This is a genomic window from Streptomyces mabaensis, from assembly GCF_053763515.1.
Window position 1 is genome coordinate 57,672 of record NZ_JBSOPZ010000005.1, and the last position, 56,527, is coordinate 114,198.

A 56,527-nucleotide genomic window follows, 5' to 3' on the forward strand; every position below is an offset into this window, starting at 1 on the left:
CCGGCCTCGACCGGCACCGACTCACCGGTCAGCATCGACGCGTCCACCGCCGAAGATCCCTCGACCACGGTGCCGTCGGTGGCGATCTTCTCGCCGGGCCGGACCAGGAAACGGTCACCGACCCGCAGCTCGCCGGTCGGGATGAGCTTCTCCCGGCCGTCGCGCAGCACCGTGACCTCCTTCGCGCCCAGCTCCAGCAGCGCTCTGAGCGCGGCGCCCGCCTTGCGCTTGGAGCGGGCCTCGAAGTAGCGCCCCGCCAGAATGAACGCGGTGACCCCGGCCGCCGCCTCCAGATAGATGTTCCCCGCCCCGTCGCTGCGCGAGATCGTCAGCTCGAACGGGTGCGTCATCCCTGGCCTCCCGGCCGTCCCGAAGAACAACGCCCACAGCGACCACAGGAACGCCGCGCCCGTACCCACCGAGATCAACGTGTCCATGCTGGCCGCGCCGTGCCGGGCGTTGGTGAACGCCGCCCGGTGGAACGGCCAGGCCGCGTACGTCACCACCGGCGCGGCCAGTGTCAGCGACAGCCACTGCCAGTACTCGATCTGCAGCGCGGGCACCATGGCCATCGCGACCACCGGAACCGCCAGCACCACCGCCGTGATCAGACGCTGCCGCAACGGCCCGAGCTCGTCCGGCTCCTCGGCGCCGGATTCCCCGGGCACCTCGGGGCGGGCCGGAGCCGGCTCGGCGGCGGTGTAACCGGTCGCCTCCACGGTGGCGATCAGGTCCGCCACCGAGACGTCCGCGCCGCGGTAACTGACCCTGGCCTTCTCGGTGGCGTAGTTGACCGTGGCCTCCACACCGTCCATCCGGTTGAGCTTCTTCTCGATACGCGCCGCGCACGAAGCGCAGGTCATGCCGCCGATGGCGAGTTCAACCTCAGCGGTGGCGGAGACCGTCGTAGTCATCACTGCTCCCTCGAGTGTGGCCGGACATGTTTCCTCTTCAGGGAGACAGCATATACCCCTCGGGGGTATATGCTCCACCTCATGAACACCACCATGAGCACCACCGTGAAGATCACCGCGTTCAGCGCCGTACTCGCCGCGGCCTTCGGCGCCGCCTACGGCCTCGGCAGTGTCACCGGGCCCGTTGCCGGCACCGCCGAATCCGCGGCCCACTCCAGCCACACGGAAAACACCTCGACGGACCGGGGAGGCGGCCACGCGGACACCCCGGCCGGCGGACTCCAGATCTCCGAGGCCGGCTACACCCTCGATCTCAGGACCCCACGCGTGACAGCGGCACAGCAGACCGAACTCCGCTTCGCCGTACGCGACCGGGCAGGCCGGCCGGTCACCGCCTACCAGCGAGAGCACGACAAGGAACTCCACCTGATCCTCGCCTCACGCGACCTGGCGACCTACCAGCACCTGCACCCCGCGCGGGCCGCCGACGGCACCTGGAGCACCCCGGTCACCCTCCCCGCAGCGGGCGACTACCGGGTCTTCGCCGACTTCACCCCCGCCGGCAAGAACGCCACCAACCTGACCCTGGGCGCCGACCTCGCCGCCTCCGGGCCGTACAAACCCTCAGAGCTCCCCAAGCCGTCCCGCACCACCACCGTCGACGGATACACCGTCACCCTGGGCGGCGAGCTCCGGCCCGGCGCAGCGGAGGAACTCACGCTGAACGTCAGCAAGGACGGCCGTCCCGTCACCGACCTCCAGCCCTACCTCGGCGCGTACGGACACCTCGTCGCGCTGCGCGCCGGCGACCTCGCCTACCTGCACGTCCACCCCAACGGCGAACCCGGCGACGGCACCACCGAGCCCGGCCCGCGGATCACCTTCACCGCGACCGCACCCAGCTCAGCGACGTACCGCCTCTTCCTCGACTTCAAACACAACGGCACCGTCCGCACCGCGGCCTTCACCGTCCGGAGCGCAGCCACGACCGAAACCCCTCGGCCCGAACCCGAGGCCGACAGCCACCAGCACTGAGGGGCCGCTGTCTCAGTCGGTCCCGGCCAGGTGGTGCAACCGCAGGGCGAGCTGGAGTTCGAGGGCCCTCGCCGGGGTGTTCCAGTCCTGGCCCAGCAGGCGGGCGATGCGGTCCAGGCGCTGCACGACGGTGTTCACGTGGACGTGGAGGGCCGTCTTGGTCTTGGTGAGGCTGCCGCTCTGCGCGAAGTAGGCGTCCAGGGTGCCGGTCAGGTCCGTCCCGCGTTCGGCGTCGTAGGCCAGTACGGGGCCGAGGGTTTTCTGTACGTACCCGGCCACCCCCGCCTGGTCGCCGAGGAGTACGCCGATGAAGCCGAGATCGGTCATGGCACCGCCGTGGCCCGTCCTGCCCAGGGCCCGCAGGGCGGAGAGGCAGCGGTGGGCCTCGGCATGTGCGGCCGGCAGGCCGGCCGGCCCGGTGTCGGCGCCGGCCGCACCGACGGTGACATCGGCGGCGACCGCCTTGCCCAGCTCGGCGGCGAGGGCGTGGGCGGCCGCCCCGGGGTCCCGGGTCGGCATGACGAGCACCACATGCCCGTGGTGGAGTCCGGCCAGACCGTCCAGGGCCCGCGCGCTGCGGGCGGCGGCGGCGAGCAGCCGGTGCCGGGACGCCGTCTCGCTGTGCGCCACGAAGACCGCCTGCGGGCGGCCGAGGTCGACGCGCAGACGGCGCGCGCGGGTCGCCAGGCTGGTGGCGTCCCCGGTGGCGGCCAGCAGGTCGTTGAGCAGCTCGCCGCGCACCCGGTCCTCGGTTTCGGCCACCGAGCGGCGCAGCAGCAGAAGCAGCGCGGTGACGACGCTCGCGCGTTCGAACAACAGCCGGTCGGCGTCCGCGAGGTCCGGGCGGCCGGTCAGGGCGATACTGCCGAGCAGTTCGGGGCCCGCCAGTACCGCGCACACCCACGTACCGTTCACCGGTACGGCCCGGCCGCTGGCCCGGGAGGCCGCCACCGCCGGGGCCGGCAGGGGCAGCGGCTCGGTTCCGGTGCGCGCGAGTTCGGTACCCTCCGCGTCGTGGATGAGGATTCCGCCGGCCAGAATCGCGGCGATGGCGGCGGCGACGTCGTCGGCGCCACCGCCGCGCAGTACGAGATCGGTGAGCTGATCGTGTGCCTGCTCCGCACGGCGCATGGCCTCGCTGTGGGCCCGGATGGTCTCGGAGGCGGCATTGAGGTCGACCAGGGCGGCCCGGGTCTCCTCCAGCAGGCGGGCGCCGTCGATCGCGATGGCCGCGTGGTCGGCGAGCGAGGAGAGCAGGGCCACCTCGTCCGGCGAGAACTCGCGGGGCGCGCGGTCCGCGGCGTACAGGACCCCGATGATCTGGGGGCCCACGCGCAGCGGCACCCCGAGGATCGCTCGTAGTCCCTCTTCCCGGACCGCGCTGTCGATCGCCTGGGTGTGGTGGAACCGGGTGTCGGCCTGGTAGTCGCCCGTGACGTAGGGGCGGGCGGTCTGGGCGACCAGGCCGCCGAGGCCCTCGCCCATACCGAGCCGGACCTGCTGGAAGGCGGCGGCCACCGAACCGTCCGTGACCCGCATATAGGTGTCGCCCGCGGCTTCGTCGTTGAGGGACAGATACGTGACGTCCGTGCCGAGCAGCAGCTTCGCGCGGTGGACGATGGCCCGCAGTACGGCGTCCAGATCGCGCAGCGCGGCCAGGTCGCTGGCCGTGTCGAAGAGCGCGGTCAGCTCCGCCTCGCGCCGGCGGTGCTGGCTGAGGGTCCGCCGGATGCGCAGCGCCACACCGGTGGCCTCGGCGATGTCGGCCAGCTCGCCCGCCGGGGCCCCGAGGTCCCGGGCGGTGGCGGCGGGGCGGGCGAAGTCCTCCGCCGGTGCGCCCCGGGCCAGCAGATCGAGCAGCTGGCGCACGGCGGTCCGGGAACGCTGGTCGCCTGAGGCTGTCACGGTGGGGAGCATACGTCGATCACCTCCCGGGCGGGTTCCGGATGGAGGGCGGCTGCCCGCCGTGCGCGCTCCCCTAGGGCCTGTCCGGCGGATCTTGGCCGGGGCCACGACGCCTGGCACGGCACCTCGCTGCGTTGCCGAAATGCCCGAATAGCTCCGCTATTAGGGCACTCCGGCGCCTTGCGATGCACCGCACCAGACGCCGCGTCCTATCCGGCCCTGATCCGCCGGACAGGCCCTTGTTGCACGGCACGGCGGGCAGGACGGTGCGGGTCAGCTGCCGAGCGGGACCGTGTCCTGCCGGTTGCGGCCCGGCTTCGGGGCGAGGGCGGCGGCGCCGTCCTCGGCCAGGTTGCGGCCGCGGGTCTCCTTGGCGATCCATACGGTCACGGCGGTGACGAGCGCCGCGAAGCAGAGGTAGACCGAGACAGGCAGGGAGGAGTCGTAGTCCTTCAGCAGTTCCACCGCGATGATCGGGGCGAGCGCGCCTCCGATGATGGAGGCCAGCTGGGAGCCCATCGAGGCGCCGGAGTAGCGGACCTTGGTGTCGAACATCTCGGAGATGAAGGCCGCCTGCGGGCCGTACATCGCGCCGTGGAGCAGCAGGCCGACGGTGACCGCGAGGGCGATGACGGGGAACGACTTGGAGTCCAGCAGCGCGAAGAAGGCGAAGGCCCAGACGGCCATGCCGACGGCGCCGATCAGGGTGACCGGGCGGCGGCCGAGGCGGTCCGAGAGCGCTCCCCACAGCGGGATGGTGACGAAGTGGATCGCGGAGCCGATGAGGACCGCGTTCAGCGCGTCGCTCTTGGGGAGTTCCAGGTGGACGGTGACGTACACCAGCAGGAACGCCGTGAGGATGTAGTACGAGATGTTCTCGCCGAAGCGGGTGCCGATCGCGGTGAGCACCTCGCGCCAGCTCCTGCGGAACACCTCGACGACCGGGGGCTGCTCCTTGACGCCCGCCGCGGCCTCCGCCTCTGCCTTCGCCTTGGCCTCCAGGAAGACCGGGGACTCCGAGACCGAGATCCGGATCCACAGGCCGATCATGACCAGGACGCCGGAGAGCAGGAACGGGATGCGCCAGCCCCAGGCGAGGAAGGCGGCGTCGGACTGGACGGCGGCCAGCAGGGCCAGGACGCCGGTGGCGAGCAGGTTGCCGCCGGGCGCGCCGGCCTGCGGCCAGGAGGCCCAGAAGCCTCGCTTGTCGTCACCGCCGTGCTCGGAGACCAGCAGGACGGCGCCGCCCCACTCGCCGCCGAGGGCGAAGCCCTGGACCAGGCGCAGCACGGTCAGCAGGATCGGGGCCCAGACGCCGATGCTGGCGTGGGTGGGCAGCAGGCCCATCGCGAAGGTCGCCCCGCCCATCAGCAGCAGGCTGAGGACCAGCAGCTTCTTGCGGCCGATCTTGTCGCCGTAGTGGCCGAAGACGACTCCGCCGAGCGGCCGCGCGGCGAACCCGACCGCGTAGGTCAGAAAGGCGAGCAGCGTGCCCACCAGGGGGTCGCTGTTGGGGAAGAACAGCGTGTTGAACACCAGCGCGGCGGCCGAGCCGTAGAGGAAGAAGTCGTACCACTCGATGGTGGTGCCGACGAGACTGGCCGCGACGATGCGGCGGATGCCGCCTCTGGCGGGCTGAGCGGAACCGAGGGAACTCATGAGGCAGTCACCGTTTCATTGACAGGGCGGGGATGGTGGGGCGGGGGTGCGGCTTCGGCCGCGAGCGGTCCGAACGTGCGGTACGAGCAGGCGGTACGAACGTGCGGTACGGACGGTGGGGCGTCAGTGCGCGCCCCAGCCGCCGTCGACGGGGACCGACGCGCCGGTGATGTAGCCGGTGTGCGGGCCGCAGAGCCATACGACGACCGCGGCCACCTCCTCCGGCTCGATCAGCCGCTTGATCGCGGACCGGTCCAGCAGGACGTCGGCGACGACCTCTTCGGGGGCGATGCCGTGTGCGGCGGCCTGCGCGGCGATCTGCCCTTCGACCAGGGGCGTCCGCACATAGCCGGGGTTGACGCAGTTGCTGGTCACCCCGTGCGAGGCGCCCTCGAGGGCGGCGACCTTGCTCAGCCCTTCCAGGCCGTGCTTGGCGGCGACGTACGCGGACTTGAAGGCACTGGCCCGCAGGCCGTGCATGCTGGAGATGTTCACCACCCGGCCCCAGCCGCCCGCGTACATGTGCGGCAGGCACTGCTGCAGCAGCAGGAACGGCGCGGTGACCATCACCTTCTGGATCAGCTCGAACCGGGCCGGCGGGAAGTCCTCGATGGCGGCCACGTGCTGCAGTCCGGCGCTGTTGACCAGGATGTCCACCTCGTCCGGGAGTCCCCGGACCGCGTCGGCGTCGGCGAGGTCCACGACGTGCGGATGACCGCCGGTCGCCGTGGCGACGGCCTTCGCCGCCGCCGCGTCGAGGTCCACCACGTGCACCACGGCCCCGGCGTCGGCCAGCGCCTCTGCGCAGGCCCGCCCGATACCGCTGCCGCCGCCTGTCACCATGGCGGTGCGCCCCGAGAGGTCCACGCCGCCGGCACGGTGTGCGGAGGGTCCGGGAGCTGCGTGAAATTGGCTCGTCATGGCCGGAAACGCTAGAGACACCTGGCCGAACAGCCCATGTCTCCGGTCACCACAGTCAGGTCCGGCCAGGTGTGGCACATCACCACATCCGTGTCGGTGGGAACGCAACGAAACGGGGCCCTCGGTCGAGGGCCCCGTCGTCGTCGGTCATTCGCGCTGGTGGTGCCGTGCGTGGTGCCGTGCTACCCGGCCAGCGGGCAGCTGGTCACCAGGGTCGCCGCGGCCGCCCCCTCGGGCCGGGGTACGGTCCGGCTGGGCGGCGGCTGCTGGCCGCGCCGGAGCCAGTCCTCGAGTGCCGTGAAGGCCGAGCGGTGGCAGGGGACGAGCGGCCGGAGCTTGTCCGGGAACGTGTCGAAGAGCGAGTCGGCGTGCGTGCCGCCCTCGACGCGGTAGTACCGGAACAGGCTGCCGCGTCCGGCGTCACGGACCATGTCGGCGTAGACGTCCGAGTCGCGGCTGATGGGAAGCAGGACGTCCAGGGTGCCGTGCAGGGTGATCAGCGGTTTTCCTATCCGTCCCGTCAGCGAGATCCGTTCCACGGCCTCGTGGACCCCGTCCGGCCGGGCCGCGTAGTCGTAGTCGGCGTCGCAGCCGGCCGTGCCGGGCGCGCAGTACGGGGTCCCCGCCTCCGCGGATCCGTCGAAGCCCGGGTCGAACTCCTCGCGGTAGACGCGTTGCGTCAGGTCCCAGTAGACCTGGTGGTGGTAGGGCCACAGGAACTCGGAGCCCGCCGGGAAGCCGGCCGCGATCATCTCCTGGTGGGCGCGGTCCGCGCCGGGCCCGCCCGCCGCGTAGGCGGGGTAGGAGCGCAGGGCGGGCGGCAGGAAGGTGAACAGGTTCGGCCCGTCCGCCCGCCACAGCGTGCCTTCCCAGTCCACTCCCCCGTCGTACAGCTCGGGATGGTTCTCCAGCTGCCAGCGGACGAGGTAGCCGCCGTTGGAGATGCCCGTGGCCAGGGTCCGCGTCGGTGGCCGCAGATATCGCTGGGCGACCACGGTACGGGCGGCCCGGGTCAGCTGGGTGACGCGCTCGTTCCACTCGGCGACGGCGTCGCCCGGTTCGGCGCCGTCGCGGTGGAACCCCACACCGGTGTTGCCCTTGTCGGTCGCGGCGAAGGCGTAGCCACGGGCGAGCGCCCAGTCGCCGATGGCCCGGTCGTTGGCGTACTGCTCCCGGTTACCGGGCGAGCCGGAGATCACCAGTCCGCCGTTCCACCGATCGGGCAGCCGGATGACGAACTGGGCGTCGTGCTTCCAGCCGTGGTTGGTGTTCGTGGCCGACGTGTCGGGGAAGTAACCGTCGATCTGGACGCCGGGTACGCCGCTGGGCGTGGCCAGGTTCTTCGGGGTCAGCCCTGCCCAGTCGGCCGGGTCGGTATGGCCGGAGGCGACGGTTCCGGCCGTGGTCAACTCGCTGAGACAGTCCGCCTGTTGCCGTTCGGCCCCCGGTACATGCAGCCGGGCCATCCTGGCGCAGTGCCCGCGGTCCGCGGAGTCCGGTGCCAGGGCACCTGCCGGGGCCGCGGTGACCGCGAGCAGCAGCGCCGCTCCCGCGGCGGTACGGCGCAGCCGCCGGCCGCCGGCCGGCCCCCGCGGCTCGGGTGGCGTGCTGGGAGGACCGGGCTTCACTCTGCGCATGGATGTGCCTCCAGATGTGTGAGAGCTGTCGGGCAGGACCTACTAGGGGCAGCCGTTGTCGGCGATGACGTAGTAGCCGGCCGGTGACTCCTTCAGCGTGTGGGTGACGAACGTGTTGTAGAGGCCCATGTTCTGGTTGGAGCCCTTGGCGTAGGCGTAGCTTCCGTCGGTGGTGGCTCTCCCTGCTTGCACCTGCTGGTAGTTGTTCGCGGTCCAGCACTTCGCGGCCGCACCGGTGGTGGTGGCGCTCACCTCTGCCGATCGCGCTCCCTCGGCGCCCGCCGCGTCACGGGCGGCCACCGAGTAGGTGTGGGTGGTGCCCGGGCTCAAGCCGGTGTCGGTGAACGGCGGAGCGGTGGGGGTGGCGATGCGGCTGCCGTCCCGGTACACCGCGTACGAGGCGGCGCCACCGACGCTGTTCCAGTTCAGGCCGACCGAGGTGTCCGTCGTACCCGTGACGGTCAGGCCGGCCGGAGCGGGCAGGCCGCCGGTGCCGGGGCCCGAGCCGTCCAGGCCGAAGAAGGAGGTGATCCAGTAGCTGGAGCAGATCGAGGCGATGAAGTTGGCGGTCCCGGTCGCACCGCACTGCTGTGGCCCGGTGCCGGGTTCGACCGGGGTGCCGTGGGCGACGTTCGGTACCCGGTTGACCTCGACGGCGACGCTGCCGCCGGCGGTGAGGTACTGCTCCCTGCGGGTGTTGTTGGGTCCGATCGTCGAGCTGCGATCGGGACTCTGGTCCAGGGCGTGCACGGCGGTCCACTGGTCACGCAGTTCGTCCGCGTTCTTCGGCACGACCTTGGTGTCGTTGTCGCCGTGCCAGACGGCCACCCGCGGCCACGGGCCGCCGTAGCCCGGGTGGGCGTCCTTCACACCCTGCGCCCAGGCGGCAGGGGTGCGGTCGACACCCGGGCTCATGCAGTTGAACGCGGACGAGACGTCGTCGGCGCAGTCGTACGGCACACCCGCGATCACCGCCCCGGCCTTGAACACGTCCGGGTAGGTGGCGAGCATGACCGCGGTCATCGCCCCGCCGGCCGACAGGCCCGTGACGTACGTCCGGTCGGGATCGCCCCCGTAGGCGGATCCGGCATGGGCGACCATCTGCCGGATCGAGGCGGCCTCGCCCTGGCCGCGCCGCGTGTCGCCGGGCTCGAACCAGTTGAAGCACTTGCTGCCGTTGTTGGAGGACGTCGTCTCGGCGAACACCAGCAGGAAGCGGTGCTGGTCGGCGAACTTGCTCAGCCCCGAGTTGTCGGCGTAGATCTGGGCGGTCTGACTGCAGCCGTGCAGGGCCACGACCACCGCCGGATTCGCCGGGAGGGAGGCCGGCCGGTACACGTACATGTTCAGAGCACCCGGGTTGGCACCGAAGTTCGTGACCCTCTGCAGGGACACAGCCGCGTGCGCCTCGGGAGCCGGCGCGAACAGCGCGGCCCCGGACGCGAGCGCGACGGCGGTGACCAGACCGCCCAGCCCCCGGAGCCGGCGCCTGAGCCATCCCGCACGGCGGGGCGGCGGGCTCGCCGGGGTCGGTGGTGATGATTCCTCGTACGACAGCATCGAAGCCTCCTGCGGGTGGCGGCACAGGGCCGGGCGGATCCTGGGACTCAGCCGCCCGCGCCGGTGCAGGGCACGAGCGGCTGAGATGCCGGTCACAGTAGGAGGCGGTCCGACCGCCGCGACATGGCGACGGCTGCCACAACCGTGGCACCCCCGAGGGCGTACGCCCTATTGCGCAGGGGCCGTTGTGCTGCTAGATCCTGTCGCTTACCGGCGCGGTATGCCCGGTGTGGCGTCAGGCGGCGACCATGGCCGGCAGTTCGGCCGCGACCGCCAGGTCCGCGCCCGTCGCTGCCCGCACCTCGTCCACGGTCACCCCGGGCGCCAACTCGCGGAGCGTCAGCCCGTCCCGGGCGACGTCCACCACCGCCAGATCCGTGATCACCCGTTGCACCACACCCCAGCCGGTGAGCGGCAGCGTGCACTCCTCGACGAGCTTGGGGGAACCATCGCGGGCCGTGTGTTCCATCAACACAATGACCCGCCGGGCACCGTGGACGAGATCCATGGCGCCGCCCATACCCTTGACCATTTTGCCGGGGATCACCCAGTTCGCCAGATCGCCGGAGGCGGACACCTGCATGGCGCCCAGGACCGCGACATCGATGTGCCCGCCGCGGATCATGCCGAACGACAGCGCCGAGTCGAAGTACGAGGCCCCGGGCAGGGTGGTCACCGTCTCCTTGCCGGCGTTGATCAGGTCGGGCCGCACCTCGTCCTCGTAGGGATAGGGACCGACGCCGAGAATGCCGTTCTCCGACTGGAGCACCACCTCGATCCCTGCCGGCAGGTGGTTGGGGATCAGCGTGGGCAGCCCGATGCCCAGGTTGACGTACGAGCCGTCAGCCAGTTCCCGGGCGGCCCGGGCCGCCATCTGATCACGCGTCAGAGCCATTTCGGACGTCCCCTTCCTGCCGCGCACGCGTGGTGCGCCGTTCGATGCGCTTCTCGGCCGCCGGATCAGCGGCCGTCACATGGACCACCCGCTGGACGAAGACACCGGGCAGATGAATCCGGTCCGGTTCCAGTTCGCCGGGTTCGACCAGCTCTTCGACCTCGGCGACGGTGATCCGGCCGGCCATCGCGGCCAGCGGGTTGAAGTTGCGGGCGGAGGAGTGGAAGACGAGATTGCCGTGCCGGTCTCCGACGGCGGCCCTGACCAGGGCGAAGTCGGTGGTGATCCCCTCCTCCAGGAGGTACTCCCGGTCCCCGAAGACACGGGTCTCCTTCGGCGGTGAGGCGAGGGCGACCGTGCCGTCGGGGTGGTGGCGCCACGGCAGTCCGCCCTCCGCGATCTGCGTGCCGGCCCCGGCGGGCGTATAGAACGCCGGTATGCCGCAGCCGCCCGCGCGCAGCCGCTCCGCCAGGGTGCCCTGGGGCACGAGTTCCACCTCCAGTTCGCCGCCGAGGTACTGGCGGGCGAACTCCTTGTTCTCGCCCACGTAGGAGCTGGTCATCCTGGAGATGAGGCGTTCGCGGAGCAGCAGCCCGAGTCCCCAGTCGTCCACTCCGCAGTTGTTCGACACCACCCGCAGCCCGCCGGTCTGCCGGTCCAGCAGGGCATGGATGAGCGCACTGGGTATCCCGCACAGGCCGAAGCCGCCCACGGCCAAGGACGCCCCGTCGGGGATGTCCGCGATCGCGTCGGCCGCATCAGCGACCACTTTGTCCAAACCCATCCGAAGGCCCTTCGTTCCGACACGCTAAGCAGCCGGGAGGTCCCCATGGCGAGGAACCTCCCGCATCGACTTCAAGCGAGCCTAGGAAGCGCCACGGACCGGGACCATGGCGATCACCCACATAGACAGAGCGACATGTGTGGTGGCTGGTACGGGCTACGGACGGCGTGGCAGGTCGATTTCGGCCCGTACGGTCTTCCCCACGGGAGCGCGGTCGAGCACGCACCACCGGTCGGCCAGCGCCTCGACGAGCAGCAGCCCACGCCCGGAGTCCTCCCCCGGGCCGGGCGCGCCCAGGCAGCCCGGCGCGGGCGGCCGCGTCTCGCCCCGCGTGTCGGAGACCTCGATCCGCAGGACCGCGCCCGAGGCCCGGGTCAGCGTGAGCTCGAAGTCCCGGCCGGGGACGCGGCCGTGCGTCACGGCGTTGGCGGCCAGCTCGGCGACGATCAGGGCGGCTGCGTCGGAGAGATCGCTGCCATGTGGCATGCCCCAGCGGTCGAGCTGGTGGACGGCGAGATGCCGGGCGAGACGTGCGCCGCGCGGCGTGGAGCTGAAGCGCTGGGTGAACACACGTACGGTGACGGGCGTTTGGGCGCTCGTTGCCGGGATGGGCTTGGCGGGGGTCGTCATGGCCGCCAATCTGGCCTGGCCATACCCCGGTTCTCCAGCTCAACGACCCGTACGCTGAGTCAGCGTACGGGTACGAAGGGTGGACGGTACGGGTAACGAAGCGTGACGATGGGCGGGTTGCGACACGTACGCGGAGGTGGCCGAGATGGTGGCGGACGGGACGGGCGAGGCGGCGGATGGCGGGGGCACCTGCGGGCCCCCGGCGGGTGCGGGAGCGGAACCGGAGAGTTCCGACAGCTTGAAGGCGTTCGGGGAGGTCGTCAAGGCCTTCCGCAAGCGGGCGCGGCTGACGCAGGAACAGTTCGCGCCACTGGTGCGCTACTCGGTGCCGACCGTCGCGTCGATCGAACAGGGCCGCAGGTTCCCGCCGGCGGACTTCGTGGAACGGGCGGAGGAGGCCCTGGACGCGTTCGGGACGTTGCGGGGCGCGGCACGGCATCTGTCGCGGCGGCCGGGGTTGGCGAGCTGGTTCCGGCAGTGGGCGCGGCTGGAGGCGGAGGCGGTCACACTTGACACGTACGAGTGCCGGTTGGTTCCTGGACTCCTCCAGTCGGAGGGGTACGCGCGGGCGGTGTTCGCGCAGAGCGTGCCACCGCTCAGGGATGACCAGGTGGAGGCGCAGGTGACTGCCCGGCTGGACCGCCAGCGACTGCTGGGGGACCGGCCCAACGTGCCCTTCAGCTTCATCGTCGAGGAGTCGATGTTCACGCGGTGTCTCGGGGGTGACGAGGTCATGCGGGGCTTACTTGAGCACGTCCTGGACCGCGTGGCGCTGCGGAACGTCGAGATCCAGATCATGCCTGCGAGGCAGCAGGAACACGCGGGCCTGGACGGGGCCATGCGAATCCTGGAAACCCCCGACCACAAGTGGCTCGGGTACGCCGAAGGACAGCAGTGGGGGCAGCTGGTCGCGGACCCGAAACAGGTCAGCGTCCTGCTCCAGCGGTATGCAAAACTGCGCTCACAGGCTCTTGCCCCCGCGGACTCCGTGAGCCTGCTGGAGCGAATGCGAGGAGCGCTATGAGCAGCACCCCCGAACTGGTCTGGTTCAAGAGCAGCTACAGCGGCACTCAGGGCGACGACTGCGTCGAGGTGGCGACGACCTCCGAGACGGTCCACGTCCGGGACTCCAAGGTCGAGCAGGGCCCTCAGCTCGCCCTCACGCCCACATCGTGGACACGCTTCGTCTCGTACGCCACCCAGGCCTAGGGGCCTGTCCGGCCCTGACCCGCCGGACAGGCCCTAACGCCGTCGGTCTGCCGCTTCTCGGGCGATGCCGGCGTAGAGGCGGAAGATGGCCGGCCGGGCCTCGCCGTTCTCTCGTTCGTCCAGGGCTGCCCAGCACCGGGCGATCAGCCCACGGGCCTGGGCGCCGGGCCAGGGCTGGGGCAGGAGCTGAGGCGGCAGCAGCGGGTCGGGTTCCATGGCGCGGGTGAGTTCGGCGGCCAGCTCGACCGCGATGGTGAGGAGTTCGGACGCGGAGAGTCCGGCAGAGCCGGTGAGCCGGTCGAGGCGGGACCGGGCGATGCGGCTGAGGCGGTGGTAGCGGTCGGCGATCTCCTGCTGGGGCCAGAGGAGGCGGGCGAGACCGACGGGGTCTCGTGTGTCGCCCTTTCGCAGGTCCGTCGTGGTGAGGAGGGTGAGCGCGCCGTGGGCGCCGAGGCGGTGGGCCGCGTCCTCGACGTACGGTTCCCAGGCGTTGGCGCAGACGTACAGGCCGCCCTGGAGCGGGGCGCCGCCGAGGTGGACGAGCGTTTCGCGCAGGGAGTCCCGGGACGTGCGCGCCGATTCGGGCACCGCGAAGGCGGCCAGGTGCCAGACGCCGTCCCAGGGTGCGAGCCCGGCGTCCTGTCGGAACGCGTGCTGCATGAAGTCCACGTTGGGGGCAAGGACGCGGGTGGTTTCCGCCGTCGCGTGCAGGAGTGCCTTGCGGCCGCGGCCCTCGTGGGTGAACCGGCCCTCGGCCACGAGGCGTTTGACGCACAGCCGTACCTGCTGGTCACTCATGCCGAGGGTCACTGCGACGGTGTAGAGCTCGTCCGCGCTGACCGTGCCGTCCTCGCGGATCAGCGCGTGGACGAGCATGCGGGTGGGGACCTCGATGCGGTCGGTCACGGTGTTCAGAACCCTCGCGCCAGTACGGGGCGGTGCATGGTGGTCACCGCGCCGAACCCCAGCAGCCCGCGCAGGTAGGGCGTGTGCTCGGTCCGTACGGCGGTGAAGCCGCGCCGCTCGTACAGGGCCCTGGCGCGCGGGTTGGTGTCGATCACGTCCAGTCTGATCTGCCGGCAGTCCTGCTCCGCCGCGACGGCAGCCACTTCCTCGATGAGCAGACTCCCGACGCCGCGGCCGCGCATGCCCGGGTCCACGGCGATACCGTCCATGACGAGCTGCCCGCGGGCCGGACGGCGTTCGAACAGGGCGAGGAGCAGGACCCGGTGCAGCCCGCGCAGGTATCCGTAGGTGCGCAGCACGTCGGACGCCGATCCCCCGGTGAGGGCCCGGCCGTCGAGCTGGTAGCCGGCGAGGCCGACGAGCTCCCCGTCGAGGAGTGCGCAGACCGCGCGATCGGCGTTCAGGTGGGCGGCGATGAAGGGCACCGCCTTGTCCGGCGGGTTCAGCGCGGGGCCGAGTTTGCGGCCGAAGGCGTTCCAGTACAGCTCGGCCGCCCGCCGCTCGGCTCCGGCCGGAACGCCCCGCCGGACCGTCACCGGTCCGATGCCGGTTCCCGTCGTGTTCGCTTCCATGCCGCGGCCCCCTTCTCGCTCTTGCCCTGGACTAAAACTATCATCTACGCAACGATCGTGGATGCAACGATAGTTTTGATCCCGCGCAGACCTGAACCGAGGTGGTCAGACCCCATGCGCCCAGAGATCCGGCCCCGACGGTGCGGGCTCCGCATCGTCGTGTGGTCACTCGTCACCGTCCTGGTCGCCGCCGCCGGTCTTGGCGGTGTGGTCCTGTGGAACCACTCCTACGACATGGACGAGCAGCGCGTCTCGATCCGCCACGGCGGCCACACCCTCAACGGCGTACTGGCCACCCCCAGGGACGGCCGCAAGCGCCACGGCCTGGTCGTGTACGTCCACGGCGACGGCCCCATCGACGCCACCCACGAGGACGGCTACAAGCCCATGTGGGAGGCGAACGCCAAGGCCGGGTACGCGACCCTCTCCTGGAACAAGCCCGGCATCGCGGGCGCACCCGGCAACTGGCTCGACCAGTCCATGGACGACCGGGCCAACGAGGCAGCCGCCGCCATCGCCTGGGCCCGCGCCCGCCCGGACATCGACGGCGACCGGATCGGGCTCTGGGGCGCCAGCCAGGCGGGCTGGGTCCTGCCGAAGGTCGCCGCCAGGACGCCCGTGAGCTTCGTCCTCGCCGTCTCGCCCGCGATCAACTGGCGCCGGCAGGGCCGCTACAACCTCGGCGCCGAACTGCGCGCCGACGGTGCGTCAAAGGCCCGCACCGAGGCGGCAGTCGCGAAGAGCGACACCACCCGCCGACTGCTGGAACGCCACGCGACCTTCGAGGAGTACGTCAGGGCGATGGGCGGCGACGCGGACGGCATGACCGCCGGCCGCTGGGGCTTCGTCTCCAAGAACCACACCGCGGACGCGACGCAAGACCTCCGCGCCCTGCGCGGCATACCGGTGCTGCTGACCCTCGCGGGCCACGACATCAACGTGGACACCGCCGACACCGAGCGCGTCTACCGCAAGGTGGTGGCCGAAGGCGGCGCGCTGATGGTCAAGCACTACCCGGACGCGACCCACTCACTGCTCAAGCAGTCCATCGAGCGGTCGGACCTCAGGACCACACTCACCGCCATCTTCTCCCCCCGCTCGCTCTTCGCGGACGGATTCCTCGACGACCAGCAGCAGTTCCTGCGGGATCTCGCGGCCCACAGCACGGTCACTTCGCGATGAGTTCCCTGAGTGCGATGTTGAGCTGGAGGACGTTCACCCGGGGCTCACCGATGAAGCCGAGGGTCCGGCCGTCGGTGTGGTCCGCGACGAGCTGCTCGACCTGCTTGACGTCGAGGTGGTTCCGCTCGGCGACCCGGTGCACCTGGAGCTTCGCGTACTCCGGGGAGATGTGCGGGTCCAGGCCGGAGCCGGAGGAGGTGACGGCGTCGGCCGGCACGTCCGAGGGCTTCACCTCGTACGTGGCCGTGGAGTTGTCCTTGATTACGGCGGCCTTGGCGTCGGTGACCCACTGGATCAGATCCTCGTTGTCGCCGGACCGGTTGGTCGCGCCGGACAGGATCAGCGAGTACCGCGTGTTGACGCTGTTGGAGCCCAGGCCGTTGGACGGACGCGGCTGGAACCACTTCAGGTCCGGGCGCGCGGGCTCCTCGGCGTCGTCGGGGTTGTTCATCGGCAGGTTGTACGTCTGGCCGATCAGCTCTGAACCGACCACCCTGCCGCCGGACCTGATCTCGGAGCCGTTGGCCTTGTCGGGGAAGAGGGCCTGCGCAACGCCGGTGACGGCGAGCGGGTAGATGACGCCACAGATGACGGTCAGGACCAGGAGGGCGCGCAGCCCTGCCCCGATCAGCCGTGCGGTGCTGCCGAGAGAGTTGTTCATGGTCGTCACCCGATGCCAGGGATGAGGGAGATGAGCAGGTCGATGAGCTTGATGCCGATGAACGGTGCGATCAGGCCGCCGAGGCCGTAGATCCCGAGGTTGCGGCGGAGCATCTTGTCCGCGCTGGTCGGCCGGTACCGCACGCCCTTCAGCGCCAGCGGCACCAGCGCGATGATGATCAGCGCGTTGAAGATGACGGCCGACAGGATCGCCGACTCCGGGGAGGACAGGTTCATGATGTTGAGCTTGTCCAGGCCCGGGTGGACCACCGCGAACATCGCCGGGATGATCGCGAAGTACTTCGCCACGTCGTTGGCGATCGAGAAGGCCGTCAGCGCTCCCCGGGTGATCAGGAGCTGCTTGCCGATCTCGACGATCTCGATGAGCTTGGTCGGGTTGGAGTCCAGGTCGACCATGTTCCCGGCCTCCTTGGCGGCCGAGGTGCCGGTGTTCATGGCCACGCCGACGTCCGCCTGAGCCAGCGCGGGAGCGTCGTTCGTGCCGTCGCCGGTCATCGCGACGAGCTTGCCGCCGGCCTGTTCGCGCCTGATCAGCGCCATCTTGTCCTCGGGGGTGGCCTCGGCGAGGAAGTCGTCGACGCCGGCCTCCTCCGCGATGGCCTTGGCGGTCAGCGGGTTGTCGCCCGTGATCATGACGGTCTTGATGCCCATGCGGCGCAGTTCGTCGAACCGCTCCCGCATGCCGGCCTTGACGACGTCCTTGAGGTGGATGACACCCAGCACGCGGGCGCCCTTGTCGTCCTCGACGGCGACGAGCAGAGGTGTCCCGCCGGCTTCGGAGATCTTGTGTGCGATCTCGTCGGCGTCCTCGACGATGTTGCCGCCGCGCTCCTCGACCCAGGCGATCACCGAGCCGGTCGCGCCCTTGCGGACCTTGCGGGCCGCACCGTTCTCGGAGAGGTCGACACCGGACATGCGGGTCTGGGCGGTGAAGGCCACCCACTCGGCTCCGGCCAGCTCGCCCTGGTGGCGCTCGCGCAGTCCGTACCTGCTCTTGGCGAGTACGACGATCGAGCGGCCCTCGGGAGTCTCGTCGGCCAGCGAGGAGAGCTGGGCGGCGTCGGCCAGTTCGGCCGCCGTGACGCCCTTGACCGGGACGAACTCGGCGGCCTGCCGGTTGCCGAGGGTAATCGTGCCGGTCTTGTCGAGCAGCAGGGTGGAGACGTCGCCGGCGGCCTCGACCGCGCGGCCCGACATGGCCAGCACGTTGCGCTGCACGAGCCGGTCCATGCCCGCGATGCCGATAGCGGAGAGGAGCGCGCCGATCGTCGTCGGGATCAGGCAGACCAGCAGGGCGGTCAGCACGATCAGCGACTGCTTCGCGCCGGCGTAGACGGCGAACGGCTGCAGGGTGACGACCGCGAGCAGGAAGACGATCGTCAACGAGGCCAGCAGGATGTTCAGCGCGATCTCGTTCGGGGTCTTCTGCCGGGCGGCCCCCTCGACCAGGCTGATCATCCGGTCGATGAAGGTCTCCCCCGGCTTCGTCGTGATCTTGATGACGATGCGGTCGGAGAGCACCTTCGTACCGCCCGTGACCGCGCTGCGGTCGCCGCCGGACTCGCGGATGACCGGCGCCGACTCCCCGGTGATGGCCGACTCGTCGACCGACGCGACACCCTCCACGACGTCACCATCGCCCGGGATGATGTCGCCGGCCTCGCAGACCACCAGGTCGCCGATACGCAGATCGGTGCCGGGCACCCGCTCCTCGATCTTGCCGTTGAGCCGGCGCGCGACGGTGTCGGTCTTCGCCTTGCGCAGGGTGTCGGCCTGCGCCTTGCCGCGGCCCTCGGCCACCGCCTCCGCCAGGTTGGCGAAGATGGTGGTCAGCCACAGCCAGGCCGTGATCGCCCAGCCGAACCAGTCACCGGGGTCCTTCAGTGCCAGCACGGTGGTGACCACCGAGCCTATGAGCACCACGAACATCACGGGCGACTTGATCATCACCCGCGGGTCGAGCTTGCGAATGGCGTCCGGGAAGGACTTGATCAGCTGCTTGGGGTCGAACAGCCCCCCGCCGACCCGCCCGTGCTCCGTCGTGTGACCGGTCGGCACGTCCGAGTGCGGCGCCCGGGTCGGAGTGACAGTGGACATGGAGCCGGGCTCCTCATGCTTCTTGATGTCGGTGGTCATGCCGCCAGCCCCTCGGCGAGCGGACCCAGCGCCAGCGCCGGGAAGTAGGTCAGACCGGTAATGATCATGATCGTGCCGACCAGCAGCCCGGTGAAGAGCGGCTTCTCGGTACGGAGGGTGCCCGCGGTCTCCGGCACCGGCTTCTGCTCGGCGAGCGAACCGGCCAGCGCCAGGACGAACACCATCGGCAGGAACCGGCCCAGCAGCATCGCGATACCGATGGTGCTGTTGAACCACTGGGTGTCGGCGTTCAGACCGGCGAAGGCGGAGCCGTTGTTGTTGGCGCCCGAGGTGTACGCGTAGAGGATCTCGGAGAAGCCGTGCGCACCGGAGTTGGTCATCGAATCGGCCGGGGTGTCCAGCGCCATCGCCGCGGCGGTGAAGCCGAGCACCAGCGCCGGGGTGATCAGGATGTAGCAGGCCGCCAGCTTGATCTCACGGGTGCCGATCTTCTTGCCGAGGTACTCGGGCGTACGGCCGACCATCAGGCCCGCGATGAACACCGCGATGATCGCCATGATCAGCATGCCGTAGAGGCCGGAACCAACCCCGCCGGGCGCGATCTCGCCGAGCTGCATGCCCAGCATGGTGATACCGCCGCCGAAGCCGGTGTAGGAGGAGTGGAAGGAGTTGACCGCGCCGGTCGAGGTGAGCGTGGTGGCCACCGCGAAGATCGACGAGCCGCCGATCCCGAAGCGGGTCTCCTTGCCCTCCATGGCGCCGCCAGCGATGTCGAACGCCGGGCCGCCGTGGTGGAACTCGGTCCACATCATCAGCGCGGTGAAGCCGAGCCAGATCGTGGCCATCGTGCCGAGGATCGCGTACCCCTGCTTGATGGAGCCGACCATCTTGCCGAAGGTGCGGGTCAGCGCGAACGGGATCAGCAGGATCAGGAAGATCTCGAAGAGGTTCGAGAACGGATTCGGGTTCTCGAAGGGGTGGGCCGAGTTGGCGTTGAAGTAACCGCCACCGTTGGTGCCCAGCTCCTTGATGACCTCCTGCGAGGCGACGGCCCCGCCGTTCCACTGCTGACTGCCGCCCATGAACTGGCCGACCGAGTGGATGCCGGAGAAGTTCTGGATGGCGCCGGCCGCGACCAGGATGATCGCGCCGATCACCGAGATGGGGATCAGGATGCGGACGACACCGCGGACCAGATCGGCCCAGAAGTTGCCGAGCTCACCGGTGTGGGACCGCGCGAAGCCCCGTACGAGCGCGACCGCGACGGCCATGCCGACGGCGGCCGAGACGAAGTTCTGCACCGCGAGGCCGCCGGTCTGCACGACGTGGCCCATGGCCTGCTCGCCGTAGCACGACTGCCAGTTGGTGTTCGACACGAAGGACGCGGCGGTGTTGAACGCCTGGTCCGGGTCGATGGAGGAGAAGCCGAGCGAGCCGGGAAGGCTGCCCTGGATCCGCTGCAGAAGGTAGAGGAAGAGGACGCTCACCGCGGAGAAGGCGAGCACGCCGCGCAGATAGGCGGGCCAGCGCATCTCGGCGTGGGGGTTGGCGCCGACGGCCCGGTAGATCCACTTCTCCACGCGCAGATGCCTGGTCGAGGAGTAGACCCGGGCCATGTAGTCGCCGAGCGGACGGTATGCCAGAGCGAGCGCAGCGAGGAGCGCGAGCAGCTGGAGCACCCCCGCGAGGAACGGGGTCATCAGGGCTCAGAACCTCTCCGGGTACACAAGGGCGAGGACGAGGTAACCCAGCAGGGCGGCGGCCACGATCAGGCCGACGATGTTCTCGGCAGTCACAGCTTCGCCACCCCCCTGGCGATGAACGCCACCAGCGCGAAGACCGCGAGAGTGGTGACGACGAAGGCCACGTCGGCCATCGTGAGCTCCTGAAAGAGGTTCGGAAATGTTCGGACCTCTCGAGGAAAGCCCATCCCTGAGCCGGCATGCGCGCCGTTGACGGGGCTCTTACGGCCGGGGACCTGCCCCTGACGACTCCCTAACGCCCACCCCTCCGACCTGCGAGGAGGAACATCGCCGCTCGTGGCCGGACCGCGAGCTCGTCCTGTTCCCGTGACAACCGCCCCAGCCGGCTGCTGGCCTGGACCGCCGGATTCCGGCTGGAGCATGAGTACGTCCACCACGTCACCGGAAAGCCCGCCTCGCGGAGCATGACCGGAGCGAGAATCTCCGCATGAGCCCCGGCCGGGCATCACACCAGTTCGGCGAAGGTCTCCACGGCCTGGGTCCGCCCGGTGACGATGATGATGTCCCCGGTCCGTACGACCGTCTCGGCGGTGGCGTACGTGAAGCCCTCGCCGGTGCGCTTGATACCGACCACCGTGATCCCGTACCTCGCGCGGACCCCGAGCTCGCCGAGCGAACGCCCAGTGGCGGAAGCAGGCGCGACCGTCTTGGCCAGGGCGTAGTCGTCGTCGAACTCGATGAAGTCGAGCATGCGCCCGGTGACGAGGTGGGCCACCCGCTCACCCATGTCGTGCTCGGGCAGCACCACATGGTGCGCGCCGACACGCTCCAGAATCCTGCCGTGCTGGCGGCTGACCGCCTTGGCCCAGATGCGCGGAACGCCCGCGTCGGCGAGGTTGGAGGTGACCAGGATGCTTGCCTCGAGAGCGTCACCGATGCCCACCACGGCTCTGGGAAACTCCCCCACTCCGAGTTGCGCCAGAGCCTCGGGGTCGGTGCAGTCCGCGGCGGCCGTGTGCGTCAGTTCGTCGCGCAAGCGCTGCACCAGGGTGGCATCGGAGTCCACGCCCAGGACGTCCCAGCCGCGACGCATCAGCTCGGCGCCGAGGGAGAATCCGAAGCGCCCCAGCCCGATCACCGCGACCCGGGAGTCGAGTGCGCCCGCAGCGCCGGCGGCATCGTTCCGGTGAGAGAGACGGCGGGTGCGACGCGTGCTGCGGCGCAGTCGGTGCACGTAGCTAGCCAATGACGGGTCGCTCCTCGGGCAGCTGGTAGCGGCGGCCGCGTTCGCGCAGCGCGAGCGCGGAGGCCAGGGTGATCGGGCCGATCCGGCCGATGAACATCAGGGCGACCAGGATGAGCTGCCCGGCCACCGGCAGATCACCGGTGATGCCCGTGGTCAGCCCACAGGTTCCGAACGCCGAGGTGGCCTCGAAGAGGACCGCCTCGAGCGGCTCGTCACTGATCGTCAGCAGAAGGATGGTGGCGAGCATGACCGCACCCACACCCAGCAGCGCGACGGTCAGTGCCTGGCGCAGTACGGAGGGCGCGACGCGGCGGCCCATCACCTCCACGCCGGTGTCGCCGCGCGCCTCGGCGAGAATCGCCACGGCCAGCACGGCGAACGTGGTGACCTTGATTCCCCCCGCGGTGCCCGCACTGCCGCCGCCGATGAACATGAGCACGGTGGTGCCGAGCAGAGTCGCGGGCTCCATCTCCCCGACGGCAACGCTGTTGAAGCCGGCGGTCCGGGAAGTGACGGCGTTGAAGAAGCCGTTGGTGAGCTTGTCCGGCCAGGTGAGCGGTCCGAGGGTCCCCGGGTTGGTCCACTCCAGCAGCCAGGTGAACACACTTCCCACGGCGAGCAGGACAGCGGTGGTGAGGAGGGTGAGCCTGGTGTGCAGCGACCAGCGGCGGGCGGACCGTGCGAACGCGCCCGAGCGGCTGCTGCGCAACAGTTCCATCAGCACGGGGAAGCCGATACTGCCGAGGATGCAGGCCATGGCGATCGGCAGCATGACCCAGATGTCGGAGGCGTAGCCGACGAGATTGTCGGGGCGCAGCCCGAAGCCGGCGTTGTTGAACGCCGAGACCGAGTGGAACACCCCGTAGTACACCGCCTCCCCGATCGGCTGCCCGTGGCCGAAGCGGAAGCGGAGCATGAGCCATGCGCCGACGGCCAGTTCCACGACCAGGGTGATCCTGGCGACGCCGAGCAGGACCCTGCGGACCTCCCCGATCCCCAGGCTCTGCGTCTCGGCCTGAGCGGTCAGCTGCAGACCCAGCCGGAGCCGGCCCGAGACCAGCAGCCCGAGGAGTGAGGCGAACGTCATGATGCCGAAGCCGCCGAACTGGATCAGGCCCAGGACCACGACCTCGCCGAACGTGCTCCAGTGACTGCCGGTGTCGACGACGGAGAGCCCTCCGGACATCGCGCCGGTCGCGGTGAACACGGCGGTCACCACGCTCGTCGCCCGCCCGTTCTCCGCCGACACGGGGAGGACGAGCAGCACGGTGCCGAACGCGATGGCCACGGCGAAGGCACCGACCACCACCCGCGACGGATGGGCGAGCAGCGCTGCCCATCGCGTGCGGTCCATGCCGTGTCCCTTCGTTGCCGACACCGCCACCAAAATAGAGGCAATCCGTGACGAAAGGTGTGTACCGCGTCGTACGGGACGCCTGTGCGGTCCGGGCGCTCTACAGCCGGCAGCGCAGCCGGCAGCGCAGCCGGCAGATCACCGCGTCGGTGTCGCGGCGGACGGCGTGCGCGACGACTGCGCCACGCTGGTTCTGCAGCACCCGCTGCCACAGCCGGGCCGGCTCGACCTCGGGGATGAGCACGGTGATCCTGGTGCCCGGATCGGCGGCGGCCAGCTCCCGGACGTATGCCGCCAGTGGGCGGCCGATGGCGCGCCGGTCCGACGGGACGCGGACGAGCGGGACCCCGGGGTTCCACAGGTCCCAGTCCCGCTCCAGCGCTTCGGTCTGCGCCCGGTCCTCGGGGTCGGAGTGGCACACGGTCACCGCGCGCACCTCGTCGCCGAGAGACACCGCGGCGGTCAGGGCCTCACTGGTGAGCCGGGTCAGGGAGGAGACCGGGACCAGGACCAACGAACGTTCGCAGTGCGGGGATTCCGGGATGCAGCCGACACCGAGGCGCTCACCGATCCGGCCGTACGTACGGTGGACGCACTCGAACCCGGAGACCAGCAACGGCAGGGCGACGACGATCAGCCAGGCGCCGTCGTGGAACTTGGTGGCGGTGACGACGACCGCGCTGACACCCGTGAGCAGCGCGCCCAGTCCGTTGAGCACCGCCTTGCCGCCCCACGAGTGGCCGCGGACAGCGAGCCAGTGGAGGACCATTCCGGTCTGGGCGATGGTGAAGCCGACGAAGACGCCGATGGCGAAGAGCGGCACGAGGGTGTTGGTGTCACCGGCGGAGAAGGGCAGCAGCGCGGCGGAGACGGTGGCGAGGGTGAGGACACCGTGCCGGTGGACCTGGCGGTCGGCCTTCAGCCCGAAGACGTGCGGCAGGTAGTTGTCGCGGGCCAGCAGCCTGAGCAGGACCGGCAGCCCGCCGAACGACGTGTTCGCCGACAGGGCCAGCAGCACCGTCGTGGCGAACTGGATCACGTAGAAGGCGAGATTGTGGCCGAAGGACGCGTCGGCGAGCTACGCCAGCACGGTGACGCCCTCGACCGGCTGGAGCCCGAAGCGGGAGATCAGGACGGACAGGCCGATCAGCATCACACCGAGCAGCACGCCGAGCGCGACCTCGGCATGCTGGGCGCGGCGGCGGCCGGGGCGCGGAAGGGGCCGCGATCGGCTGCGCCGCAGTGCTCCTCGCGCTGCTGCTGCTGACCGACGGCGCTTCCGGCGGCATCACCGTCCCGCGCGCCGTCCTGTGGACCGGGCTTGCCGTCCTGCTGTTCGTGGTGCTGCTGCCGCCGCGAGTGACGGCCGGCGAGGGCTGGCTCGCCTCAGCAGCCTCGTGAGGGAGCGATGCGTGAGGACCGATCAGTTGGTGGCCGTCCGCTGGTCCGACGGCGTCGCGCAGCGCCTGATCCTGCGCGATCTGAACGGCGGACGGGTCGAACTGGACCCGCGGGTGCTCATCGCCAATCCGCAGCTGTGGCGTCTGCTGGACGAGGGTGCCCGTGCCTCCCTGGGCCGAGGGACGCTGCTGTGCGGGGCGATCGCACTGAAGCAGCTGTCACGGAGGATCGACGGCGATACCGCCCAGTCGGTCTTCAAGGTCTCCGGCCTGGACTAGAGAGAGCGCCCTACTCAAGCGGCTGGTGATCGGCCGACGGCCGCCAGGTCCACGTCCTTCGTCTCCCGGTACCGGAAGAACGAGACAGTGCTGATCAGGCAGAGCACCACGACGTACCACTGGTACCAGGAGGCGTGGCCGTGCGCGGCGAGGTACTCGATCAGGTATGGCGCCGTACCGCCGAACAGGGCCACCGTCAGCGCGTACGGCAGGCCGACGCCGCTCGACCGCACCGACGTCGGGAACATCTCCAGCGTCGCCGACGGCGCGGCCGCCGCGTAGCAGCCGAACAGCAGCAGCGCCACCGTCATCACCACGCCCAGCCGCACCGCCGAGTCCGACAGCAGCCCGAAGAGCAACGGCGACAGACAGGCGAACCCACCGCCGAACACCAGCAGCAGTGGACGGCGCCCGAACCGGTCGGCTGCCATGCCGAACAGCGGGAGCACGGCCATGAACACCACCTGCGCGACGACGGCGGCCCACAGCGCGGTGTTCGCCGGTACGCCGTACCGGAGTTGGGCGTACAGCGGCAGGTACGAGGCGAAGGTGTAGTAGACGACGGTCGCGCCCAGCGTGAAGCCGACCACGCGGATGGCAGCGCGCGGGTGCGTACGCAGCACCTGCCTCGCCGGGTTGCGGGGCCGCTCCGATGCCGCGTCGAAGACGGGTGTCTCGCGCATCCGGCCGCGCAGGTACCAGCTGTACACGGCGAGCAGCGCGCCGAGCGCAAAGGGCACCCGCCAGCCCCAGCTTCCCAGTTGGGCGGGGGTGAGCGTGTGGTGCAGCAGCAGCGCGAGCAGCGTGGCCGCGAGCGTGCCGAGGGTGGTGCTGATGTAGACGGCGCTGGAGTACAGGCCGCGGCGCCCGCCCGGCGCGATCTCGTTCACGTACGTGCTCATCGCCGCGCCCTCGCCGCCCGCGGACAGCCCCTGCAGCGCCCTGGCCACCACCAGCAGCACCGGGGCCAGTACGCCGACCGTCCGGTAGGGCGGGGCGAGCGCGATCAGGAGGCTGCCGCCCGCCATCATCAGCATGGACAGCCGCAGCGCGGCGCTCCGGCCGTTGCGGTCGCAGTACGCGCCGATCAGCGCCCCGCCGAGCGGCCGGAACAGGAACCCGACGGCGAACACCGACAGGGTCTGCAGGACGTTCGTGGTGGCATCGCCCGACGGATGGAGGTGCGGGCCGAGCAGCGCGGCGAACGTCACGAACGTGGCCCAGTCGAACCACTCCATGGCGTTGCCGATGGAGGCGATCACCACCGGCCGCAGCCGGTCCCGCCTCACGGGTACGCGACGCGCCTCCGCGGCAAGGGTGTTCACGATGCCGTCCTCTCGTGCCGTGAGCGTGTGGCGGGTGTGGTGCCGAGCCGTGCGCGTATGTCGTCGGCCTCGGCGACGCCGATCTCGGTGAACGCTTCCAGGGCCTGGGTCCAGTAGTCCCGCGCCCGCGGGAGGTCGGCGTCGAACGCGGCGACGGAACCCAGGACGTGCTGGGCCCTCGCGATGTTCAGACGCTGCGCGGTCGGCTGCGACAGGGCGAGCGCCAGCTGTGCGCACTCCTCGGCGCGGTGCGGGTCGCCCAGCCTCAGGTAGAGCGGGGCCAGTTCCAGCAGGACCTTGCTGCGGGCGATGTGGTTCACGCTCCCCTCGGCGAGGGAGCGGGCCGCCTCGGCGTGCCCGGCGGCGTCCTCACGGCCCAGCAGGCCGTCGGTGACGGCCATGCGGGCCAGCGCGTACGCCTCGCCGTCGACGTAGCCGATCTGCCGGGCCCCGTCGAGCGCGGTGGCCGCGTAACGGGCCGACCCCGGCAGCGAGTCGAGGCCCGCGCTGATGGCCGACAACAGGCACAGGGTCTCCACCTCGTAGGTGCGGTCGCCGCACTCCTGGAAGGAGTTCAGCGCCCGCTGCGCCGAGTCGAGCGCGGTCTCGTGCCGGCCGATGTCCAGGTCGACGAGGGCAAGCCCGTACAGCGAGATGCTCCTGTCGTACGAGGAATCGATGGACTCTGACACCTTCAGCGCCCGGGTGAAACAGGACCTCGCCTCCGCCAGCTCTCCGGTGGCCTGCCGCACCAGGCCCAGGTTGCGCAGGCTGTACGAGCTGATGTGGTGCAGGCCGAGGCCGCCCGCGGTGGCCAGTGACGCGGTGAGGCATTCGGTGGCGCGCGCCATGTCGCCCTGCGTCCAGTGGATGAACCCCAACAGGCCCTGGGTGGTGGCCTCGAGCCGGGGTGACCGGAGGCCGTGCGCGACGTCGAGCGCCTGCCGTGCGGCCTCCTCGGCCCGCACTCCGCGGCCCAGGCTGAGGTGGGCGAGGCTCATGTTGTTGAGCGTGGCCGCGACCTCCTCGGCCATGCCGAGCCGGTCGTGCAGCGCGAGGCTCTTCTCCTGGTGCGCGATGGCCCGCTCGTAGTCGCCAAGCGTGTTGTGGAGGTTGGCGAGGCTGCGGTGCATGGCCGCGATGCCGCGCTCGTCGTGGTGGGTCTCGGCGGCGGACAGGCCGATTCGGGTGGTCTCCCGCCATTCGGTGCGGTACTTGCCGGTCCAGAAGAAGCCGCGCAGCGCGTCGGCCACGTGCCAGGACAGGTGATGCGCGCCATGCGTGCCGAAGTGGCGCACACAGGCCATCAGATTGCGCCGCTCGGCCAGCAGCCAGGCCATCGCGTGGCTCTCGTTCGGGAACTGCGGCGCGTCGAGCGTCGCCTTCGGCCTCTCCGGCTGGGCGAGCCGCACGAACTCCGAGTAGAGGACATCGGCCGCGGCGCAGGCGCCCGCGAGGTACCAATGGCCGAGCCGTTCCAGGGCCTCGGCCCGCTCCCGCGCGGAGTGCTCGGCGAGCGCGCGGTCCTGTGCGTACTCGCGCAGGAGGTCGTGGAACTGGTACCGGCCCGGGGCGGGTTGCTGCAACAGGCTCGCCGTCTCCAGGCGGCTCAGACCGGTCCGTGCCTGCGCCTCGCTGATGTCGGCGAGCACCGAGACGGCAGCGGGGGTGAAGTCGGAGCCGGGGAAGAGCCCGGCGAGGCGGAAGACCGCGCGGTCGTCCGGGGTCAGCGCGTCGTACGACAGGGCGATGGCCGTGGAGACGGCGGAGGTGGTGTCGCCGTCGACGGACAGGGCGGCGAGGCGGTTGCCGCGCCGCAGACTCTCGAGATAGTCCTCGGTCTGCCCGCCCGGGGCGCCGATCAGGTTGGCCGCGGCGATCCGCAGCGCGAGCGGCAGACAGGAGCACAGGGCAACGACTTCGCGTACCACGTCCGGCTCGATCGCCACCGCGGCCTGCCGCATCATGCCGGTAACCAGCTCGGCCGACTCCCGAGGGCTGAGCGTACCGACCCTGATCACCTGGGCGCCGTGCGTGACGGCGAGCGAGCGCAACTGCCGCCTGCTGGTGATCAGTACGGAGCATCCTGCGTCCCCGGGGATGAGCGGCAGCACCTGCTCGACGCTGGACGCGTTGTCCAGCACCACCAGCACCCTCTTCCCGGTCAGCTTCGACCGGTAGAGGTTGGCCTGTTCGACCGGGTCGACCGGGATCTGGTCCGCCGGCGCACCGAGGCTGCGCAGGAACTGTGAGAGCACCTGGTCCGGCGGGAGCGGCGCGTGCGCCCCGCCCTGCTCGTAGCCGCGCAGGTTCACGTACAACTGCCCGTCCGGGAACGCGCCCCGCACCCGGCTGCCGAGCCACACCGCGAGCGCCGTCTTGCCGACGCCGGGCGGCCCGGACAGCACCACGACCGGGACGCCGGTACGGTCCGGCGCCGGCGGAAGCATCGTCTCGACCCGGTCGACGACGTCGTCCCTGCCGACGAATCCCATGGTCAGGGGCGGGAGTTGCGCGGGCACCGTGACAGCCTCGCCCACGCCGGGGCGCGGCCCGTTCGGGGCGGCGAGGGCGGGGTCGGATTCGAGGATGCCGGTGTGCAGGGCGCGCAGCCGCTCGCCGGGTTCGACGCCGAGCTGCTCGACCAGTTCGCGGCGGGCCTGCTGGTAGACGTCCAGCGCCTCCGCCTGCCGCCCCGAGCGGTACAGAGCCAGCATCAGCAGGCTCCAGAAGTTCTCCCGTAAGGGGTTGTCCAGGGCGGCGGTGCGCAGGTCCTTCACCAGCTGCCCGTGCCTGCCGAGGTGGAGTTCGGTCTCGAAGTACGCCTCCAGCGCGCCGAGCCGCTCATCCTCCAGGGCCAGGGACTCGTCACGGCGCAACGAGTCCGACGGTACGTCCGCGAGCGGCGCACCCCTCCAGGCGCTCAGCGCCTCGGCCAGCAGCCGCGCCCGCTCCTCCGGCGTCTCGGCCTGCCGCGCGAGCCCGACCAGGCGGCGGAACCGCGTGAGGTCCAGCTCCGCGTCGGCCACGTCGATCCGGTAGCCGCCGACCGCCGTCTCCACCAGGTCGGCGTCGCCGAGCAGCATCCGCAGCCTTCGTACGTACGTGTGCAGTGCTCCGCGTGGATTCGAGGGCTTGCGCTCGTCCCACAGCCAGTCGGCGAGGCGGTCGTTGTCCACGACCTCGCCGGACCGCAGCAGCAGCGCCGCCAACAGCACCCGGAGCTTCCCGGAATCAATTACCAATTCTTTGCCGGCGACGCACGCGGAGAGCGTCCCGAGTACCCCAAAGCTATGCCCGGCGCGATGCGCCGGGACGCTTGGCGATGGGACGAATTCGTTTCGTTCCATGCAGTTCTTGCCATCCCCCGTAGGCGTGTGCACAGCCTCCCCGCGCTCACGCGCTGCGCCATTGCCGGAGCGCGAGCATGGGGACTGTTCAGTTGTGCGTTTGCCACCATAAGGGATGCCGAAGACGGGCCGGGGGCGCCGCCTTGTTTGATGGGTCACATGGTAAGGTCCGCCGCGGCCGCATCTGAACGGCGGCCGAAATCGGGGGACTTGGTGATCGAAAGACTGCTGCCGAGAAGCGTTGCGGTGGCCGAGGACGTCAGTGACGCGCCCGGTGAAGAGAGTGCCCTTTCGCCGGCCGAACGGGCGCTGATCGCGGCGGCATTGCCCGAGCGAAGGGACCAGTTCGCCGCCGGGCGCGGCTGCGCGCGCCGCGCGATGGAGCTGCTCGGCGAGGAGCCGCGGCCCGTGCCCGCAGATGCGACGGGGGCTCCTGTCTGGCCGTCGGGGCTGGTGGGGAGCATCACGCACTGCCGGGGGTACCGGGCCGCGGCGCTCGCCCGCCGCGCCGATGTCACGGCGCTCGGCATCGACGCCGAGCCGAACCTGGGGTTGCGCGACGGCGTCCTGGAGCTTGTCTCGTCCGCCCGGGAGCGGGTGCGACTGACGGAGCTGGCGGCGGCCCTGCCCCAAGTCCACGTGGACCGGTTGTTGTTCAGCGCCAAGGAGGCGGCATACAAGGCGTGGTATCCATTGCACGGGATCCGGCTGGGTTTCCGAGATGCGGAACTCACGCTGTCCGGGCGGGTCTGTGACAATGGCGTCGGTGGTTCTGGGGACTTGGCAGAGGGGACCTTCCGGGTCCGCTTGAGTGGGCGCAGTGGTGCGGCGCGGGAATTCCGCCACGAAGTGCTCCACGGCCGTTGGGCGGTACGGGATTTCCTCATCATGACGGCCGTTGCGCGGGAGTGACGGGCTCCTCTCCGTTTCAACTTCCGGACTTCTTGTTCAATACGTAACCGTGTTCACCCACGGTGCACAGTCTCCTTCGTACGCGACATTCAAGTTCTGCGCAGATGGTCGACGACCAGCGAGCTGATGGTCGACGACCAGTGCGGCGGGAAGATGTGGCCCATGCCGGCGATCCGCCACAGGTGTGCCCGCGGGATCACCCGACGCAGTTCCTCGCCGTGCTCCATGGGGAAGACGGGGTCCCGCTCGCCGTGCACGACGAGCGTCGGTACGTCGAGGGCGGCGATCCGGCCGGTGAGCGGGGGTGTGCGGTCCAGGGCCGCCGCATGGCGCCACGCAGTGTCGGGGCCGTGGCCGCGGTCCTTCACGCGCCTGACCAGATCGATCCAGTACGGCCGGTCGAACGGTACGGAGGGTCCGACCAGCACCTGCCAGCCGTCGACGGCCGCGGCCAGGCTCTCCTCGGGCCCCTGGGGCGGGGACGCGGCGAGCCGGGCGGCGCGCTCCAGCATCGGCCGGCGTGGACCGGGCAGTCCGGTGCGCGGCGGCAGTCGTACGTCGCCGTTCGCATCCGGGGAACTGGACAACAGCACCAGCGACCGGACGAGTTCGGGCCGGTCGAGCGCGAGCAGCTGAGCCACCATGCCGCCGACGGACTGACCCACCACGTGTGCCGGGCCGAGCTCGAGCCCCACGATCACGTCGGCGGCGTCCGCGGCGAGCGTCGACAGGTCGTACTCGTCGTCGGACTTCCCCGACCTGCCGGTGTCGCGGTGGTCGTAACGCACCACGAAGTGGCCGTCCCTGGCGAGCAGCCGGCACAGCTCGTCCGGCCACACGATGCCCGGCGCCGTGCCGCCCATCACCAGCAGCACCGCCGGATCGCCGCGGCTGCCGAACGTCTCCGTCCACAGTCGCAGACCGTCCCGCGTCGCGATTGGCCTCTCCATCGGGCTGTCTTTTTCCCTTGGTAGGGTGCGGTGGACCGCTGATCATCCGTCCTGGGGGAACAGAATGACCCGCGCACGCACGGCACTTGTCCTGGTTGATCTGCAGCGGTGGATCGTCGACATGCCGTGGCAGCCGGTAGGCGGTGACGTCGTGGCCGACGCCTGCGGAAGGCTGCGCGAGCACTTCGCGAACACCGGCTCCTCGCCCGTCGTGCTCGTCCGCTACGTACGAGAGGACGGCGCCGACGGCGGCATCGGCGCCGCCCCCAACCAGCTGGTCTCCGGTTTCGAACCGCGTACCGGCGAGCACCTGGTGACCAAGCACGGCCTCGACGCCTTCGACGGCACCGACCTCCACGACCGGCTTCGCGGCGAAGGCGTCACCGAGGTCGTGGTCGCCGGACTGTCCACCGCGCACGGTGTCGCGTCCACCGCCGCGACGGCGCTGCGTCTGGGCTACGGGGTAGTCGTCGTCTCGGACGCCACGGCCAGTGTGGACGAGGCACAGCACCGCGCGGCACTCGACCGCCTCACCGCGCTCGGCGCCGGCACCGCCGTGGTGGCGGACCTGACGACCGCGAAGGCCGGCCGGAACTGACCCTCGTGGCCCGGCAGTGCGACGCGGTCCGGCCTCAAGCCGACCGGATCACTGGTAGCTGACCGCCGTGGGCTTGACCACGTACACGATGCGGTGCGCGACGTCTGGCGGCGGGCCGTCCAGCTTCATGCCGTACCGCTCCGCGAGCTGCGCGAAGAACTCGCCGGACGAGTCGTCGTCGATCCGGACCACTTCGCCGCGGATCTCCAGGTAGCGGTACGGCTGCTCCGGGTCGTTGACCGACACCGCGACATGCGGGTCGGCTGTGATGTTCTTGTACTTGTAGCGGACCGTCGTGTTGGTGAACCGGACGTACTCGCCGTCCCAGGAGAACCACATCGGGTTCACCTGCGGCCCGCCGCCCGTCGCCCGGATCGTGGCCAGATGACCGAAGAGCGGCCGCTCCAGCAGATCCTGGTGGCTGTCCGGAATGAGACTCATGCCGTGTGTTCCTTCACTTTCTCTCGTTTGTCCTGCCAGGTCCCGAGCAGGGGGCCGAACAGGTCCGTCAGTCGTGCCCGCATCGTGGCGGCGTCTTTGGTGATCCAGTCCACGTGACCGTCCGGCCGGGCAAGGATGAGCGCGGGCTTTCCGCGGCGAGCACCGGTGCGGACGTCGAGTACCGCGTCGAGCCGGTCCGTGCACCACCGGGTCAGCTCCCGCACAGACGCGTCCTGCGTCCCCATGAGGATCAACGTGTGGCGGAGATCGTCGAGTTCGTTGCGCTGCGGCAGCGGCACCAGTGCGCCGGGCACGAAACCGGCCGTCTTCCTTCCAGCCGAGGGTTCGGTCCGGTAGGTGGTCCGCAGACCGGCGAGCCACGGTATGTACGCCAGGTCGAAGAGGCGCAGGCCCGAAGCGATCCGCAACAGGTTGTCGCGCAGGACGACCTGGTGGCCCTTGCGCAGCAGCCACAGCTTCGTCTGCACCTCGGCCTGGCGCACCACGGCGCGCGCCACGTCCCCGCGCTCGCTCACATACGTGTCGAGCAGGCCCTCGGCGCCGTGGCCGCGCCAGACGAGGGCGAGCTTCCACGCCAGGTTGTGGGCGTCGTTGACCCCGGTGTTGAGGCCCTGCCCGCCGGCCGGGCTATGGATGTGCGCGGCGTCGCCGATCAGGAAGACCCGGCCGGCCCGGGTCGAGTCGGCGTGCCGCGCGTGCACGTTGAACACGCTGATCCAGTCGGGGTCGCGCAGCCGGATCCCGCCGGGCCCGCGCTCGTCGACCAGGCTCTGCACCATGGCCAGGTCGACGTCCTCCTGGCTGACCCCGGGAGGTGCCGAGGTGAAGACGCGCCAGCGGCCGTCCGGCAGTCCGCAGGCCACCAGGATGCCCCGAGGCGAGCAGAAGTAGTGCGTCATGCGGTGGTCGAAAGAGGTCTCGACCCTCACGTCCGCGACCACGAACCGCAGTTCGTAGGTGGACCCCTCGAATCCGATGCCGAGATGGCCGCGGACGGTGCTGCTCGCCCCGTCCGCCCCGATGACGTACGCGAACTCCTCCTCATGCTCGGTGCCGTCCGGGTGCCGCAGCCGGACCCGTACCCGGTCGTCGAGCTGCTCGAAGCCCAGCAGCTCGGTCGCCCACCGCACACTGCCCCCGACCGAGGCGAGGTTGGTCCGCAGGACGTCCTCGATGTCCGGCTGCGGGCAGATCAGCGGCCGGGTCGCCGGCTTGTAGCGGAGGTCGGCGATGACCTTCCCGGCGGAGTAGTACCGCATCTGCGACTGGGGCAGCGCACGCGCGGCGAGCAGGTCCTGCCCGCCGACCCGGTGGATCAGCTCGACCGTCCGCGGCCACAGGCCCAGAGCCTTCGACAGCGTGCTGGGTCCTTCGGCCTTGTCCACGCACCGGACCGGTACACCACGCCGGGTGAGTTCGGTCGCCGCGGTGAGCCCGGCCGGACCCGCGCCCGCGACCAGCACGGGCAGCGTACCCGCGGGGGTGGTCATACGGTCGCCTCCTCGGCGACGGCTTCGGCGGGCGCGGCCGGCTGGGCGGCGCGCTCGCGCAGCATCACGCTCACCAGCACGGCGCTCGCGGCGCAGATGGCGACGACCACCCACAGCACCAGGTGCAGGCCGTCCGTGTAGCTCCCGGTGAGCAGGTCGAGGAAGTCGGAGCGGGCGGAACCGGTGACGGTGTCGGCCGCTCCGGCCAGGTCGCCGCTGATCACGCGGTCGGCCACGCCGTCCGCGTCGACGCCGTTCGCGCCCTCGACTCCGGACAGGCCGTCGGAAATGTGCGAGCGGGCCGAGTTGAGCAGCACGGCGCTCATCACGGCGATGGCGAACGCCTCACCGGCCAGCCGCATCGTGTTGAAGAGACCGGCGGCGGCACCTGCCTGCGTCGGCCGCACGGAGGTGATTGCCGCGCCGTCCACCAGACCGGCCGTCATGCCCATCGAGATGCCCAGCAGCAGCAGCGGACCGGCCAGCGCCACCAGCGACACGTCCGGGTCGATCAGGGTGAGCCAGCCCGCGCCCACCGCGGCGACCACGAGGCTCAGAGTGAGGATGAGCCGGGTGGACACGCCGCTCTTGACCAGCTTGCCGACGACGAGCGGAACCGCCAGGACCGGCAGGGTGAGCAGCAGCATCGTGGCGCCCGAGGCGTTCGCGCTCATCCCCGCGACCGAGGTGAAGTACGTGGGCAGCAGCACGAGCATGCACACGAAGCTGAAGGACAGCGCGACGGGGATCAGCGAAACGGCCATGAACCGGCCCTGCTTGAGGAGCGAAAGATCGATCATGGGCTGCCGCTGGCGCAGTTCGGCGGCGGCGAACAATGCCATCAGTACGATCGCCGCGACGAACAGCATCAGTGTCGTACCGCTTGTCCAGCCCTGCTGCTGTCCCTGGACGATGGCAAACATCAGGCAGAACAGGGACAACGTGAACGTGGTGATGCCGACCCAGTCGACCTTCGTCGCGGCGGGGTTCTTCGACTCGGGCATCAGCGGTACCGCGATGAGCACGAGCACCGAAATGAGCAGGTGCGAGAAGAACACCGAACGCCAGCCGAAGGTGCCGACGAGCAGACCCGCGGTTGACGGGCCGAGTGCCAGACCGGCACCGGCCGACGAGCCGAGGATCGCGAAGGCCCGCGCCTGGGCGGCCCCCTCGAACGTCGTGGCCAGAATGGCGGCACCCGAGGTCATCACCGCCGCGGCCCCGAGCCCGGCGAGCGCACGCGCCACGTCCAGCACCTCGATGCTCGACGTCACCGCGCTGACCAGGGTCGACACGGCGAACAGGGCGGTACCGCCGGCGAACATCCGTCGGCGGCCCACGATGTCCGCGAGCGAGCCGCAGCCGAGCATGAAGCAGGCGAAGGCAAGGTTGTAGGCGTTGACCACCCACTGCAGCGGGGCAAGGCCCACGTGCAGATCGGAACTGATCTCCGGAAGGGCGACGGAGGTACCGGTCAGCGAGGCGGGCAGGACCAGGACGGCGAGACAGACCGCGACAAGCGTCAGTGTCGGATTGCCGCGACCGGTGTCCGGACGAGCCGTACTCATGAAACATCCCCTTTCAGGGGGTTGATGGGGGATAGGTATGGATAGGCGTACGAGTGGAGTCAGCGGACGGGCCGGGCGACGACCGCACAGGTGAAGCCGAAGCCTCCGCCCGCGGAGATCGTGAGGGCGATCTCGCCCGGCGCGAGCAGCTCCTGCTCGCGGATGTCCGTCAGGTTCGCCGCCATGTCACCGGCTCCCAAGTGGCCGGTGCGGTTGCCCAGTTCGACAACCCTTGCCTTGGTCAGGCCCTCGACCGCAGGGTGGTACGTCTCGCGGCGGACCTTGATGCCCACTCTGGGGAGGGCGAGGACCCGGATGCGGGGGTCGTCGGCGTCGATGCCGGCCTCCTCCAGCGCGGTCGTGACGATGCCGCGCAGCGCCGCGTGCACCCCGGTGTAGAAGCCGCCGAGGCCGACGTCGTTGATGAATGCCTTCTTGGTGCGCTTGACGTCGATCCGGTCGCTGATCCACCGGCTCGCCGGGGTGAACTCGTCCCGCCCGCGGTGCAGCCCCTCGGCCGCCGAGACGGCGGCGCTGGACAGGCCCAGCAGCGTGAACTCGTCCACGGCGTCGTCGCGTTCGTGCAGCAGGACCGCCGTAGCCCCGTCACCGTAGAAGACGCCGTAGTCGCCCGCCCAGCGATCGAAGCCCTCGTCGGGAAAACGGTCGCCGGTGGTGACGAGCGCAGTGACGGTGGAGGGGTCGGCCAGCAGCCGGGACGCGGCCGCCTCCAGTGCGGTGCCGCCGCCGTTGCACATCACCTGGATGCCCAGCGGGACGCCGCGCACCGCGCCGACCCGGTGCGCCACGTAGTGCGCGGGCGACCAGAAGTCGTGGCCCTGGTGGTGGATCCAGGCGTGCGTGGTGAAGCCGAGGCCGGCGCCGTCCCAGCCCGCCGCGGCGAGTGCGGCGCGCGCCGCCTCCACGGCCATGTCCGGCGCCGATACCGTTCCCGAGACCGGGACCTCGGTGACACCGGTGTTCGTCAGGTCCTCCTCGCCGATCCTGCCGCGTGTGCAGGCGTCCCGGGCGGTCTCGACGGTCACCGGCAGACAGGTCCTGACGGCCCGGATCCCCAGCCCGTTACCGAGTCGCATGCGTGAGTTCCTCCGTGCTCGACGTGGATGGAGCGGGTGAGGTTTCCGAAGTGGGGGCGGCCGGATGTCCGGCCGGGGCCGCAGCGGCGGTCCCCTGTGCTGCCGCTGCGGACCCGGCGGTTCCGGGCAATCGGATCCAGCCGAACCGGTGGGCGTGCTCGGCGAGCACCGGGTCGTCCCCGACGACCCCCGCACCGCCCACGCAGGTCAGCAGCGGCAGGTCCGATGCGTGGTCGCCGTACGCGACGCACCGCTCGGAACGTGCGCCCGACCGGTTCATCAGGGCGCGGGCGGCCGCGGCCTTCGCCGCGCCGATCATCGCGGTACGCACCTCGCCCGTGTACCGGCCCGCGGCCACCTCGGGCTCGCTGCACAGCACATGGTCCGCGCCGAGGTGCTTCGCGATCGGGTCTAGGCAGGCGCGGAACGACCCCGAGACGAGGGCGACTTGATATCCCTCGGCCTGGAGCCGGCACAGTTCGCGTACGACGTCCCGGTGGAGGAAGCCGTCCCGCTGCCGCTCGCGGGCGAACCAGCGGCGCCCGCTCTCGGCGACGTCCTCCAGCTCCGCCCCCGCGTAGTTGCGGTAGTAGGCGCGGTTGGTCTCCTCGCGGGGCACACCGGCCCGCGCGGCACGCGTCAACTCCCCTTCCGCCGCGCGGTATCGGTCCGGGTCGGCGAGGTGGAACTCCAGGAAGGAGAACATGCTCTTGATGTCGATGAGCGTCTCGTCGACGTCGAAGAACGCGATCCGGACAGGCAGTTCAACCATGGCCTCGGTGCTGTCACCCATGCGCTCAGTACCTGTCATGAGTTCAGTACCTGCTTCCGACGGCGGCCGGCAGCGCGGCCAGGTCGGCCAGGTCCCCCTCGGTGAGGTGGACCTCCGCCGCGGCCAGGTTCTCCCGCAGATAGCGGGAGTTCTTCGTGCCGGGGATCGGCACCACCCGCTCGCCCTGCGCGAGCGTCCAGGCGATGGCGACCTGGGCGGGCGTGACCGAACGGCGGTCGGCGACCTCCCGGATCACGTCGACGATGCGCTGGTTCGCCTCCATCGCGGCACGGTGGAAGCGCGGGTTGGCGGTACGGAAGTCGGTGTCCTCGAACTGGCCGGCGTGCAGGGTCCCCGTGAGGAAGCCCCGGCCGAGCGGCGCGAACGGAACGAAGCTCGCCCCCGCGCTCTCGCACCAGCCGACCATCCCGCCCGACTCGCCCTCCAGCGCGTCGCGCGTCCACAGCGAGAGTTCGGACTGGACGGCGGTCACCGGGTGGATCCCGTGCGCCTGGCGGGCCTGTGCGATCGTGGGCTCGGACAGGCCGAGCCAGCGCACCTTGCCCTCGTCGACGAGCTCCGCCATCGCGCCCCAGGTCTCCGCCAGCGGGACGGCGGGGTCGATGCGATGGACGTAGTAGAGGTCGATGACGTCGAGGTCCAGCCGTCGCAGACTCGCCTCGACCGCCGTACGCAGATACGCCCGTGAGTTGTCGCGATGGGCCGCCCGCTGTTGGAGGTCGTCCAGGACGATGCCGAACTTCGTCGCAACGACCGCCTCGTCCCGGCGGCCCGCGACGGCCCGGCCCAGCAGCGTCTCGTTGTGGCCCGCCCCGTAGAGATCCGCCGTGTCCAGCAGGTTCCCGCCGAGGTCCAGCGCCTCGTTGATGACCCGGATGGAGCGTTCGTCGTCCCGGGCGGACTCCTGGTAGAGCCAGCTCATGCCCATGCACCCGAGGCCGACGCTGCCGATCTTGATTCCCGTGTTGCCCAGATTCCTCAGGCGCACCTTTCCTCCTTCTGTTCTCAAGCGGCCGCGAAGACGAGTGCGGCGTTGTGGCCGCCGAAGCCCAGTGACGTGCTCACCGCGACCTCCAGATCCGTCTTCGCCGCCGCGCCCGTTGTGATGTTGAGGTCGATCTCGGGGTCGAGCTCGATGAGGTTGGCCGTCGGCGGGACCACGCCGTCGCGCAGCGCCAGCGCGGTGAAGGCGGCCTCGATGGCCCCCGCCGCGGCGAGCGCGTGCCCCGTGACGCCCTTGGTCGAGGTGACCAGCGGGCGCTCACCCAGGACCCGGCGAAGCACGCGGCCCTCGGTGACGTCGTTGAGCGGGGTCGAGGTGCCGTGCGCGTTGACGTGGTCCACCTCGTCCGTCCCCGCACCCGCGTCGGCGAGGGCCGCGCGCAGGGCTCGCTCCATCCCGGCGCCGCTCGGATCGGGCGCGGTGGCGTGGTACGCGTCCGTCGACGAGCCGAAGCCGATGACGTTGGCGTATACCGAGGCACCACGCGCCCGCGCGTCCACGGACCGCTCCAGTACGAGGATCCCGGCGCCCTCTCCCGCGACGAAGCCGTCGCGTGCCGCGTCGAACGGCCGGGACGCGGTGCCCGGATCCTCGCGCCGCCCCGAGAGGCCGCCCATCCGGGTCAGGCCGGTGATGGTCGCGGGCGTCAGGGCAGCCTCGGCGCCACCGGCGAGCACCACGTCGCAGGTGCCGGACCGCAGCAGGTCCCGGGCCAGGCCGATGGCGTTGGAGCCGGACGCGCAGGCCGTGGCCGTGACCATACTCGGCCCGAAAGCCTTGACGTGGATGGCCAGTTGGCCCGCAACCATATTCGACATCCCCATGGGGATCATCAGCGGCGAGACACTCTTCGGCGCGTCCTCCAGGAACCTGCGGTGCTGTTGCTCCCAAGTCGCCGTACCGCCCAATGAGTTGCCGACGATGACGCCCACACGTGTGCCGTCCCAGTTCTCCGGGTCGAGGCCCGCGTCGGACACCGCCTGGCGGGCGGCGACGATCGCCAGCTGCGTGAAGCGGTCGAGCCGCCAGGCGTTGCCCGGCCCGAGCAGCGCCCCGGCGTCGAAGCCGGGCACGCGGCAGGAGAAGTCGACGGGAAGTCCGGCGAGTTCGGGATCGGGGGCGGCGGTCGACCGGCCGGAGCACACTCGCTCCCAGCTCGTCTTCGCATCGAGGCCGGCGGCGGTCACGAGTCCGACCCCCGTGATCGCCACGGCCCCCTTCGATGGGAGGGTCACGCGCGTACACCCTGGGACTCGATGAGCTCGACGGTGTCGCCCATGGTCGTCTCGCCCTGGAGAACGTCGTCGTTGAGGTCGGTCCCCAGCTCCTTGTTGATGAGCATGGTCAGCTCGATCAGCGCGAGCGAGTCGAGGGCGAGATCCTTGTAGGCGATCCCCAGCTCGATCTTCGCAGCGGGCACGCCGAGCTGGGCGACGAGCAGACCGGTCAGCTTTTCCTGTACAGCGCTCATGATTGGTCCTTCTTCCTCGCATGGCTTGCATGGCTTGTTGTGGTTTGCTCGGCGCAGGCGGGTCGCACCGCGCACGCGGGGTTACTTCGCGCAGGTGGGTTGAGCCGGCGCCGCAGGGCCCGGCAGTGGTTCGACGGACACGTCGGGCAGCTCCAGGGCCGCGGCCCCCCAGGTGAGGCCCCCGCCGAAGCCGCACAGCAGCACCCGGTGGCCCGGTGCGATCGAGCCCGTGTGCACGGCGTCGGCCAGCGCCAGCGGTATGGAGGCGGCAACGGTGTTGCCGACCCGGTCGAGGTTGACCACCAACTTCTCCTCGGGCAGCCCGAGTTCATTGCCGACGGCGGTCAGGATGCGGATGTTGGCCTGGTGGGCGACGAGCCGGTCGATGGACTCGAGGGGCCAGCCGAGCTGCTTCGCCAGCCGCCGAGATGACTCAGTCATCCGCGTCACAGCGTTGCGGAACACCGAACGGCCCTGCATCGTGAAGAACTCGTCGCCCGGCGCGGCAAGCCCCTTCGAGCGGTGCTCGGACCCACCGCCCGGCACCGTGATCAGATCTGCCTGGGAGCCGTCGCTGGCAAGGTCGAACCCGAGCAGCGCACCGCTCTCCCCCATGCGGCCGGCGCGCAGCACCGTTGCCCCCGCGCCGTCCCCGAAGATCGCCCTGGTCGTACGGTCCTCGGGGTCGAGGATGGTGGAGAAGGTGTCGGCGCCGATCACCAGGGCGCTGTCGGCGATCCCCGCCCGGATCATGCTCGACGCGGTCGCCAGCGCGTACACGAACCCCGTGCACACGGCGGAGACATCGAATGCGGGTATCTCCCCGAGCCCGAGCCGGCTGGCCACTTCGGGCGCCGTGGCCGGGCACGGATGGTCCGGAGTGCTCGTGGCCAGAACAAGCAGGTCCGCCGAGTCCGTACCCGCAGAGGCGAGCGCCCTGGCCCCCGCCTCGACTGCGACGTCCGAGGTGGAGAGACCCGGCGGCACCACGAACCGCTGCCGGATCCCGGTACGGGTCGTGATCCACTCGTCGGTGGTGTCGAACTGCCGGGCGAGGTCGTCGTTGGTGATCCGCGTCGGCGGCAGCCAGCCGCCGAGCCCGGCGAGAACCGCCGCACGTCCACTCACCGTGCGCTCCGGTGCGACGCGGGAACGGCCGTGGTCTCCACGGTGCCGGACGCGATCTCCTCGCCGCTCTGCAGGAAGCCGATCCGGAAGCTCTGGATTCCGTCTCGGTCGCGCTCGGGGACCGCGCTGACCGTGGTCGGCGCGTCGAGTTCGGCGAACTTGGCGAAGCCGAGGTCGAACCCGACCAGCGTGGTCCCGTCGGCGGGCCGGCCGAGGAGCCGGGCACCGGCGAGCAGTGCGGCCTGCCGCGCGGCCTCGGTGAGCACCATGCCCGGCAGATGGTCCTGCGCATGGTCGAACATGCTCGGGTTGTCGTTGGGGGTCCTTACGCCGGCGGAGATTCCGTCACCGTCGTGCACGGGGTCGATGAGCAGGGTGTTGACCGGGTCGGCGCGCCCGAGGTCTTGAGGGGCGACCGTTGCCGGGACGGTCGCGATGTCGTCGGACGAGACGGGAGGGCTGCCGCGCCGCTTCGACCGGACGAAGGAGTACGTTCCCGACGACAGGTAGCCGACCGCCATGCGCACCTCGCCGACCTCTTCCCCGGAGAGCAGGAAGCGAATCTCGTACGTGACGGACCGGGGGGGCGCGGTCGCGTCGGCGGGCCGGTCGTTGGTGACCTGCATGGTCAGCTCCGCCGGGTCGCCGGAGTGGACGGCGAACAGGCCGGGCAGCCGCATGGACCACGACTGCAGGACGAACTTCGTGTCGCCGTCGACGCCGAGGTGGGTGTGCGCACCGTACGTCTCGGCCTGCCGGGCGCACTCCAGGAGCAGTACCGGGTCGACGACCGTGTGGCCGATGTGATCGGTGAAGTACGCGTGCGAGGAGGGGAGCTGAGCCCCCGCCAGAAAGCGCTGCCCGTCCACAGCCGAGGTGTCGGTAAGGAACACTTCCGACAGGGCCCGCCGATGAAGCAGACGCCGGTCGACGGACCGAACGAATCCGAGCTCCTGTATACCGGGCGCAAAGGTACTTGTGAACACCGTCATCGGCAGGTAACCCCCTGTCAAGAGCACGGAGGTTCCCCGCCGACACTCTCGGAATCTCTTGATCGTCAACCGCCGGACCACCCGTCCGTGGCCGACAGGAAAGAAACTAGCCAGGGGCTCTTTCGTCCCACTGTCGGAGCGTGTAAGGGGCTGACATCCCGCCGCCAGAGCCCCTGACCTGGGCCTTTCGACGGAAGGGCTGGCCCGTCCGGTTCGATCGAGCACGGCGACTGCGGCCGGCCGTGGCCACCGACGGCTCCCGCCGCTCCGGTCTGGAGAAGGAGTACCAGGCGGTCCAGGAGGAGTACGAGCGGCTGGCCCGCAACGCCCAGGGCGAGATCATCAAGGGTGCCAAGCTGGTCGCCACCACCCTGGCCCGGTTCCGCACCAATCGGGCCGCCTTCGAGGGGCCGTACGACGTCGTGCTCGTGGATGAGGCCGGCGCCGCCACCCTGCCCGAGCTCCTACTCGCCACCGGCAAGGCCCGTAGGACCGCTGTCCTGCTCGGGGACTTCATGCAGCTGGGCGCCGTCATCCCGGCAGAACTGAAGGACCTGGAGCGCGACGACATCAAACGCTGGCTGCTCCCGGACGTTTTCGCACACTGCGGCATTGTCGAGCCGTCCGACGCACAGGCCCATCCCGCCTGCGTCACCCTCACCCAGCAGCATCGGATCGGGCCGGCCGTGATGCGGCTTGCCAACGACCTCGCGTACGGCGGCCTGCTGGGTGGAGGCAGCCAGACGCGGGCGGAGCGGGCGCCGAACGATCCCGAGATCGTGCTGATCGACACGGACGGACTCCACGAACTGGCGAGGCCTCACCTGACGGGCAGCCGCAGCGGCTGGTGGCCGGCCGGCTCCCTGATCGCCCGGGCGCTGGTGGAGCTGCACGGGGAGCTGGGCGAGGAGACAGGCGTGGTAACCCCGTACCGGATCCAGTCGGACGCCACCTTGGAAGCCCTACGGAACGTGGAAGGGCCGGGAGGGTGCCCGTCGGCGGAAGTGGGTACAGCGCACAGGTTCCAAGGGCGGGAATTCGACGTCGTCGTCTTCGACACCGTGGAGGCGACCGGAACAGTCGCCCACTGTGGATGGCCAAAGCCCACCGGCAGCCCGCCCCGAGCTCCTGGCCCCGCGACGGCGTCCGCCTCTTCAACGTCGCCGTCACCCGGGTCTCAGCCGGCACGTGGAGGTGACGGAGGTTGACGACGAGCGGGCCTTCTACCAGACCTTCTCGGAGGGGCTCCGGCGCGCGCGGCGTTCGCTGTGGCTGTGGGCGCCCTGGGTCGCGGGTCGCCTCCGCCTGCTCCTGCCGGATCTTCGGGCAGCAGCCGATCGAGGTGTGCGGATCAGCGTCTTCATCCGGGATGACACCGACCAGCTCCAGAAGCGGGACGCCAACCAGGCGCTGATCGGAGATCTGCGGACAGTGGCTCATTCGGTCGTCCCCATGAACGTCATGCACCAGAAGATCGCCGTGATCGACGAGCAGACGGTCATGCTCGGCAGCCTCAACGTACTCTCGCAGAGCTGGACCCGGGAGATCATGCTGACGATGCGCGGGGCGCACTTCGCCCTCGTCGGCCCGTTCAGGGCGGGGCCTCTTGTCGAACAGTGAGACGCAGTGATGGCTGGGCACCGTGTACCGGATGACCGGGGAGAGCAGGGTGGACTCGGAAGCGGCGCGGTATACCAGCTCAGCCACGGCGCCCCTTCGGGGTGCATGACGGAGCCATACCCTGGATCAGGTCGCCCAACGCTCTCCTCGGCTCGTCCGACTCCGTGGCCGGAAAGGGAACCGTCGTCGCCGCCCTGGCGGAGACTGACGGGCGACGATCAATAGGGCGACGAGGAGAGAAGAGCGTGCTGATGGAGGCGTTCACGTACAAGCCCGCCGCCGACCGGCTCTTCGGGGCGGTCTACATCGCGCTCGACCACGAGGGCGGGACGCTGGCGGTGAGCGGCGACGGGCTTCCGCGGGCCGAGATCCGGCGGAGCGCCGGTACCCCGCCGGAGAGCCATGTGCCGATCGGTACGCGCGAACAGGGGCGGCTCACCCTGAGCGTGGACGGCGCGGACGAGACCCTGCGCCCCGCGAAGGGCTTCCTGACCCGGCGTTCGTACCGGGTGGAGGTCGAATCCGCGGCGCGGGGACACGGGTATCTGCTGGTGCCGGACTCCCTGGGCACCAGCCGTCTGCTGCGCGACGGCCGTCTCCTCGGCGTCTTCACGTCGACCGGGGACGGGACGGTCTGCGCCGAGTGGGAGGGGTCGAAGAGCGGCGAGCGCGTGGAGCCCCACGACGCCGCCGTCGGGTACGCGCTCGCCGCCGCCTTCGGGACGGGGGCCGAGCCGATGTGGAAGCTGACACTGAACGCCCTGCTGGAGATGTGGCCGTGAGCAGGGTCCGCCCTCATTCCTCCGCCTGCGGCAGCGGGTGGGAGCAGGTCGAGCGGGCGACGAAAGCGATGCCGTCGTAGTCCTTCGCCGGTACCAGCGGCGCGGTGTGGAACCGGTAAGAGAACCGCGGCACGTTTGCGCCGAAGCTGCGCTGTGCCTGCGGCGCGTGCAGCCAGGGGGCGGTGCAGCGCAGGTCGATGTAATAGTCGCCCTTCAGGGCGTCGGCGAGCCGTGCCTCGATGGACCGGGTTCCGGTGCCGATGCGGTGCCGTACGGGAGGGGCCTGGAGGTCGTCGCCCCTGCGGGCGAGGAAGGAGCCCTTGCCGAAGAGCAGGGCCAGGGCGTAGTAGCCGTCGCCGTACCGCTCGCGGAGCCTGCTGCCGAGCGCGGTGACCCGGTCCCCGTACGTGCCCTTCGCGAGGTGGCCGTTGTGCGCCCAGACCATGACCCGGGCCGTCGGGTCGCCGTCCACGAGGCGGGCGACGGCGTCGGCCATGGCGCGGTCGCGCACGGCGAAGGCGCTCTCCTCCCCGGCGGACTGGTCGAGCGAGCGGGTCACGAGGTCGGCGGCGCGGACGAGGATCCGGGCGTGCTCCACGAGGCCGTCGTCGGCGTCGTCGTGGTCGGCGAGGTGGCGGGCAACCTCCTCGGCGCGGTGCCGGAGCGCCTGTTCGGGGTCGGGGCGCGAGCCGGGGCGGGCGTGGACCAGGACCTCCAGTGCGCGGGCGTCCTCCTCCCGTTCGGGCGCGCTCGCGCGCAGGAAGGCCGTGACGGCCTCGACCGAGTCGGCGCCGCGCTGCGGGTCGATGCCGGCGAAGCGGACCCGGCGCTCCTCGGGGAGGTCCCGGTTGTGCGCGCGGAGCCACTCGACGAGGTCGACCATCTCCTGGGTGCGCCAGGTCCAGAAGCCGAGCCGGGCGACGAGCCGCGCGGGGTCGCCGACGCCGTGCCGGACGTATCCGTCCAGGGCGCGGGCGGCGGACTCGCTGGCCTCCATGGCGAGGGTGGTGAACCCCTCCTCGCGTACCAGGAACTCCGTGATCCGGTGCTTCAGCCGGAAGAACTCGGCGGTGCCGTGCGTGGATTCGCCGAGACCGACGATCCGGGCGCCGCGCAGCTTCACCCCCAGCGGCTTCAGGTCGTCGGTGGGCGCACCCGGGGTCAGCGTGTCCAGGGGGCGGGCGTGCTCGGTCAGCCAGCGGGCGATGTCGTCGGGCACCGGGGTGCCTCTCCTCCCTGCGTGCGGCGGAGCGCGGCCCCTGCGGTCCGCCCGTGTCGCCGCACCCGATCATGTGTCAGCTCTCCGCCTCGCGGCACGCCGTCAGGATGTCCCGGAGGTCTCGTACGGCGTCCTCTCGGCCATGGTCGGAATACACGCCCGCGACGTTGACGACAACTTCGTCGACGCCCGCACGGCCGTATTCGGCCAGTCCGGCTGCGATCTCCTGGGCTGTGCCGTGCAGGAAGACGCCGGCGTCGACGAGGGCGCGGGCGCCGAGGTTCGGGCGGCTGTGGTGCACGCGCAGCCCAGCGCGGCGGAGCATGTCGGAGTAGTGGGGTCCGGCGAGGTGGGCGCGGGCCGCCGTGTAGGCAAGCCGGTACGGGTTGCGGTGCGGGCGGTCGACGGCGGCGTGCACGACGGTGACCACGCGCGGCACGGGGCGGCCCGCCTCGGCGGCGCCCTTGGCCATGGCGGGCAGCAGGGTGTCCTGGACGTAGCCGTGCGGGGTCATCCAGCTGATCGCGGCGTCCGCGACCTGACCGGCGGCGCGCGCGAGCGCCGGGCGCAGCACGCCAAGCCCGGTCTCGACGCCGGGGTGCGGCAGCGCGGGCAACCGGACGGCGCCGCCGTCGTCCTCGGGTCCGAGGAGTCGGCGCACCTCCCGGAGGTAGGCGACGCAGGTGTCGCGCGGGCTGTCGTACGGCTTGCCGCGCAGGCCGGCGACAAAGTCCGGGGTGGCCGGGCCGAGTCCGAGGACCGTGGGGTGCCCGGTGAGCAGCGCGAGGGAGCGGGACTGGATCGCGGCCTCCATGGGGTGCCGCAGCGGCATCAGGACGACGCTGGTGCCGACCGGGACGCGATATCCCCGGCCGGCCAGATAGGCGAAGACCTGCTGGGTGTCCGCGCTCAGCGACTGGCCCTGCCAGAGGCGGGCGGCCCCGCCGTCGCGGACGAGCGCGGCGAAGGGGACGAGGGACTCGGGGTCCGTCGGCATGAGGGGGTACAGGACGGATACGCGCATCGTTCGGCCTCACGAGGACGCGGCTTCGGTCAGATAGCCCGAAGCCTGGATTCGGAAGAGACGGGCGTAGACGCCGTCGGCCCGCAGGAGGTCCTGGTGGACGCCGTCCTCGCTGACCCTGCCGTTCTCCAGGACGACGATCCGGTCCGCGATCCGGACCGTGGAGAAGCGGTGGGCGATGACGAGGGAGGTGGCGCCGCGGGCGACGTCCTTGAGCCGGGAGAAGATCTCCGCCTCGGCCTCGGCGTCGATCGCCGCGGTGGGTTCGTCGAGGACGACGACGGGGGCGCGCCGCATGAAGGCGCGGCTGAGGGCGATCTTCTGCCACTGGCCGCCGGAGAGCTGGTGTCCGTCCTCGAAGTGCCGGCCGAGGACGGTGTCGTGGCCCTTTGGCAGCGACTCCACGATCGCCGAGGCGCCGCCCGCGCGGGCCGCCTCGGCGACGCGTGCGGTGTCCTCCCGAGCCTCGACGCGGCCGAAGCCGATGTTGTCGCGGACGGGCAGCTCGTAGCGGATGAAGTCCTGGAAGATGACACCCATGTGGCGTTGCAGGTCGTCGAGGTCGTACTCCTCGATGGGCACGTCGTCGACCAGGATCTGCCCGCCCGTCGGCTCATAGAGGCGGGTGAGGAGCTTGACGAGGGTGGTCTTGCCCGCGCCGTTCTGCCCCACGAGGGCGACGCACTCGCCCGCCGGGAGGGTGAAGCTGACGCCGTCGAGGACGACGCGGCCGGTGCCGGGGTAGACGAAGCGCACGTCCCGGAACTCGATGCCCTTGCGGAGCTTCTCCGGGAAGGGCCGGGTGCCGCCCTTGAGCCGGCGTTCGGGCAGGGCGAAGAAGGCGAAGAGGTTGCCGAGGAAGAGGCTGTCCTTGTAGAGGGCGGCGATGCCGAGCAGCATGCCGTGCGCGGATACCTGGATCGAGCCGACCGCCTGGAGGTAGCCGGCGAGCTGGCCGACCTGGCCCGCGCCGGTGGTGGAGTGGATGGCCCAGAGCACGGCGCCGGACGAGGCGGCGACGCTGACCAGGCCGAGGACGCCGCCGAGGACGGACTGCCGGCGTGCGAGGCGCCGGTCCACGTCGAAGAAGGTCCGCACGAGCCGGGTGTACCGCTCCAGGAGGTGCGGCCCGAGCTGGAAGAGCCGCACCTCCTTGTACGTGTGGTCGGTGGTCGTGAGGTGCTGGTAGTAGTACAGGCGGCGGCGGTCGGGGGCCCGTTCGTACTCGATCTCGTACGCCTTGTGGCTGAAGAACATGTACGAGATCACCGACGGGACGGGCGAGAGCAGGATCACCAGGGCGATCCATGGGCTCCAGGAGAAGAGCACGACGCTGACGGTCGCCAGCGTGACCAACTCCCGGGCGACCTCCAGGAGCTGGGTGAAGACCTGGTAGACACGGCCGCCGCTGCTCTCCTGGAAGGCGCGCTGCATCGTGTCGTAGATCTCGGCGTCCTCGTACTGCTCCAGGTCGAGCCGGGTGCCCTTGCGCATCACCCACTCGCCCACGCGGGCGGTGAGCTCCAGGCGCAGCAGGGTGTCGAGGTACTGGAGGAACGTGCCGAGGACGTGGTTGACCAGGCCCACGCCCAGCAGCGCGCCGCCCGCGAGCAGGGCGGTGCGTCCGGCGTCCGGGTCGCCGGTGACGGCGTCGGCGACGCCCTGCACGGCGGCGGCGACGAGGCCGATCTGGGCGGCCGGGATCAGGGCGAGCAGGACGGAGACGACCGTGAAGGCTGTCACCCGCAGCGGGCTGAGCCGCCAGAACAGCCCGCTGACGCGCAGCCAGATCATCGGCGCTCCTCTCCCGCCGCGCCCGGCGGGGCGCCGGCGGCCGCCTCGCGGCCGCGTACCGCGCGCCGGACGTGGGCCCACAGGGCGTGGCTGCGGGCCTCCCGGTCGAGGTCGATGGGCAGCAGGCGGTTGATCTGCATGTGGGCGAGGCTGGCGAGGACCTGGTCCTCGGAGCCGACCAGGGCGCCCTCCCGGGCGGCCGCCCGCACCGCCTCCGCGGTCTGCGCGACGGCGTGCGCCTGTGCCGCGAAGGTCTCCTGGAGCAGCAGGCGGTGGGCCCGGCCCTCCTCGTGCGGGTCGCGGTCCCAGGGGCTGAGGAGTTCGCACAGGTAGTCACGATGGGCGCGGAACAGCGCACGGGTGTCGCGGACATGGACCTCGTCCGGGCCTGCGCTGTGTTCCGCGTACGGGGTGAGGTCAACGCCCCACTGGGCGTGGAGGGTGTCGAGGGCGGCGACGGCGAGGAACTCGGGCCTGACGTCGAGGCGCCGGGACAGCAGCAGGGCGGTGGCCTCACTGTTGGCGCGGAAGAGCCGCTCGACCGTGTCGAAGACGTCCGAGCCGCCGTAACGGGCGATCTCCGGTGCGTATCCGGCGAGTTCGATGTCGCGGGCGAGCCCGAGGTCGACGAGGCTCCGGCCCCACGCGGTGACCCGGGTGAGAGTCCGGGCCGGTTCGGTGCCGCGCACCCGCAGGCGCAGGTGCGGGAAGGGGTCGGCGTACCGAATGTAGAACCAGCGGTCCAGGAGGTTCCCCGCGGCCAGTTCGGCGACGAGGTCGAGGAGCGGGCCCGCGATGATCTCGTCCTGCCGCTCGGGCGCCGCGTAGACCTTGAGGAAGGTCCAGGCGCCGCCGGGGGCGTGGCGCTCCACCGGTACCTCCCGGTGGTGACGCGGCACGGGCGCGCGGGTGGCACGCACCGCGTCGCGGGCGACGACGGGCACGACGACCTCGGCGGCGTAGCGCTCGCCCGCCTCGTCCTGGAGCCACATGCCGTCGAAGGAGGGCAGCATCTCGTGCAGGACGACGTTGGTCCGTTTGGCCAGTTCGGTACGGATCTCCTCGCGGCCCGCTGGGTGGTCGAGGTCGAGGAGCAGCCGCTGGTCGGCCTCGACGAGGTAGACGTGCCGGGGCACCTGCCAGCGGGCCCGCCAGCCGTCGAGGTCGTCGGCGGCGTCGGCGGCGAGCCGCCACTGGGCGGGCCGCAGGACGACCTTGCCCCGGCTGACGCGGGGCAGGAACGGGGCCGCCTCCGCGGGTCCCCAGTGGAAGCCGGTCGGCAGGACGTGGCCGTCCTGGGACGCCTCGATAAGGAAGCGGGCGACGTTTGGCGCGAGGGTCGGGCTGAGCATGTGGTGCTGCGCCACGACGATCTCCCGGTCGAGCCGGCGCGACCACAGGTGGAAGCGGTCCCCGGAGACGCCCACCAGGACGTCATCCAGCGGCACGATCTGGTCCGGGCCCACCGACGGGGCGGTGTTGACCGGGATCTCGTAGGGCCGAACGGCGGGGCGGAGTGTCACGTTGGCGGCGCGGCCGTAGGGCGGCAGGAAGGCGAGTTCCGCGTACGCGACGTCGGGGAAGAGGGCCTCTTCGCGCCGCGCGTACTCCCGGAGCCGTTCCACGGTGTCCGCGCCGAGCAGGTCGCCGAAGCGACCGAAGGTGCGTCCGCCGTAGGTGAGGCTGTCGTGGCGCAGGACCGCCCGCCACTCCCCCCGGTCCAGGGCCTGCCGGTCGGCGGCGTGGATCTGGAGGTACGCCTCCATCGCGGGTGGCGGGTCCGGTACGGGGCCGGGCGGGGCGAGCCGGTCCAGCCAGGCGTCGGTCAGCTCGGCCTCGTCGGCGCGGTCCCACCACGCCTGCTGGGCGAACTCAACGAGCGCGCCGTCCAGGCGGGCGGTGTCGTCGGGCGGGGCGGTGGGCAGCTCGATGGAGCGCGGCGGATTGGTGTACGTCGGTGGTGCGTCGAGGCCGGTGTCGGGGCTGAGCAGACTGAGGACGGGGACGCGGGTCCCGGCGCCGTACCGCTCGGTGAACTCCTCGCGGTAGCACGTCAGATGGTCGCGCCGACCGTGGGCCGCGCTGAGCCGTATCAGGACGCCGACGGCTTCGGCGGCGGCCTGCCCGACGGAGGCGTTGAGGACCGACTCGCGCAGGTCGAGGAGGGTGTCGGCCTGATAGCTCCGTCCGGTGTGGCCCGGCACGAGGTCGCTCTGCGCCGCCGCAAGCGCGCGCAGCGAGGCGGTGTCGTGGACCCGGTCGGCGAGGTCGGCGACGGCCCGGAGCCGTTCGGCGGCGGGCGCGGCGGCGGGAACGCCGGTCAGCTTCTTCAGGACGTGGTGTTCGGGGCGCCCGGCGGTCTGCGGCGGCCGCAGGTCGCCGATGAGGAAACCGAGGTCCCAGAGCTGCCGGACCAGTCCCGTGACGGTCTCGGCGGGCACGTCGGGGAAGGCGACGGCGAGTTCGGCGGTGAGCCGCTCGTACGGGACGGGCGCGGCGGCCGTCCGCATGACGAGGTCTACGGCGGGGGTGGCCCGGACGCGGACGGTCCGCTCGTCGTGGCGGCCGTACTTGTCGGCCTGCGGCAGGACGACGCGGTCGCCCGCGCGGGCGGCCATCGGGTTGAGGACAAGATGGAGTTGACGCAGCAGGTCCGCGTCCTCCTCCAGCTTCTCGATGAGCGCCAGCAGCCAGCCCATGTCGGCCCGGACGCGCAGCCGGTGGTCCTCGGGCCGGCCGAGCCGGGCGGTGGTGGCGGCGCCGAACTCGCCCATCGCGACGCCGGAGAAGGCACCGAAGGGGGTGGGCCGGGTCGCCATGCGGGTCAGGTAGCGCAGCAGCCCGGAGCGCAGGCGGCGGAGGCGCTTCTCGGTGAGGTCGTCCAGGCGGTCTAGGCTGCCGGCGAGGTCCTCGCTGGCGACGAGCAGCGCGCGGGCGACGTCGGGGCGGCGGGCCAGGTCGACGAGGCCCTGCGGGGTGCGGGCGGGGTCCTCGGTGAGTTCGAGGAAGGCGCGGACGGGCAGGACCGGGGAGCGCAGCAGGAAAAACCCGGCGGGCTCGTAGGGTGGCATGGGTATCACCGGGCGAGGAAGGCTCGGAACCAGGCGGGCCGCTGGTCGCCGAGGGCGGCGAGCAGGGTGAGGGCGACTCCGGTGGCGCCGGTGAGGAGCCCCGGGTCGTCGACGGGGGTATCGGGTTCCTCCAGGTCGGCGAAGCCGAGCGGGCGGGCCGGTTCATGGTCGTCGAGCAGCTCCCCGATGAGGGCCGGGAGCCGGTCGCGGGCGGCGGCGCTGTGGGGCGCGAACTCCAGGGTGAGCATGACGAGTCCGGCGAGCCCGTGGCAGAGCGTGGGCGAGAGCGGCCAGAGGTTCCCGGCACGGGCGAGGGAGCCCTCGAAGGCGGTAACGGCGGCGGTACGGAGCTCCTCGTCGGCGGTGGCCTCGGCGACGGTCAGCAGGGCGCCGGCGACGCCGACGGTGCCGTAGCACCAGGCGATCCGGTCGTGCCCGCAGTCGGCGGCCTCGTGGCCGTGCTCGTCGACGGGGACACCGTCGCCCCAGACGGGGCCGTACGCGTCGGTGCCGGCCCGGTCACGGATCCAGCGGGTGAGGTGGGCGACGGCCTCCAGCTGGCCGGGCCTGCGGTGGCCCGCCTCCCAGGCGGCGGCAAGGGCGGCGGCCACGCCCGGAACGCCGTGCGAGAGGCCGAGGTTGAGGTATCCGTGCGGGTACTTGGCGTCGTAGTCGCCGACGGGCGGGTAGTGCGCCGGGGTGATGAGCCAGCGGTGCGGGGTGTCCTCCGTCTCGGCGGGTCCGGCGAGCCAGACGAGGTGGTCCACGAGCACGGCGACGGCCTCGGCGACGCGCGTGGAGGGCTCGGGGACGGCGCAGAGGTGGGCGAGGGTACCGGCGGCGCCGGTGACCAGGTCGTAATCGAGGTCGCTGACGGCCCGCTCGACCCGGTGCGGGGGCGCGGCGAGGACCTGCTCGGCGAGCTGCTCGTTCAGCCGGTCGAGGCTGGGGCCGAAGCGGGGCTCGTCCCGGGCGACGTCGGCGAGGGCGAGGGCGAGACCGCTGGTGCCGGCGAACAGGCCGTGGTGCTCCAGGGATTCGACCTGGGTGGACAGGATCGCCTCGCGTATGTGGGCGTACGCCGTGTCCGGATCGCCGAGCCCGGCGCGAGCGGCGTACAGGTGGAGGAGCGCCAAACCGGCCAGACCGTGGGTAAGACTGGGCGGGTACCAGGCGCCGGAGGTGTCGCTCTGTTCGGCGGCGCGGAGCGCGAGGTCGTCGAGCTGGGCGGGGGTCGTGGTCGCGGCCACGACCTGGCTGATCGCCATCCGCGCGCGCCGCACGAGTGCGGGGTCTGCCGTGCCGGCCCAGGTGTCGGTACCGTGGTGGGCGAGGTGCATGTCAGTCCAGTCCTGTCTGTTCGGCGTGTTGCTCGCGCACTGCGTCGACGGGTGCTGCCGTGTCTCCATCACGGCAGCACCCGTCAGGCGTTCAGCCCGTGCCTACTTGGGGCCCACGCAGAGGATCGTGCACATCGAGGTGCAGGCACACGTCTTGGTGACGCTGCAGCCGACCCGGGTGCAGACAGTGCGGGTGGCGATCGTCGAGATCGACGGCGGGGGCGCCTGCTCACCGGCGGGACCGGCGGCGGGGGCGGAGATACGGGCGTCCAGGTCGAATGCGTCCGACACGACTATTCCTTTCGGAGGTCCTCTCCCGGCGGCGAAGTCCGCCGGGGACACCGGTGTTTTCCCGGCGCTGGAGAAATCCTGTCGAATCGCGTTCATCGGTTCCATTGGCGGTGGCGCCAATATTCACGCCGGTCGGGGAATGCCTTCCGTCGCGAATGCGTAGGAGGCTAGGCACACGGCAAGGCGGGAATTGAGTTCCAGTTTCTCCATGACGGCGGCGACATGGGCGCGCACGGTTCTCTCGGTGACGTGCAGGCGCTGCGCCATCGACTCGTTCGACAGCCCCTCGGCGAGCAGCAGGAAGGTCTCCTGCTCCCGCGGGGTGAGCCGGCCGACGCGTGCCAGCGCGGGTTTCCAGTGGGGACCGCCCGGAGCGCGGGCCGGCGGTTCGGGGTGCGGCGCACGGCGCGCGGGGTGGGATGTACGGGCCTCCGGGTGCGGGATGCGGGTGTCGGGGTGCGGGATGCGGGTCTCGCTCACGGCGCTGCGACGCTCCTGTCTGCGGCGGCCCTATCCAGCGGCCGCGTGAGGTGGTCGGTGGTCAGCCTGCGGTAGAACGGGTCCTCGGTGAGCAGCTGTTCATGGGTGCCCACGGCGCTGACCCGGCCGTCGTCCAGGACGACGATCCGGTCGGCGGCGCGTACGGTCGACATGCGGTGGGCCACGACGAGCAGCGCGCGTTCCTGGGAGATGTCCCGGAGCATGTCGGTGAGGTCGCGTTCGTTGATCGGGTCCAGTTGTGAGGTCGGTTCGTCGAGCAGGACGAGTTCAGGCCGGGGAAGCAGCGCGCGGGCGATGGCGACGCGTTGGCGCTCGCCGCCGGAAAGGTTGAATCCGCGGTCGCCGACGGCTGTTTCGAGGCCCTCCGGAAGGCGTTCGACGAGTTCGGCGAGATTGACCATCCGCAGCGTTTCGCGGATTCTCTCCTCGTCGGCTTCCGGGTTCGCATACGTGAGATTTTCGCGCAGTGTTCCGTAGAGCAGCGGCGCGTGCTGCTCTACCAGTCCGATACGGGCGCGGTGGGCGCGCGGGTCGATTCCGCGGAGGTCCTCGCCGTCGAAGAGGACGTGTCCGCCGTCGGGCTCGTAGAACTTCTCGACGAGCGAGACGAGGGTGGTCTTTCCTGCGCCGGACCGCCCCACGAGAGCGATGAGCCCGTTCCGGGGCACGGCGAAGGAGACCTCGCGCAGCACGGGCCGCTCGCCGTACGAGAACGCGACGCCACGCAGGTCGAGCAGGGGCGAGGGGGTCCGGGCGGAGGGCTCGGCGGGCGGGGCCTCCGCCGCCGCGCCAGCCTCCTCGGCCCCCTCCACGGGTAGCCGCAGGACGTCCTCGATGCGGCGGAGCGACCCGAGGCCGCGCTGGATAAGGCTGAGCGCGTTGAAGAGCCCCGCGAGCGGCATCACGAGGTAGGTGGCGAAGAGCAAGAACGCCACCAGTTCGCTGACGGACATGGAACCGTTGGAGACCCGGACGGCGCCGATCAGCAGCACGAGCAGGAAGGATCCGTTGACCGCGATCTCCATGGCCGGCCCGACGACGGAGCCGAGCCGCGCGGAGCGCACCCCGGCGGCGTAGGCCGCGTCCACGTCCGCCCCGATCCGCTCGGCCTCCCGGTGTTCGGCGCGGGCTGCCCGTACGGTCCGGATGCCGCCGAGGGCGCGTTCGAGGTCGGCGGTCATGTCGCCGACGCCGGCGAGGGCCTGCTCTGCACTGGTACGGATGCCCGCCATCACCCCGGCGACGAGGACGGCGGCAACCAGGAGCGTCGCAGCGACGACGAGGAACATCACCGGGTCGATCCAGAGCATCAGCCCGGCCGCGCCGACACCGGTCACGGAGACGGTGACGAGCTGTACGAAGCTGCCCGCCACCATGTCGCGCAGCACGGTGGTGTCGGTGCCGACGCGTGACAGCAGATCGCCGACCCGTCGGCCGTCGAGCTCGCGGACCTGGACGAACAGCAGCCGTTCGACGAGCCGTCGGCGCAGGCGCCGGACGACGCTCTCGCCGGTTACGTCCAGCAGATACTGGCCGCACGCCTCCAGCGCCGCCTGGGCGACGAAGAGGGCGGCCAGTGCGACGACCATCAGAGAGACGGCGCGGTCGGCGGAGACCCGGTCGATCAGACGCATCGTCAGGAGCGGCTGGAGCAGGCCGAGTACGGTCCCGGAGACGGTCAGCGCGAGCGCGGCGCCGACGGTACGGCCGCTCCCGCGCAGCAGCCGCAGCAGGTCGCCGGTGCGGGGGCCGCCCTCGGGCGCCTCGGCGCCCTTGGCTGTCGGCTCGGTCGCGGGCTCCGTCCCGGGCCCGGGCCCGGGCGACCCGGTCGTGGGCCTGGTGACGGACGGCTCCGTCAGGGGCGGCTCCGTCATGGGCGGCTCCGTCATGGGCGGCTCCTCTCCTCGGTCCGGGAGCCCACGCTGATCAGCACCCGGAAGTAGCTCTCAGGCAGTTCCTCGCCGACCAGCCTGCCCCCCGCCTCCACCCAGGCGTGGGCGCCGAAGGGCGGCGCGGCGCGTACGCCGACGCACCAGGTGGGCCACTCCCCCCGGGCGCGGCACAGCAGCGCCGTGGCTACCGAACGGGGCAGGCAGCCCTCGCGTCCCGCGCACACCGCGCTGACCGTGGTGACTGCCTGGCGCGCCCGGTACGTACGGTCGTGTCCGGCCGGGCGCGCACCGCGCGCCACCAGGCGAAGGAGGCGTCCAAGCCGGGCGGGCGGCAGGAGGAGCAGGGGGCGGGCAGCCGCCACGGCGAGGCGGGCGGCGGCGCGCTGTGCGAACGACGTCCCGGTGTGGGTCTCCGGCACGGGGTGGAAGCTCATGGCCGGACCAAGTGGGCGTCGTGCAGGGCGGTCAGGAGCGCGGTGACGTCGGCCGTCGCCCGGTCGCCGTCGACGTCGAACTCGGAGCAGAGCGTGGCGGCGATCTCCCGGGCCGGTCTGCCGGCGAGCAGGGCAATCAGGACCAGGCTGCCGGTCGGATTGAGCTCCCAGTACTCGCCGGTGCAGCCGTCGAGCAGGACCTTGCCGTAGTCCGTGTCGACCAAGGACACGTCCTCGCGCAGTTGCATCGCGTTTCCCCTTCAGATGGTGCGGAGCCAGATCTCGCAGGCGAGCGTGGCGTCGAGGCCGCCGTGCCGCAGTTCGGGCGACGAGGGCCGCAGGGTGACGTCCACGAGCCGCTCGGCGTCGACCAAGCCGGTCTTGGCGAGGTACGAGTCCCGCCACAGGTCGGCGAGCCGGCCCCGGTTCTCGCGCAGGCCGTTGGCCGCGTCGGCGGACGCCTCGCCCTTGGTCGTCCGGCGCAGCAGGGCGTCGGGGACCCGGCCGCGCATCGCGGTCTTGAGCAGCGGCTTGAACTCCCACGGGGTGGCGCGCTCCTCGGACCGCACGGACCAGCACGCCTCGACCACCGCGTCGTCGAGGAAGGGGCTGGCCAGCGGCAGACCGCTGTGCTCGGCGACCTGGTGCAGGATCCGGGTGGCGCGCGTGCCGTGGTGCAGCGTGTGGAGTTCGTTGTGCAGGGCCCGGGTCGCGCCGCGCGGTTCGGCGGTGCGGGCGGCCTCCCGCAGACTCCGGCGTACGGAGGCGGCGGCGTCGGGCGTGGCCCAGCC

The 56,527-nt window shown here is 71.2% G+C and carries 53 protein-coding genes and 1 pseudogene (2 of these 54 only partly in view); 11 read left to right on the plus strand and 43 right to left on the minus strand.

What is annotated here, in order from left to right; genetic code table 11:
• A protein-coding gene (locus ACWV17_RS06005; protein WP_455358782.1) for a heavy metal translocating P-type ATPase crosses the window boundary here: on the minus strand, positions 1-914 show its start. 1,372 nt of this gene lie to the left of the window's left edge; 914 of the gene's 2,286 nt are visible here — the first part of the coding sequence; its start codon is at positions 912-914; its stop codon lies beyond the left edge, outside the window.
• Positions 915-1,007: 93 nt separating this feature from the next.
• Here ACWV17_RS06005 and ACWV17_RS06010 point away from each other — a divergent pair, with 93 nt between their 5' ends.
• Complete coding sequence (locus ACWV17_RS06010) at positions 1,008-1,949, plus strand: hypothetical protein (protein ID WP_455358909.1); 942 nt, start codon at positions 1,008-1,010, stop codon at positions 1,947-1,949.
• Between the two features lie 12 nt (positions 1,950-1,961).
• On the opposite strand, the gene ACWV17_RS06015 is transcribed toward ACWV17_RS06010, so the two are convergent.
• From ACWV17_RS06015 to ACWV17_RS06050, 8 genes are all read right to left on the minus strand, one after another.
• Complete coding sequence (locus tag ACWV17_RS06015; protein WP_455358783.1) at positions 1,962-3,866, minus strand: helix-turn-helix domain-containing protein; 1,905 nt, start codon at positions 3,864-3,866, stop codon at positions 1,962-1,964.
• 261 nt (positions 3,867-4,127) lie between these two features.
• Positions 4,128-5,513: an MFS transporter gene (locus tag ACWV17_RS06020; protein ID WP_455358784.1), complete on the minus strand. Its 1,386-nt coding sequence runs from the start codon at positions 5,511-5,513 to the stop codon at positions 4,128-4,130.
• A 123-nt stretch (positions 5,514-5,636) separates the two neighbouring features.
• Positions 5,637-6,434, minus strand: coding sequence for a 3-hydroxybutyrate dehydrogenase (locus tag ACWV17_RS06025; RefSeq protein ID WP_455358785.1), 798 nt, complete (start codon positions 6,432-6,434; stop codon positions 5,637-5,639).
• A gap of 182 nt (positions 6,435-6,616) precedes the next feature.
• Positions 6,617-8,071: a 3-hydroxybutyrate oligomer hydrolase family protein gene (locus ACWV17_RS06030; RefSeq protein WP_455358786.1), complete on the minus strand. Its 1,455-nt coding sequence runs from the start codon at positions 8,069-8,071 to the stop codon at positions 6,617-6,619.
• A 42-nt stretch (positions 8,072-8,113) separates the two neighbouring features.
• Positions 8,114-9,631, minus strand: coding sequence for an extracellular catalytic domain type 1 short-chain-length polyhydroxyalkanoate depolymerase (locus tag ACWV17_RS06035; protein WP_455358787.1), 1,518 nt, complete (start codon positions 9,629-9,631; stop codon positions 8,114-8,116).
• A gap of 235 nt (positions 9,632-9,866) precedes the next feature.
• The gene (locus ACWV17_RS06040; protein WP_455358788.1) at positions 9,867-10,526 is read right to left on the minus strand and encodes a CoA transferase subunit B; all 660 of its coding nucleotides are present in this window, start codon (positions 10,524-10,526) and stop codon (positions 9,867-9,869) included.
• On the minus strand, positions 10,510-11,310 hold the full coding sequence (locus ACWV17_RS06045) for a CoA transferase subunit A (protein ID WP_455358789.1): 801 nt from the start codon (positions 11,308-11,310) through the stop codon (positions 10,510-10,512). Before ACWV17_RS06045 ends, ACWV17_RS06040 begins: the two co-directional genes overlap by 17 nt.
• Before the next feature lie 156 nt (positions 11,311-11,466).
• Positions 11,467-11,940, minus strand: a complete 474-nt coding sequence (locus tag ACWV17_RS06050; protein ID WP_455358790.1) for an ATP-binding protein — start codon at positions 11,938-11,940, stop codon at positions 11,467-11,469.
• Between the two features lie 145 nt (positions 11,941-12,085).
• Between ACWV17_RS06050 and ACWV17_RS06055 the strand changes: the two genes are divergently transcribed.
• Complete coding sequence (locus ACWV17_RS06055) at positions 12,086-12,964, plus strand: helix-turn-helix domain-containing protein (RefSeq protein WP_455358910.1); 879 nt, start codon at positions 12,086-12,088, stop codon at positions 12,962-12,964.
• Positions 12,961-13,149, plus strand: coding sequence for a DUF397 domain-containing protein (locus ACWV17_RS06060; RefSeq protein WP_455358791.1), 189 nt, complete (start codon positions 12,961-12,963; stop codon positions 13,147-13,149). Before ACWV17_RS06055 ends, ACWV17_RS06060 begins: the two co-directional genes overlap by 4 nt.
• A 33-nt stretch (positions 13,150-13,182) precedes the next feature.
• Here the strand turns inward: ACWV17_RS06060 and ACWV17_RS06065 are convergent, their stop codons facing one another.
• Together ACWV17_RS06065 and ACWV17_RS06070 are read right to left on the minus strand one after the other, a co-directional pair.
• The gene (locus ACWV17_RS06065) at positions 13,183-14,055 is read right to left on the minus strand and encodes a PaaX family transcriptional regulator C-terminal domain-containing protein (RefSeq protein WP_455358792.1); all 873 of its coding nucleotides are present in this window, start codon (positions 14,053-14,055) and stop codon (positions 13,183-13,185) included.
• Between the two features lie 5 nt (positions 14,056-14,060).
• Positions 14,061-14,687 (minus strand): GNAT family N-acetyltransferase, encoded by a 627-nt coding sequence (locus ACWV17_RS06070; protein WP_455358793.1) that lies wholly within the window; start codon positions 14,685-14,687, stop codon positions 14,061-14,063.
• A 114-nt stretch (positions 14,688-14,801) separates the two neighbouring features.
• On the opposite strand from ACWV17_RS06070, the gene ACWV17_RS06075 reads away from it, so the two are divergent.
• Positions 14,802-15,869, plus strand: a complete 1,068-nt coding sequence (locus ACWV17_RS06075) for an alpha/beta hydrolase family protein (RefSeq protein WP_455358794.1) — start codon at positions 14,802-14,804, stop codon at positions 15,867-15,869.
• On the opposite strand, the gene ACWV17_RS06080 is transcribed toward ACWV17_RS06075, so the two are convergent.
• The 8 genes and pseudogenes from ACWV17_RS06080 to ACWV17_RS06115 form a co-directional block, all read right to left on the minus strand.
• Positions 15,856-16,530: a potassium-transporting ATPase subunit C gene (locus ACWV17_RS06080; RefSeq protein WP_455358795.1), complete on the minus strand. Its 675-nt coding sequence runs from the start codon at positions 16,528-16,530 to the stop codon at positions 15,856-15,858. The two genes, ACWV17_RS06075 and ACWV17_RS06080, sit on opposite strands and share 14 nt — an antisense overlap.
• Positions 16,531-16,535: 5 nt before the next feature.
• Positions 16,536-18,686: a potassium-transporting ATPase subunit KdpB gene (gene kdpB / locus ACWV17_RS06085; RefSeq protein ID WP_455358796.1), complete on the minus strand. Its 2,151-nt coding sequence runs from the start codon at positions 18,684-18,686 to the stop codon at positions 16,536-16,538.
• The gene (kdpA, locus tag ACWV17_RS06090) at positions 18,683-20,347 is read right to left on the minus strand and encodes a potassium-transporting ATPase subunit KdpA (RefSeq protein WP_455358797.1); all 1,665 of its coding nucleotides are present in this window, start codon (positions 20,345-20,347) and stop codon (positions 18,683-18,685) included. Before kdpA ends, kdpB begins: the two co-directional genes overlap by 4 nt.
• A 6-nt stretch (positions 20,348-20,353) precedes the next feature.
• Positions 20,354-20,443, minus strand: coding sequence for a K(+)-transporting ATPase subunit F (gene kdpF / locus ACWV17_RS06095; protein WP_455351953.1), 90 nt, complete (start codon positions 20,441-20,443; stop codon positions 20,354-20,356).
• Positions 20,440-20,577 carry a hypothetical protein gene (locus ACWV17_RS06100; RefSeq protein WP_455351952.1) on the minus strand — a complete coding sequence of 46 codons (138 nt, stop codon included), beginning with the start codon at positions 20,575-20,577 and terminating at the stop codon, positions 20,440-20,442. Before ACWV17_RS06100 ends, kdpF begins: the two co-directional genes overlap by 4 nt.
• Before the next feature lie 278 nt (positions 20,578-20,855).
• Positions 20,856-21,596: a potassium channel family protein gene (locus ACWV17_RS06105; protein ID WP_455351951.1), complete on the minus strand. Its 741-nt coding sequence runs from the start codon at positions 21,594-21,596 to the stop codon at positions 20,856-20,858.
• Positions 21,589-22,950 carry a TrkH family potassium uptake protein gene (locus ACWV17_RS06110; protein WP_455358798.1) on the minus strand — a complete coding sequence of 454 codons (1,362 nt, stop codon included), beginning with the start codon at positions 22,948-22,950 and terminating at the stop codon, positions 21,589-21,591. The genes ACWV17_RS06105 and ACWV17_RS06110 overlap by 8 nt, the downstream gene beginning before the upstream one ends.
• A gap of 100 nt (positions 22,951-23,050) precedes the next feature.
• Positions 23,051-24,160 (minus strand): annotated as a pseudogene (locus ACWV17_RS06115) (amino acid permease); the annotation flags it as partial.
• A 32-nt stretch (positions 24,161-24,192) separates the two neighbouring features.
• Here ACWV17_RS06115 and ACWV17_RS06120 point away from each other — a divergent pair.
• Together ACWV17_RS06120 and ACWV17_RS06125 are read left to right on the plus strand one after the other, a co-directional pair.
• Positions 24,193-24,351: a hypothetical protein gene (locus ACWV17_RS06120; RefSeq protein WP_455358799.1), complete on the plus strand. Its 159-nt coding sequence runs from the start codon at positions 24,193-24,195 to the stop codon at positions 24,349-24,351.
• A gap of 11 nt (positions 24,352-24,362) precedes the next feature.
• Positions 24,363-24,629, plus strand: a complete 267-nt coding sequence (locus ACWV17_RS06125; RefSeq protein ID WP_455358800.1) for a hypothetical protein — start codon at positions 24,363-24,365, stop codon at positions 24,627-24,629.
• 14 nt (positions 24,630-24,643) lie between these two features.
• Here the strand turns inward: ACWV17_RS06125 and ACWV17_RS06130 are convergent, their stop codons facing one another.
• Positions 24,644-25,954, minus strand: a complete 1,311-nt coding sequence (locus ACWV17_RS06130) for an MFS transporter (RefSeq protein ID WP_455358801.1) — start codon at positions 25,952-25,954, stop codon at positions 24,644-24,646.
• Positions 25,951-29,172, minus strand: coding sequence for a BTAD domain-containing putative transcriptional regulator (locus ACWV17_RS06135; protein ID WP_455351947.1), 3,222 nt, complete (start codon positions 29,170-29,172; stop codon positions 25,951-25,953). The genes ACWV17_RS06130 and ACWV17_RS06135 overlap by 4 nt, the downstream gene beginning before the upstream one ends.
• Before the next feature lie 378 nt (positions 29,173-29,550).
• On the opposite strand from ACWV17_RS06135, the gene ACWV17_RS06140 reads away from it, so the two are divergent.
• On the plus strand, positions 29,551-30,216 hold the full coding sequence (locus tag ACWV17_RS06140; protein WP_455358802.1) for a 4'-phosphopantetheinyl transferase family protein: 666 nt from the start codon (positions 29,551-29,553) through the stop codon (positions 30,214-30,216).
• 89 nt (positions 30,217-30,305) lie between these two features.
• Here the strand turns inward: ACWV17_RS06140 and ACWV17_RS06145 are convergent, their stop codons facing one another.
• Complete coding sequence (locus ACWV17_RS06145) at positions 30,306-31,166, minus strand: alpha/beta fold hydrolase (RefSeq protein ID WP_455358803.1); 861 nt, start codon at positions 31,164-31,166, stop codon at positions 30,306-30,308.
• Between the two features lie 64 nt (positions 31,167-31,230).
• Between ACWV17_RS06145 and ACWV17_RS06150 the strand changes: the two genes are divergently transcribed.
• The gene (locus ACWV17_RS06150; protein WP_455358804.1) at positions 31,231-31,764 is read left to right on the plus strand and encodes a cysteine hydrolase family protein; all 534 of its coding nucleotides are present in this window, start codon (positions 31,231-31,233) and stop codon (positions 31,762-31,764) included.
• Between the two features lie 48 nt (positions 31,765-31,812).
• Here ACWV17_RS06150 and ACWV17_RS06155 read toward each other — a convergent pair whose 3' ends face one another.
• The 10 genes from ACWV17_RS06155 to ACWV17_RS06200 form a co-directional block, all read right to left on the minus strand.
• On the minus strand, positions 31,813-32,205 hold the full coding sequence (locus tag ACWV17_RS06155; RefSeq protein WP_455351943.1) for a PPOX class F420-dependent oxidoreductase: 393 nt from the start codon (positions 32,203-32,205) through the stop codon (positions 31,813-31,815).
• Complete coding sequence (locus ACWV17_RS06160; protein ID WP_455358805.1) at positions 32,202-33,716, minus strand: FAD-dependent monooxygenase; 1,515 nt, start codon at positions 33,714-33,716, stop codon at positions 32,202-32,204. Before ACWV17_RS06160 ends, ACWV17_RS06155 begins: the two co-directional genes overlap by 4 nt.
• The gene (locus ACWV17_RS06165; RefSeq protein ID WP_455358806.1) at positions 33,713-35,284 is read right to left on the minus strand and encodes an MFS transporter; all 1,572 of its coding nucleotides are present in this window, start codon (positions 35,282-35,284) and stop codon (positions 33,713-33,715) included. Before ACWV17_RS06165 ends, ACWV17_RS06160 begins: the two co-directional genes overlap by 4 nt.
• Positions 35,285-35,343: 59 nt before the next feature.
• Positions 35,344-36,381 (minus strand): 3-oxoacyl-ACP synthase, encoded by a 1,038-nt coding sequence (locus tag ACWV17_RS06170; protein ID WP_455358807.1) that lies wholly within the window; start codon positions 36,379-36,381, stop codon positions 35,344-35,346.
• Positions 36,368-37,192 carry an HAD family hydrolase gene (locus ACWV17_RS06175; protein WP_455358808.1) on the minus strand — a complete coding sequence of 275 codons (825 nt, stop codon included), beginning with the start codon at positions 37,190-37,192 and terminating at the stop codon, positions 36,368-36,370. The genes ACWV17_RS06170 and ACWV17_RS06175 overlap by 14 nt, the downstream gene beginning before the upstream one ends.
• Positions 37,193-37,196: 4 nt before the next feature.
• A complete protein-coding gene (locus tag ACWV17_RS06180) occupies positions 37,197-38,162 on the minus strand; it encodes an aldo/keto reductase (protein WP_455358809.1) in 966 nt (321 codons plus the stop codon).
• Between the two features lie 17 nt (positions 38,163-38,179).
• Positions 38,180-39,412 carry a beta-ketoacyl-[acyl-carrier-protein] synthase family protein gene (locus tag ACWV17_RS06185; protein ID WP_455358810.1) on the minus strand — a complete coding sequence of 411 codons (1,233 nt, stop codon included), beginning with the start codon at positions 39,410-39,412 and terminating at the stop codon, positions 38,180-38,182.
• Entirely contained in the window at positions 39,409-39,648 is a 240-nt protein-coding gene (locus tag ACWV17_RS06190) for a phosphopantetheine-binding protein (RefSeq protein WP_455358811.1), read from the minus strand. The genes ACWV17_RS06185 and ACWV17_RS06190 overlap by 4 nt, the downstream gene beginning before the upstream one ends.
• A gap of 81 nt (positions 39,649-39,729) precedes the next feature.
• Entirely contained in the window at positions 39,730-40,776 is a 1,047-nt protein-coding gene (locus ACWV17_RS06195; protein WP_455358812.1) for a beta-ketoacyl-ACP synthase III, read from the minus strand.
• Positions 40,773-41,768: an AfsA-related hotdog domain-containing protein gene (locus ACWV17_RS06200; RefSeq protein ID WP_455351934.1), complete on the minus strand. Its 996-nt coding sequence runs from the start codon at positions 41,766-41,768 to the stop codon at positions 40,773-40,775. Before ACWV17_RS06200 ends, ACWV17_RS06195 begins: the two co-directional genes overlap by 4 nt.
• Before the next feature lie 242 nt (positions 41,769-42,010).
• On the opposite strand from ACWV17_RS06200, the gene ACWV17_RS06205 reads away from it, so the two are divergent.
• The 3 genes from ACWV17_RS06205 (at position 42,011) to ACWV17_RS06215 (ending at position 44,170) form a co-directional block, all read left to right on the plus strand.
• Entirely contained in the window at positions 42,011-42,976 is a 966-nt protein-coding gene (locus ACWV17_RS06205; RefSeq protein WP_455358813.1) for an AAA domain-containing protein, read from the plus strand.
• A complete protein-coding gene (locus tag ACWV17_RS06210; RefSeq protein WP_455358814.1) occupies positions 42,963-43,388 on the plus strand; it encodes a phospholipase D-like domain-containing protein in 426 nt (141 codons plus the stop codon). The genes ACWV17_RS06205 and ACWV17_RS06210 overlap by 14 nt, the downstream gene beginning before the upstream one ends.
• 251 nt (positions 43,389-43,639) lie before the next feature.
• The gene (locus ACWV17_RS06215) at positions 43,640-44,170 is read left to right on the plus strand and encodes a hypothetical protein (protein ID WP_455358911.1); all 531 of its coding nucleotides are present in this window, start codon (positions 43,640-43,642) and stop codon (positions 44,168-44,170) included.
• A gap of 13 nt (positions 44,171-44,183) precedes the next feature.
• Here ACWV17_RS06215 and ACWV17_RS06220 read toward each other — a convergent pair whose 3' ends face one another.
• The 11 genes from ACWV17_RS06220 to ACWV17_RS06270 all read right to left on the minus strand — a co-directional run.
• Entirely contained in the window at positions 44,184-45,389 is a 1,206-nt protein-coding gene (locus ACWV17_RS06220) for an erythromycin esterase family protein (RefSeq protein ID WP_455358815.1), read from the minus strand.
• Between the two features lie 76 nt (positions 45,390-45,465).
• Positions 45,466-46,413, minus strand: a complete 948-nt coding sequence (locus ACWV17_RS06225; protein WP_455358816.1) for an LLM class flavin-dependent oxidoreductase — start codon at positions 46,411-46,413, stop codon at positions 45,466-45,468.
• Positions 46,414-46,422: 9 nt separating this feature from the next.
• Positions 46,423-48,207 (minus strand): ABC transporter ATP-binding protein, encoded by a 1,785-nt coding sequence (locus tag ACWV17_RS06230; RefSeq protein WP_455358817.1) that lies wholly within the window; start codon positions 48,205-48,207, stop codon positions 46,423-46,425.
• Entirely contained in the window at positions 48,204-51,278 is a 3,075-nt protein-coding gene (locus ACWV17_RS06235; RefSeq protein WP_455358818.1) for a lantibiotic dehydratase, read from the minus strand. Before ACWV17_RS06235 ends, ACWV17_RS06230 begins: the two co-directional genes overlap by 4 nt.
• Positions 51,279-51,283: 5 nt before the next feature.
• The gene (locus ACWV17_RS06240; RefSeq protein WP_455358819.1) at positions 51,284-52,618 is read right to left on the minus strand and encodes a lanthionine synthetase C family protein; all 1,335 of its coding nucleotides are present in this window, start codon (positions 52,616-52,618) and stop codon (positions 51,284-51,286) included.
• Positions 52,619-52,720: 102 nt separating this feature from the next.
• On the minus strand, positions 52,721-52,909 hold the full coding sequence (locus ACWV17_RS06245; protein ID WP_452808788.1) for an FDLD family class I lanthipeptide: 189 nt from the start codon (positions 52,907-52,909) through the stop codon (positions 52,721-52,723).
• A 123-nt stretch (positions 52,910-53,032) separates the two neighbouring features.
• Positions 53,033-53,389: a response regulator transcription factor gene (locus ACWV17_RS06250; protein WP_455358820.1), complete on the minus strand. Its 357-nt coding sequence runs from the start codon at positions 53,387-53,389 to the stop codon at positions 53,033-53,035.
• Positions 53,386-55,299 carry an ABC transporter ATP-binding protein gene (locus tag ACWV17_RS06255; protein WP_455358821.1) on the minus strand — a complete coding sequence of 638 codons (1,914 nt, stop codon included), beginning with the start codon at positions 55,297-55,299 and terminating at the stop codon, positions 53,386-53,388. Before ACWV17_RS06255 ends, ACWV17_RS06250 begins: the two co-directional genes overlap by 4 nt.
• Positions 55,296-55,736: a lasso peptide biosynthesis B2 protein gene (locus ACWV17_RS06260; RefSeq protein ID WP_455351923.1), complete on the minus strand. Its 441-nt coding sequence runs from the start codon at positions 55,734-55,736 to the stop codon at positions 55,296-55,298. The genes ACWV17_RS06255 and ACWV17_RS06260 overlap by 4 nt, the downstream gene beginning before the upstream one ends.
• Positions 55,733-55,984, minus strand: coding sequence for a lasso peptide biosynthesis PqqD family chaperone (locus ACWV17_RS06265; RefSeq protein ID WP_455358822.1), 252 nt, complete (start codon positions 55,982-55,984; stop codon positions 55,733-55,735). Before ACWV17_RS06265 ends, ACWV17_RS06260 begins: the two co-directional genes overlap by 4 nt.
• Positions 55,985-55,996: 12 nt before the next feature.
• Positions 55,997-56,527, minus strand: the 3' end of a protein-coding gene (locus ACWV17_RS06270; protein WP_455358823.1) for an asparagine synthase-related protein. It continues 1,263 nt past the right edge of the window; 531 of the gene's 1,794 nt are visible here — the last part of the coding sequence; its start codon lies off the right edge, out of view; its stop codon occupies positions 55,997-55,999.

Bases quoted from the DNA above. Each gene is read 5' to 3' on its own strand.
- ACWV17_RS06010 (WP_455358909.1), top strand. From the start codon at position 1,008: ATGAGCACCACCGTGAAGATCACCGCGTTCAGCGCCGTACTCGCCGCG.
- ACWV17_RS06015 (WP_455358783.1), bottom strand. From the start codon at position 3,866: ATGCTCCCCACCGTGACAGCCTCAGGCGACCAGCGTTCCCGGACCGCC.
- ACWV17_RS06020 (WP_455358784.1), bottom strand. From the start codon at position 5,513: ATGAGTTCCCTCGGTTCCGCTCAGCCCGCCAGAGGCGGCATCCGCCGC.
- ACWV17_RS06025 (WP_455358785.1), bottom strand. From the start codon at position 6,434: ATGACGAGCCAATTTCACGCAGCTCCCGGACCCTCCGCACACCGTGCC.
- ACWV17_RS06030 (WP_455358786.1), bottom strand. From the start codon at position 8,071: ATGCGCAGAGTGAAGCCCGGTCCTCCCAGCACGCCACCCGAGCCGCGG.
- ACWV17_RS06035 (WP_455358787.1), bottom strand. From the start codon at position 9,631: ATGCTGTCGTACGAGGAATCATCACCACCGACCCCGGCGAGCCCGCCG.
- ACWV17_RS06040 (WP_455358788.1), bottom strand. From the start codon at position 10,526: ATGGCTCTGACGCGTGATCAGATGGCGGCCCGGGCCGCCCGGGAACTG.
- ACWV17_RS06045 (WP_455358789.1), bottom strand. From the start codon at position 11,310: ATGGGTTTGGACAAAGTGGTCGCTGATGCGGCCGACGCGATCGCGGAC.
- ACWV17_RS06050 (WP_455358790.1), bottom strand. From the start codon at position 11,940: ATGACGACCCCCGCCAAGCCCATCCCGGCAACGAGCGCCCAAACGCCC.
- ACWV17_RS06055 (WP_455358910.1), top strand. From the start codon at position 12,086: ATGGTGGCGGACGGGACGGGCGAGGCGGCGGATGGCGGGGGCACCTGC.
- ACWV17_RS06060 (WP_455358791.1), top strand. From the start codon at position 12,961: ATGAGCAGCACCCCCGAACTGGTCTGGTTCAAGAGCAGCTACAGCGGC.
- ACWV17_RS06070 (WP_455358793.1), bottom strand. From the start codon at position 14,687: ATGGAAGCGAACACGACGGGAACCGGCATCGGACCGGTGACGGTCCGG.
- ACWV17_RS06075 (WP_455358794.1), top strand. From the start codon at position 14,802: ATGCGCCCAGAGATCCGGCCCCGACGGTGCGGGCTCCGCATCGTCGTG.
- ACWV17_RS06080 (WP_455358795.1), bottom strand. From the start codon at position 16,530: ATGAACAACTCTCTCGGCAGCACCGCACGGCTGATCGGGGCAGGGCTG.
- kdpB (WP_455358796.1), bottom strand. From the start codon at position 18,686: ATGACCACCGACATCAAGAAGCATGAGGAGCCCGGCTCCATGTCCACT.
- kdpA (WP_455358797.1), bottom strand. From the start codon at position 20,347: ATGACCCCGTTCCTCGCGGGGGTGCTCCAGCTGCTCGCGCTCCTCGCT.
- ACWV17_RS06100 (WP_455351952.1), bottom strand. From the start codon at position 20,577: ATGGGCTTTCCTCGAGAGGTCCGAACATTTCCGAACCTCTTTCAGGAG.
- ACWV17_RS06110 (WP_455358798.1), bottom strand. From the start codon at position 22,950: ATGGACCGCACGCGATGGGCAGCGCTGCTCGCCCATCCGTCGCGGGTG.
- ACWV17_RS06145 (WP_455358803.1), bottom strand. From the start codon at position 31,166: ATGGAGAGGCCAATCGCGACGCGGGACGGTCTGCGACTGTGGACGGAG.
- ACWV17_RS06150 (WP_455358804.1), top strand. From the start codon at position 31,231: ATGACCCGCGCACGCACGGCACTTGTCCTGGTTGATCTGCAGCGGTGG.
- ACWV17_RS06155 (WP_455351943.1), bottom strand. From the start codon at position 32,205: ATGAGTCTCATTCCGGACAGCCACCAGGATCTGCTGGAGCGGCCGCTC.
- ACWV17_RS06160 (WP_455358805.1), bottom strand. From the start codon at position 33,716: ATGACCACCCCCGCGGGTACGCTGCCCGTGCTGGTCGCGGGCGCGGGT.
- ACWV17_RS06165 (WP_455358806.1), bottom strand. From the start codon at position 35,284: ATGAGTACGGCTCGTCCGGACACCGGTCGCGGCAATCCGACACTGACG.
- ACWV17_RS06170 (WP_455358807.1), bottom strand. From the start codon at position 36,381: ATGCGACTCGGTAACGGGCTGGGGATCCGGGCCGTCAGGACCTGTCTG.
- ACWV17_RS06175 (WP_455358808.1), bottom strand. From the start codon at position 37,192: ATGACAGGTACTGAGCGCATGGGTGACAGCACCGAGGCCATGGTTGAA.
- ACWV17_RS06190 (WP_455358811.1), bottom strand. From the start codon at position 39,648: ATGAGCGCTGTACAGGAAAAGCTGACCGGTCTGCTCGTCGCCCAGCTC.
- ACWV17_RS06200 (WP_455351934.1), bottom strand. From the start codon at position 41,768: ATGACGGTGTTCACAAGTACCTTTGCGCCCGGTATACAGGAGCTCGGA.
- ACWV17_RS06215 (WP_455358911.1), top strand. From the start codon at position 43,640: ATGGAGGCGTTCACGTACAAGCCCGCCGCCGACCGGCTCTTCGGGGCG.
- ACWV17_RS06225 (WP_455358816.1), bottom strand. From the start codon at position 46,413: ATGCGCGTATCCGTCCTGTACCCCCTCATGCCGACGGACCCCGAGTCC.
- ACWV17_RS06230 (WP_455358817.1), bottom strand. From the start codon at position 48,207: ATGATCTGGCTGCGCGTCAGCGGGCTGTTCTGGCGGCTCAGCCCGCTG.
- ACWV17_RS06235 (WP_455358818.1), bottom strand. From the start codon at position 51,278: ATGCCACCCTACGAGCCCGCCGGGTTTTTCCTGCTGCGCTCCCCGGTC.
- ACWV17_RS06240 (WP_455358819.1), bottom strand. From the start codon at position 52,618: ATGCACCTCGCCCACCACGGTACCGACACCTGGGCCGGCACGGCAGAC.
- ACWV17_RS06255 (WP_455358821.1), bottom strand. From the start codon at position 55,299: ATGACGGAGCCGCCCATGACGGAGCCGCCCCTGACGGAGCCGTCCGTC.
- ACWV17_RS06260 (WP_455351923.1), bottom strand. From the start codon at position 55,736: ATGAGCTTCCACCCCGTGCCGGAGACCCACACCGGGACGTCGTTCGCA.
- ACWV17_RS06265 (WP_455358822.1), bottom strand. From the start codon at position 55,984: ATGCAACTGCGCGAGGACGTGTCCTTGGTCGACACGGACTACGGCAAG.